The 57,671-nt window shown below is 59.0% G+C and carries 47 protein-coding genes and 1 tRNA gene (1 of these 48 running past the window's edge); 34 read left to right on the top strand and 14 right to left on the bottom strand.

What is annotated here, in order from left to right; translation table 11 throughout:
• From AB5Z09_RS20325 to AB5Z09_RS20290, 8 genes are all read left to right on the top strand, one after another.
• Window positions 1-844: the 3' portion of a VWA domain-containing protein gene (locus tag AB5Z09_RS20325; protein ID WP_368196081.1), read on the top strand. 149 nt of this gene lie to the left of the window's left edge; only the last 844 of its 993 coding nucleotides appear in the window; the start codon falls outside the window, past its left edge; its stop codon occupies window positions 842-844.
• Entirely contained in the window at window positions 835-2,286 is a 1,452-nt protein-coding gene (locus AB5Z09_RS20320; RefSeq protein ID WP_368196080.1) for a VWA domain-containing protein, read from the top strand. Before AB5Z09_RS20325 ends, AB5Z09_RS20320 begins: the two co-directional genes overlap by 10 nt.
• A gap of 20 nt (window positions 2,287-2,306) precedes the next feature.
• Window positions 2,307-3,818: a hypothetical protein gene (locus tag AB5Z09_RS20315; RefSeq protein ID WP_368196116.1), complete on the top strand. Its 1,512-nt coding sequence runs from the start codon at window positions 2,307-2,309 to the stop codon at window positions 3,816-3,818.
• 13 nt (window positions 3,819-3,831) lie between these two features.
• Window positions 3,832-4,431: a sigma-70 family RNA polymerase sigma factor gene (locus AB5Z09_RS20310; protein ID WP_139429113.1), complete on the top strand. Its 600-nt coding sequence runs from the start codon at window positions 3,832-3,834 to the stop codon at window positions 4,429-4,431.
• Window positions 4,424-5,203, top strand: coding sequence for a DUF3379 domain-containing protein (locus AB5Z09_RS20305; protein ID WP_368196079.1), 780 nt, complete (start codon window positions 4,424-4,426; stop codon window positions 5,201-5,203). The genes AB5Z09_RS20310 and AB5Z09_RS20305 overlap by 8 nt, the downstream gene beginning before the upstream one ends.
• Window positions 5,204-5,605: 402 nt before the next feature.
• Window positions 5,606-6,892: an outer membrane protein transport protein gene (locus tag AB5Z09_RS20300; protein WP_139733165.1), complete on the top strand. Its 1,287-nt coding sequence runs from the start codon at window positions 5,606-5,608 to the stop codon at window positions 6,890-6,892.
• 252 nt (window positions 6,893-7,144) lie between these two features.
• Window positions 7,145-8,413, top strand: coding sequence for an OmpP1/FadL family transporter (locus tag AB5Z09_RS20295; RefSeq protein WP_139747200.1), 1,269 nt, complete (start codon window positions 7,145-7,147; stop codon window positions 8,411-8,413).
• 115 nt (window positions 8,414-8,528) lie between these two features.
• The gene (locus AB5Z09_RS20290; protein ID WP_005333249.1) at window positions 8,529-9,752 is read left to right on the top strand and encodes an EAL and HDOD domain-containing protein; all 1,224 of its coding nucleotides are present in this window, start codon (window positions 8,529-8,531) and stop codon (window positions 9,750-9,752) included.
• On the opposite strand, the gene AB5Z09_RS20285 is transcribed toward AB5Z09_RS20290, so the two are convergent.
• Window positions 9,749-10,924 carry an acetyl-CoA C-acyltransferase gene (locus AB5Z09_RS20285; protein WP_368196078.1) on the bottom strand — a complete coding sequence of 392 codons (1,176 nt, stop codon included), beginning with the start codon at window positions 10,922-10,924 and terminating at the stop codon, window positions 9,749-9,751. The genes AB5Z09_RS20290 and AB5Z09_RS20285 overlap by 4 nt on opposite strands.
• A 122-nt stretch (window positions 10,925-11,046) precedes the next feature.
• Between AB5Z09_RS20285 and AB5Z09_RS20280 the strand changes: the two genes are divergently transcribed.
• Window positions 11,047-11,439: a MerR family DNA-binding transcriptional regulator gene (locus AB5Z09_RS20280; RefSeq protein ID WP_005360322.1), complete on the top strand. Its 393-nt coding sequence runs from the start codon at window positions 11,047-11,049 to the stop codon at window positions 11,437-11,439.
• A 105-nt stretch (window positions 11,440-11,544) separates the two neighbouring features.
• Here AB5Z09_RS20280 and rplY read toward each other — a convergent pair whose 3' ends face one another.
• The 6 genes from rplY to AB5Z09_RS20250 form a co-directional block, all read right to left on the bottom strand.
• Window positions 11,545-11,832 (bottom strand): 50S ribosomal protein L25, encoded by a 288-nt coding sequence (rplY, locus tag AB5Z09_RS20275; protein WP_005333252.1) that lies wholly within the window; start codon window positions 11,830-11,832, stop codon window positions 11,545-11,547.
• A 116-nt stretch (window positions 11,833-11,948) separates the two neighbouring features.
• On the bottom strand, window positions 11,949-12,836 hold the full coding sequence (locus tag AB5Z09_RS20270; protein ID WP_368196077.1) for a hypothetical protein: 888 nt from the start codon (window positions 12,834-12,836) through the stop codon (window positions 11,949-11,951).
• Between the two features lie 95 nt (window positions 12,837-12,931).
• Entirely contained in the window at window positions 12,932-16,831 is a 3,900-nt protein-coding gene (gene hrpA / locus AB5Z09_RS20265) for an ATP-dependent RNA helicase HrpA (RefSeq protein WP_368196076.1), read from the bottom strand.
• Window positions 16,832-17,071: 240 nt separating this feature from the next.
• Window positions 17,072-17,494: a CBS domain-containing protein gene (locus AB5Z09_RS20260; protein ID WP_042053768.1), complete on the bottom strand. Its 423-nt coding sequence runs from the start codon at window positions 17,492-17,494 to the stop codon at window positions 17,072-17,074.
• A 120-nt stretch (window positions 17,495-17,614) separates the two neighbouring features.
• On the bottom strand, window positions 17,615-18,892 hold the full coding sequence (locus AB5Z09_RS20255) for an HD-GYP domain-containing protein (protein WP_368196075.1): 1,278 nt from the start codon (window positions 18,890-18,892) through the stop codon (window positions 17,615-17,617).
• A 346-nt stretch (window positions 18,893-19,238) separates the two neighbouring features.
• Entirely contained in the window at window positions 19,239-19,370 is a 132-nt protein-coding gene (locus AB5Z09_RS20250) for a hypothetical protein (protein WP_265113263.1), read from the bottom strand.
• 337 nt (window positions 19,371-19,707) lie between these two features.
• Between AB5Z09_RS20250 and AB5Z09_RS20245 the strand changes: the two genes are divergently transcribed.
• The 3 genes from AB5Z09_RS20245 (at window position 19,708) to AB5Z09_RS20235 (ending at window position 22,231) form a co-directional block, all read left to right on the top strand.
• Complete coding sequence (locus AB5Z09_RS20245; protein ID WP_368196074.1) at window positions 19,708-19,968, top strand: hypothetical protein; 261 nt, start codon at window positions 19,708-19,710, stop codon at window positions 19,966-19,968.
• Window positions 19,969-20,147: 179 nt separating this feature from the next.
• Complete coding sequence (sbcB, locus tag AB5Z09_RS20240; protein ID WP_110303101.1) at window positions 20,148-21,575, top strand: exodeoxyribonuclease I; 1,428 nt, start codon at window positions 20,148-20,150, stop codon at window positions 21,573-21,575.
• Between the two features lie 155 nt (window positions 21,576-21,730).
• Window positions 21,731-22,231 carry a hypothetical protein gene (locus tag AB5Z09_RS20235; protein ID WP_100654814.1) on the top strand — a complete coding sequence of 167 codons (501 nt, stop codon included), beginning with the start codon at window positions 21,731-21,733 and terminating at the stop codon, window positions 22,229-22,231.
• Between the two features lie 78 nt (window positions 22,232-22,309).
• Here AB5Z09_RS20235 and AB5Z09_RS20230 read toward each other — a convergent pair whose 3' ends face one another.
• Entirely contained in the window at window positions 22,310-24,019 is a 1,710-nt protein-coding gene (locus AB5Z09_RS20230) for a glycoside hydrolase family 36 protein (RefSeq protein ID WP_368196073.1), read from the bottom strand.
• Between the two features lie 161 nt (window positions 24,020-24,180).
• Here AB5Z09_RS20230 and AB5Z09_RS20225 point away from each other — a divergent pair, with 161 nt between their 5' ends.
• The 3 genes from AB5Z09_RS20225 to cdd all read left to right on the top strand — a co-directional run bounded on the left by AB5Z09_RS20225 (window position 24,181) and on the right by cdd (window position 26,302).
• Window positions 24,181-24,537 (top strand): CidA/LrgA family protein, encoded by a 357-nt coding sequence (locus AB5Z09_RS20225; protein WP_201939498.1) that lies wholly within the window; start codon window positions 24,181-24,183, stop codon window positions 24,535-24,537.
• Window positions 24,534-25,220 carry an LrgB family protein gene (locus tag AB5Z09_RS20220; protein ID WP_252412005.1) on the top strand — a complete coding sequence of 229 codons (687 nt, stop codon included), beginning with the start codon at window positions 24,534-24,536 and terminating at the stop codon, window positions 25,218-25,220. Before AB5Z09_RS20225 ends, AB5Z09_RS20220 begins: the two co-directional genes overlap by 4 nt.
• 197 nt (window positions 25,221-25,417) lie before the next feature.
• The gene (cdd, locus tag AB5Z09_RS20215) at window positions 25,418-26,302 is read left to right on the top strand and encodes a cytidine deaminase (protein ID WP_252412004.1); all 885 of its coding nucleotides are present in this window, start codon (window positions 25,418-25,420) and stop codon (window positions 26,300-26,302) included.
• Between the two features lie 134 nt (window positions 26,303-26,436).
• Here cdd and AB5Z09_RS20210 read toward each other — a convergent pair whose 3' ends face one another.
• Window positions 26,437-27,822: a tryptophanase gene (locus AB5Z09_RS20210; protein ID WP_252412003.1), complete on the bottom strand. Its 1,386-nt coding sequence runs from the start codon at window positions 27,820-27,822 to the stop codon at window positions 26,437-26,439.
• Between the two features lie 460 nt (window positions 27,823-28,282).
• On the opposite strand from AB5Z09_RS20210, the gene AB5Z09_RS20205 reads away from it, so the two are divergent.
• The 4 genes from AB5Z09_RS20205 (at window position 28,283) to asd (ending at window position 32,906) form a co-directional block, all read left to right on the top strand.
• Window positions 28,283-28,447, top strand: a complete 165-nt coding sequence (locus tag AB5Z09_RS20205) for a DUF2256 domain-containing protein (RefSeq protein WP_252412002.1) — start codon at window positions 28,283-28,285, stop codon at window positions 28,445-28,447.
• Window positions 28,447-29,967: a cryptochrome/photolyase family protein gene (locus AB5Z09_RS20200; RefSeq protein ID WP_252412001.1), complete on the top strand. Its 1,521-nt coding sequence runs from the start codon at window positions 28,447-28,449 to the stop codon at window positions 29,965-29,967. Before AB5Z09_RS20205 ends, AB5Z09_RS20200 begins: the two co-directional genes overlap by 1 nt.
• Window positions 29,968-30,124: 157 nt before the next feature.
• The gene (locus AB5Z09_RS20195) at window positions 30,125-31,432 is read left to right on the top strand and encodes a D-amino acid dehydrogenase (protein ID WP_368196115.1); all 1,308 of its coding nucleotides are present in this window, start codon (window positions 30,125-30,127) and stop codon (window positions 31,430-31,432) included.
• Between the two features lie 361 nt (window positions 31,433-31,793).
• On the top strand, window positions 31,794-32,906 hold the full coding sequence (gene asd, locus AB5Z09_RS20190; RefSeq protein WP_158110003.1) for an aspartate-semialdehyde dehydrogenase: 1,113 nt from the start codon (window positions 31,794-31,796) through the stop codon (window positions 32,904-32,906).
• A gap of 100 nt (window positions 32,907-33,006) precedes the next feature.
• Here the strand turns inward: asd and fdhD are convergent, their stop codons facing one another.
• The 5 genes from fdhD to AB5Z09_RS20165 form a co-directional block, all read right to left on the bottom strand.
• Window positions 33,007-33,840 (bottom strand): formate dehydrogenase accessory sulfurtransferase FdhD, encoded by an 834-nt coding sequence (gene fdhD, locus AB5Z09_RS20185; protein ID WP_368196072.1) that lies wholly within the window; start codon window positions 33,838-33,840, stop codon window positions 33,007-33,009.
• Window positions 33,837-35,966, bottom strand: a complete 2,130-nt coding sequence (locus tag AB5Z09_RS20180) for a sigma 54-interacting transcriptional regulator (RefSeq protein ID WP_368196071.1) — start codon at window positions 35,964-35,966, stop codon at window positions 33,837-33,839. The genes fdhD and AB5Z09_RS20180 overlap by 4 nt, the downstream gene beginning before the upstream one ends.
• Before the next feature lie 428 nt (window positions 35,967-36,394).
• The gene (locus AB5Z09_RS20175) at window positions 36,395-36,637 is read right to left on the bottom strand and encodes a hypothetical protein (RefSeq protein ID WP_323969791.1); all 243 of its coding nucleotides are present in this window, start codon (window positions 36,635-36,637) and stop codon (window positions 36,395-36,397) included.
• A 252-nt stretch (window positions 36,638-36,889) separates the two neighbouring features.
• Window positions 36,890-39,034, bottom strand: coding sequence for a formate dehydrogenase subunit alpha (gene fdhF, locus AB5Z09_RS20170; protein ID WP_136501728.1), 2,145 nt, complete (start codon window positions 39,032-39,034; stop codon window positions 36,890-36,892).
• Window positions 39,035-39,080: 46 nt separating this feature from the next.
• Window positions 39,081-39,680, bottom strand: coding sequence for a 4Fe-4S dicluster domain-containing protein (locus tag AB5Z09_RS20165; protein WP_368196070.1), 600 nt, complete (start codon window positions 39,678-39,680; stop codon window positions 39,081-39,083).
• A 663-nt stretch (window positions 39,681-40,343) separates the two neighbouring features.
• On the opposite strand from AB5Z09_RS20165, the gene AB5Z09_RS20160 reads away from it, so the two are divergent.
• From AB5Z09_RS20160 to AB5Z09_RS20090, 15 genes are all read left to right on the top strand, one after another.
• Window positions 40,344-41,675: a hypothetical protein gene (locus AB5Z09_RS20160; RefSeq protein ID WP_368196069.1), complete on the top strand. Its 1,332-nt coding sequence runs from the start codon at window positions 40,344-40,346 to the stop codon at window positions 41,673-41,675.
• Window positions 41,676-41,788: 113 nt separating this feature from the next.
• Window positions 41,789-42,211, top strand: a complete 423-nt coding sequence (locus AB5Z09_RS20155) for a GNAT family N-acetyltransferase (protein ID WP_368196068.1) — start codon at window positions 41,789-41,791, stop codon at window positions 42,209-42,211.
• Between the two features lie 528 nt (window positions 42,212-42,739).
• Window positions 42,740-44,608, top strand: a complete 1,869-nt coding sequence (kup, locus tag AB5Z09_RS20150) for a low affinity potassium transporter Kup (RefSeq protein WP_368196067.1) — start codon at window positions 42,740-42,742, stop codon at window positions 44,606-44,608.
• 431 nt (window positions 44,609-45,039) lie between these two features.
• On the top strand, window positions 45,040-45,705 hold the full coding sequence (locus AB5Z09_RS20145; RefSeq protein ID WP_108588287.1) for a 4Fe-4S dicluster domain-containing protein: 666 nt from the start codon (window positions 45,040-45,042) through the stop codon (window positions 45,703-45,705).
• Entirely contained in the window at window positions 45,705-47,576 is a 1,872-nt protein-coding gene (hyfB, locus tag AB5Z09_RS20140; RefSeq protein ID WP_368196066.1) for a hydrogenase 4 subunit B, read from the top strand. The genes AB5Z09_RS20145 and hyfB overlap by 1 nt, the downstream gene beginning before the upstream one ends.
• A gap of 1 nt (window position 47,577) precedes the next feature.
• Window positions 47,578-48,531: a respiratory chain complex I subunit 1 family protein gene (locus AB5Z09_RS20135; RefSeq protein ID WP_100645946.1), complete on the top strand. Its 954-nt coding sequence runs from the start codon at window positions 47,578-47,580 to the stop codon at window positions 48,529-48,531.
• An 80-nt stretch (window positions 48,532-48,611) separates the two neighbouring features.
• A complete protein-coding gene (locus tag AB5Z09_RS20130; RefSeq protein WP_043850918.1) occupies window positions 48,612-50,330 on the top strand; it encodes an NADH-quinone oxidoreductase subunit C in 1,719 nt (572 codons plus the stop codon).
• A gap of 9 nt (window positions 50,331-50,339) precedes the next feature.
• A complete protein-coding gene (locus AB5Z09_RS20125; RefSeq protein ID WP_005351513.1) occupies window positions 50,340-50,897 on the top strand; it encodes a formate hydrogenlyase complex iron-sulfur subunit in 558 nt (185 codons plus the stop codon).
• A complete protein-coding gene (locus tag AB5Z09_RS20120) occupies window positions 50,897-51,712 on the top strand; it encodes an NADH-quinone oxidoreductase subunit B family protein (protein ID WP_005333324.1) in 816 nt (271 codons plus the stop codon). Before AB5Z09_RS20125 ends, AB5Z09_RS20120 begins: the two co-directional genes overlap by 1 nt.
• A complete protein-coding gene (locus AB5Z09_RS20115; RefSeq protein ID WP_071910396.1) occupies window positions 51,705-52,118 on the top strand; it encodes a formate hydrogenlyase maturation HycH family protein in 414 nt (137 codons plus the stop codon). The genes AB5Z09_RS20120 and AB5Z09_RS20115 overlap by 8 nt, the downstream gene beginning before the upstream one ends.
• The gene (gene hycI, locus AB5Z09_RS20110; RefSeq protein WP_064336151.1) at window positions 52,118-52,609 is read left to right on the top strand and encodes a hydrogenase maturation peptidase HycI; all 492 of its coding nucleotides are present in this window, start codon (window positions 52,118-52,120) and stop codon (window positions 52,607-52,609) included. Before AB5Z09_RS20115 ends, hycI begins: the two co-directional genes overlap by 1 nt.
• A gap of 213 nt (window positions 52,610-52,822) precedes the next feature.
• A tRNA-Sec gene (locus AB5Z09_RS20105) sits at window positions 52,823-52,914 on the top strand.
• A 314-nt stretch (window positions 52,915-53,228) separates the two neighbouring features.
• A complete protein-coding gene (selA, locus tag AB5Z09_RS20100) occupies window positions 53,229-54,707 on the top strand; it encodes an L-seryl-tRNA(Sec) selenium transferase (protein ID WP_368196065.1) in 1,479 nt (492 codons plus the stop codon).
• Between the two features lie 4 nt (window positions 54,708-54,711).
• Window positions 54,712-56,607, top strand: a complete 1,896-nt coding sequence (gene selB, locus AB5Z09_RS20095; RefSeq protein WP_368196064.1) for a selenocysteine-specific translation elongation factor — start codon at window positions 54,712-54,714, stop codon at window positions 56,605-56,607.
• Window positions 56,604-57,671, top strand: a 1,068-nt coding sequence (locus AB5Z09_RS20090) for a Sua5/YciO/YrdC/YwlC family protein (RefSeq protein ID WP_368196063.1), incomplete at its 3' end; no start/stop codon positions are given. The genes selB and AB5Z09_RS20090, both read left to right, overlap by 4 nt.

Raw genomic sequence — 57,671 nt, 5'->3', positions numbered from 1 at the left:
GCTGCTCTGGTGCGCTCTTATTCTTGCCCTCTGCCGCCCCCAGTGGTGGGGGGAACCGGTTATCCAATATGAAGGGAGTCGGGATCTGCTGCTGGCGGTGGATCTGTCAGACAGCATGCGCACCCCTGATATGCTCGATAACGGCGAGCAACAAGCACGCTTGACGGCGGTGCGCCTGCAGATCAAGGCGCTGATTGCCAAACGGGCCGGAGACAGGGTGGGCCTCATCGTATTTGCCGATCACGCCTACCTGCTCTCTCCCCTCACTCAGGAGATCCCGGTGCTGTTGACCTTGAGCGACGAGCTCGATTTTGATCTGGTCGGCCGCACCACCGCCCTTGGCGAAGCGATCCAGCTGGCACGTCAGCATGGGGATCCGGGTCGCCCCACCGCCCTGCTGCTGGTCACTGATGGCCGCAATACCGCAGGCAATGCCGACCCGCTGCAGGAGGCCAAACTCGCCGCGGCACAGGGAATAAGGATCTACACGCTGGGGGTCGGGGCCGATCCCGATACCTTTATTCAACCCTACGATGAGGCGGGCAGCGGTCAGGCCGATCCCAGCAGCGAACTGGACGAGCCGCTCCTGAAAGAGCTGGCACAGACAGGCCAGGGGCGTTACTTTCGGGCACGCACCCAGAGCGATCTCGATGCCATCAACGCGACTCTCAATGCCCTTGAACCTGCCCCCATGCCGATTGCCCAGTACCAGCCGGTGATCGAGCTCTACCCCTGGCCGTTGGCACTGCTTTGTGGCTTGTTGCTTCTGCCGTCAGGACACGGCAGGCTGGAGTTTCGCATGGTGCGTAGCTGGCTGACACGAGGTGCACGCAGATGGATCTGATCTTGCTCCGCCCCCTGTGGCTGATCGCACTCATCCCCTGGCTTTGGCAAGGGTGGCGCCGTCGTCGCCAGCCCCCGCTGCTCGCACCTGCGATGCAGGCTTATCTGCTGCCAGCATCCCATCCTCAACGTCCCTGGCTCTGGCTGGCAACCCTGCCCGTCATTTTGGCCCTGAGTGGACCGGCACTGCGCGGTGAGCTGCAACAGCAGCCTGCAGCACCGCTAGATATCTGGCTACTGGACTTGTCACGCTCGATGACCGCCACCGATCTCAAACCGGATCGGGCGACCCGGGTCAGATGGCAGTTGCAGCAGTTGTTGAGCCACACCAAGGGTGAACGCATTGCGCTGATCCTCTACGCAGGCGATGCCTACCTCGCCATGCCGCCAACCCGGGATCATCAGGCCCTTTCGCTGCTACTGCCCGACTTGCGCCCCGATATCATGCCGTTGCAGGGCAGCAACCCGGCACGGGCGGTGGAACTTGCCATGAAGCAGCTGGCCCCTGGAGAACAAGCGCGTCTGCTGCTGATCACCGACGACCTCACCCAGAATCAGATGACCCAAATCGCCGCCCTGTGGCCCTGCCAGCAACGCCTTCTTTGCCGCGACACCCAGTCGGCACGCCTCGATATTCTGCTTGCCAGCAGTGGTCAACCGGCCCCCATGTCCGCCATTCCGGCCAATGAGTTGGGGTTTGCCAGCCGCATGCCCGCGCAGTTGCCCGCCCCCGATAGTCAGGCCATTGCCGCACTGGCCAATCGCCTCGGCGGTGAGCTGCAATGGCTGGGTAGCGATGTCCCCCACTTTGCACCGCTGCCCACCACCACCTCGGCCCTCACCCCGGCACCACTGGATCTTGGCCCCTGGCTGCTGATCCCGTTATTACCATTCGCATTATTGGCCAGAGTCGGCGCCCGACTGATGGTGGCGCTGATGCTGGGGTGGCAACTGCTTGCGCCGCAAGATCTACAAGCTGCTGAGAGGGGCGAGCTGCAAGCGATGCAGGATTATCAACAGGGAAATTTTCAACAGGCCGCCCGCACTTTCGACGATCCGATCTGGCGCGGCAACGCCTGGTATCGGGCCGGAGCCTACCGACAAGCCATCGCAGCCTATCAGGAAGCGACGAGCGCCACCGCCCACTACAACCGCGGCAATGCCCTGCTGCAACTGGGAGAGTTTGCGGCCGCCAAGGAGGCCTATCTGGCGGCCCTGGCACTGGATCCCGGGCATGAAGATGCGCTCTATAACCTCTCTCTGTTACAGAGTGGAGCGACCGCCGCTCCCGATACCAGCAATAGCAAACAGCCCGAACCATCGGCAGCTCAGCAGGCAGCAGCAATGCCCTTGCCACCCTCTCCCCCGGTGTTGCTGCTGGAGCAGCGACTGCGCAAAGAGGCGCTGCGCAGAGACCTTATCAAGGTGGAGGAGCCCTGGTGACGCAGGCTGGATGGGGGCTGTTGCTCGCACTCGCGAGTCAACTTTGCTGGGCTTTGCCCCCTAGGGCAGAGCTGCTGCCGGGGGCTGACCCCAGCGATTGGCTGCTGATCATCGAAGCGGATGGCGAGCGCCAGAGCAACGAACTGGAGATCACCCCATTACTGCGCCAGTTTGCAGTAGGCAGAGTGACCATGAGCCGGGTCACGACCCCGGTACAACAACTGACTCGCTGGCAGATCCCGCTGCACCAGAGCAACTCCCCCGCAAATACAGAGGTGGTGATTGCCCCGCTCAAGCTGGGAAATGAGTTCACCCCCTCGCTCACCCTGCCATTGAGAGAGGTGAAAACAGCGGCGCTGCCACAGCCCGAGGCACCCTCGCCCCTTGAGATGCAGGCCAGCCTTGATCATCAGGGCCCGCTCTATCCCGGCCAGCCGGTGATCTACCGGCTGACACTGTGGCTGCCTACCAGCATGCAAAACCCGGCCCTGAGCGAGCTCAGCTCTGCCCACTTCACTATCCGTCGCCTCGGTAGCGACGAGTGGATCGCCCCCGCTCAGGCTGGTCTGCCCGGCAGGCTCACCCGCAGCTGGCTTATTCAGGCAAAAGCGCCGGGACTCTGGTACCTCGACTCACCCCGCTTGCAGGGGCAGCTCACGCCGCAAGGGGGCAAGCCGCAAAAACTCTCGGCCCGTGCGGCACCACTCGAGGTGAGGGTCGACAAAGCCCCCGCCACACCGGTGGCCACCCGGCTGACCCTGAGTCAACGGCTTGAACCGGCCTCCACGGGGGAAGTGGGTGAACCGCTGATCCGTATCCTCACCCTGACCATGGAAAATGGTGACAGCGGCCAGATCCAGCTTGCCCCCCTGATGGCCCATCAACTGCCAAACGGCATACAGGCACATCCCGATGGCGAGCAACAGCAGGAGCGTTACCGAGATGGCAAGCTGCTGTTTGAGCGACAGTGGCGCCAGACTCTGGTCGCGGAGCAGAGCGGCGACTATCAGCTTCCCCCCATTGATCTGCCCTGGTTTAATACCCAAAGCGGCCGGATTGAGCAGGCCAGCCTCCGTGCCATCACGCTGACGTTTCAGGCAACGACAAATCGGCAACCTGATCAGCAGACATCACAGATGGCACTGCGAGAGAGCCTTTGGTGGGTCGTGCTGGCCATAATGCTGCGTTCACTATGGCGCCACTGGCCCCGCTGGCGAGCCTTCTATCAACTGCAACGTGCTCTTGCACAACACCAGCCGGATGCCAGTCGCAAGGCGCTGATCCTGTGGGCGACCATGCGCTGGCAGGTCTCCTATTATCAATTAGGCCAGTTGCCTGACGCTGGGCATAATCGGCTCGGCAACGCGCTAGCCGCACTCGAGCGAGCCTGTTTTGCACGGCCCTCTTCTGGCCCGCCCATCGAGTGGCGCGCTCTGGCGCGTACCCTCAGGGCCGATGAAACCGCCGGTATTACGTACCTGATTTACCTGCTGGCACACGGGAGTTCCCGCTCCCGCCGCCACGCCCCCTGACAAGGATTGCCCAATGGCACTGCTGTTTTTTAGAAAAAAACGTGCTCAGCAGCATATTGGTGGAAATGATCCGGCCACTTCGCCGGTCTCTGATCCCATGGCTGACAAACAAACCAAATTTGAAGCACTGGTTCATGCGCTGCATGGCGATCTCTACCGGTATGCCTACTGGCTGACCCGGGATCCCAACGTAGCGGAAGATCTGGTGCAAGAGACCTTCCTGCGTGCCTGGAAGGCTATCGACACCCTGCAGGATGACAAGGCGGCCAAAGGGTGGCTGATCACCATCCTCAGACGGGAGAACGCCCGCCGCTTTGAACGCAAACAGCTGGAGCTGGTGGATCTCGACGATCACCCTCAGCCCCAGCACGATGCGCTGCACAGTGAACAAGAGATGGAGAACGAGTGGTTGCACCGTCACATCGCCCGGTTGCCCGAGGAGTACCAGGAGCCACTGCTGCTGCAAGTCGTGGGAGGATTCAGTGGTGAGGAGATTGCCGAGATGCTCGGCCTCAACAAGAACACCGTCATGACCCGCCTGTTTCGCGCCCGCAGCCAGATCAAGGAGGCGATGGAGCAGAAGAACCAAGCAAGAGGACACGGACATGGATGAACTCGAATTTCGCCGCAACGCCATGATCCAGCCCAACGATCAACAACCGGACTTTCTCAAAACCGCTGAAGCAAGCCAGGCTAATCGGAACTACCTCGACGAGATGAAGCAGTTCGACAGAAGCCTCAAGCGTGCCATGCAGGTAGAGGTTCCCGCCGGACTGGCCGAGCGGATCCTGCTCAGGCAAGCCATGCTGCAAGACAGTGATGCGCCAGATGATATGCCGCCATCCCGACCCCTTGGCACGGCGCCAGTCAAGCTCCGGACATCGACATCCTGGCGCCAGATCGCCCTGGCTGCATCGGTCGCCTTCCTCCTGGGAATGAGCACCCGCTGGCTCACGCTGCCAGAAACGGCTCCTGCGGCCCTCTCCCTCGCACAGGTGGCGATGGCTCATGTCTATGGCGAAGAACCCTTTATTGAAGGTGTCGATGAGCAGGTCAATCTGCATAACATCAATGCCAAGATGGAGAAGTATGGCGCCACCTTAAGCGGGATGGATGGGCTCAAGGTGACCTATGTCAATCACTGCTCGTTTTATCAGGGACCAGCCTTGCACATGGTGATCCAGGGAAAGATGGGGCCTATCACCCTCTTTTTAGTGCCCAAACATGTTCCATTAACCCTGCAACAGGCCACCTTTGAAGATGGCACCCTCAAAGGGGAGATAGTCCAGCTCAAAGGCGCCAATATGGTACTGATTGGCGAGATGAGAGAGCCACTTGCCCCCGTTGCCAACGCCCTGCAGTCACGTCTGCAGTGGGACATTTAACATCGCTGGTTAACAACCTCAGAGCCATCCTCAATAGCAGGCGGCGGTCACGAGCCGCTGCCTGTTCCCTCCCTGTTTACTCCCCTTTGTCACTCATTTGCCTCAAGATTTCGAAAAATCGACAAAATTATTTTTGTGACGGAGATCGGCAATCCAGGTCAATATTCCGCCTTTAGACCCTGAAAATGATGAATTAAACAGCAAGTTAAAACAAATGATTAACACATCGATCACTTTTATGTATTCTGCTGTCACTGGTCTGATTTCTTACCTCCTACCAGATCCATAGAATCACGCCAGAATTGATTGGGAAGAAGCTGAAATAAAAACGGATTTTGTCGAGGTTTGCATTGAACGTGCAGCCAATATCGGCAAAAAAATCTGCCTACAAGAGAGAACACCATGACGACAACTATTTTCAAGAAGAGCCTGATTGCCGCCACCATCGCGCTGGCCACCGGTCAAGTCCATGCCGCGGCATTCCAGTTGAATGAGCACTCGGCCTCCGGTCTGGGTCGCGCCTATGCCGGTGAAGCGGCTATCGCCGACAACGCCTCCGTGCTGGCCCGTAACCCGGCCGCCATGACCACCTTCGACAAGATGGCAGTTTCTGTCTCTGGCACCTACATCAAACCGGATGTGGATGTAGATGGTGCTGTTTACGCTGGCGCGAACAAAATGGCTCCAGCCAGCGAAAGTGGCATTGCTCCGGCAGCCTTCGTTCCCGCCTCCTACTTTATTCAGCCGCTGAATGACCAGTGGGCTTGGGGTATTGGCATCTTCTCCAACTACGGTCTCTCCACCGAATACTCCAAAACCTTCCCGGCTGGTGCCGGTGCAGGTGATACCGAGTTGATGACCTTCAATATCAACCCGAACATTGCCTATCGTATCAACGAACACTTCAGTGTCGGTGCCGGTATCAACGCCGTTTACGGTGCCGCCGAACTCAACCGCTATGCCGGTCTGCTGGGTCCGCTGAACCCACCTAGCCAAGGTGGCCCGCTGCCGACAGATACTCGCCTGGCTCACCTGAAAGGCGACACCTGGGGCTTTGGCTGGAACGTTGGCACTCTGTACGAAGTCAATGAGAACCATCGCTTTGCTCTGACCTACCGTTCACAGGTCGATATGAGCTTTGATGGTGACTTCCAGGGGCTCACTTCAGGGAACCGCACTGTTGATGGCAATCTGAAACTGGATCTGCCTGCACAAGCCGAGTTCGCCGGTTACCATCGCCTGAGCCCGCAGTTTGCTGTTCATTACTCTGTAAACTGGACTGACTGGAGCGCCTTCCAGGAGCTGAAAGCAACCAGCAGCCAATGTGCTGGCGGCGTATGTCTGCAAAAAGATGAGAAGTTCAAAGATTCTACCCGCTACTCCATCGGCGGTACCTGGTATATCAACCCGGCATGGGAAGCTCGCATGGGCTTTGCCTATGACAACACCCCGATCGAAGCTGACTACCGCAGCCTGAGCATTCCCGATTCAGACCGTATCTGGTACAGCGCCGGTGCCACCTACCATATCAACACCGATATGAGCGTTGACTTTGGTATGGCTTATCTGGACGGTAAAGAAGTTGACGTCAACGAAGGTCTGCGTAGCCACTCCGACAGCCTGCGTTGGAAAGGTACTTCCCACGGCAACGCCTTCCTGGCTTCTGCCCAGTTCAACATGAAGTTCTGATTATTGATAGAATGGAAAGAGCGCCGCCAGGCGCTCTTTTTTTATCCATAACTTAGATTTCAGCGCACACATGTAGCACACACGTGTTTATTTTTCTTTTCCAATCAAGCTATTAGAGTGCATCATCCCAGCATTTAATCTTGTTTTATCCAGATGCTGGCCATTACCGTTGCCTTACTGGTCATACCATATAAAATCCTGCCTCCATTCATATGACCGATTGAACCTTCGGGTAACAGCAAGGATTTTGCCATGCATCCCATCATCAAACCGTCCGCCATCGCCCTGCTGGTGATCGCGGGTCAGACCCATGCCGCCGGGTTCCAATTGGCTGAACAGTCCGCTACAGGACTGGGACGCGCCTTTGCCGGTGAGGCAGCCATCGCGGATAACGCCAGTGTACTCTCCCGCAATGCAGCAGCCATGACCCGCTTCGATCAGATGGCGCTCTCTGGCGGAGTCATCTATGTCAGTCCTGACGTCAATATTGAAGGCAACACCCGCTTGCCGACCAAAGCCGGCATCGTCACCTCCGATGCCAGTGCACACGATATCGCCGCCGCAGCCTGGGTACCCAACGCCTATCTCATCATTCCACTCAACGAGCAGTGGCGACTCGGCTTCTCGGCGACCTCTTACTACGGTCTTGGCGTCAAGATGCCGGATAACTACAGCGCGGGACACTTTGGTAATGTCTCCGATATCAAGACCATGGATCTGGGTACCTCACTCGCCTACCGCATCAATGAGATGTGGTCAATTGGTGCCGGGATCTCTGCTATTCAGGGCGAAGGCGAAGTCGGTGGCACCTTCCCTTCTCGCAACCTGATCGCAAAACATTTGCAAGGGGATGGCTGGGCATGGGGCTGGAATGTCGGCACCTTGCTGGAGTTGTCCGAACAAACCCGGATCGGCCTATCCTACCGTCACGATGTCACTTTGACCCTCTCGGGAGATGCTATCGTAGGCCGACCCAATGCAGATGGCTCCGTTACCGAGATCAGAGATACCGGCAGTCTGGACCTGCCGTTGCCAGCGACGGCAGAGTTGGCGGCATTCCATCAGCTGACTGACAAGCTGGCTATCCACGGCAGCCTGAACTGGACCAACTGGAGCAAATTCGTTCAGTTGGAAGCTGATCTCAACAATTTGCAGAACATGCACATCAAGGATGAGCACTGGGAAGATAGCTGGCGCTACGCCATCGGTATGACCTATCAGGTCACTCCCAAGTGGCAACTGCGCTCCGGTGTGGCCTATGACGCCAGCCCGGTGCCAGCCGATCGTCGTACTATCTCCATCCCGGATGCCGATCGGCTCTGGTACAGCCTGGGAATGGGGTATCAGTTCACGCCCAACCTGACCGTGGATCTGGGGCTGACCCTGATCGATGGCAAAAAGGTGGATGTCACTGAAAAAATGGAGCTACAACCGGGTAATCCGATGACGACCTCCACCTTCCAGGGCACTTCCGAAGGGGATGCCTGGCTGGCTGGTGCACAATTGAGCTATCTCTTCTAAATTCCTTCCCTGCAAAAAACGCTATGCCAATTATTGCCTTACTCAATAAGGTGAACACTGGCATAGTGTTCTGCAACACCATAAAATCAACCCAGTACCTTTACTGGAGCAAGGCATGTATTCCTACGTAGCAAGACAGCCGATCCTCGACAGAGACCTCAAAACTCATGCCTATGAGCTGCTCTTTCGCGATAGTCTGAATAATGTCTTCCCGAGCATCTCCTCCCAACAGGCGACGTCACGCCTGGTGGTCGAACAGTTCCTGCAACAAAATATCGATCAGCTCTTGGGCGGCCGCCCCTGCTTTATCAACTTCCCCCACTCACTGCTGCTGGAGGGATTGGCAGAGTGCCTGCCGCCCGAAAAAGTGGTGATTGAGATCCTGGAAGATTCCCCACCGGATGATGCCCTGCTGGAAAAGGTGAAACAGTTGCACAAGCTGGGATATCAACTGGCACTCGATGACTTCACCATGTCGCCGGATTGGGAGCGCTTCCTCCCCTTTATCCACATCATCAAGTTTGATCTTCGTGCCACCCCCCTGATGCAGATCAAAGTGTTTATCCAGCGGCATCAGACGCTGGGGCTCACCTATCTGGCGGAAAAAGTAGAGGACAAGGCGGAGTTCGAGCGGGTCAAACAGCTGGGGATCCAGCTGTTCCAGGGCTTTTTCTTCAGCAGACCCGAGATGGTCAAGCAAGCCACCATGGAGCCAGCGCAAGTCGTGGTGATGCAGTTGCTCAACGTGGTCAACGAGGCAGAGCCTGATATCAACAAGATTGAGCAGCTACTCGGTCAGGATATCTCCCTCTCCCTCAAGCTGCTGCGCTATGTCAACCATCTCAAAGGTCACACCAACCCTATTTCGTCATTTCGCCAGGCTGCCATCTATCTGGGAAACACCCAACTAAAGCGCTTTGTTTCGCTGGTAGCCGCGACCAGCGCCGGCAAGGGCAAGAGCGCCGAGCTCTACCAGATGTCGATGATCCGAGCCCGATTCTGTGAACTGCTGGCCCACGCCCACGCCCCGAGCCAGCAGGCACAACAGGCCTTTATCACCGGTCTCTTCTCCCTGCTGGATGTACTGATGGAGCAGCCGATGGACAAGCTGCTCGGCACTATCCCTCTTATCGACGATATTCGGCTGGCGCTGCTGGAGCGCAAAGGCAATCTGGGTTTCTACCTCGCGTTTTGTGAAGATTACGAAAGCGCCAACTGGTCACGGGTCACGGCCAGAACAGCCCGCCTGGGGCTGAGCGAGGATAAGGTGAGTCACCTCTATCTGGCCGCCACCACCTGGGTCACGGAACAACTGTTGGCGATGGAAGCCACCAATTAATTCGTCTCGTCATTCACCTCGACCGCGATAGCGGTCGCCTCCCCGCCCCCGATACAGAGCGCGGCCACGCCTCGCCGCAAACCCCGTTGCCGCAGCGCGGCGATCAGCGTCACCAGAATGCGCGCGCCACTCGCCCCCAGCGGATGACCAAGCGCACAGGCCCCACCATGCACATTAACCTTGTGATGAGGGATGCCGACCCCGCTCATGGCCAGCATGGTGACCATGGCGAAGGCCTCGTTGATCTCGAATAGATCCACCTCTTCCACCGACCATGCAAGACGCGCCAGCAAGCGTGAAATGGCGCCAATGGGCGCAGAGGTAAACTCGGCGGGCAATGCTGCATGGCTCTGATAACCGACGATCCGTGCCAGCACTGGTACCTGCCAGGCTTGCGCCGTAGCGCCATCCATCAATATCAGCGCCGCCGCACCATCCGAGATAGAGCTCGAATTGGCTGCCGTAATGGTGCCCTCCTTGCCAAACGCTGGCTTCAGGGTAGGGATCTTCTCCGGTCTGCCCTTGCCGGGCTGCTCGTCTTCGGCCAGCAACAAGCGCTCACCACGATAGACGCTTGTCAGTTCGGACACAAACGCACCGGCTTGCTGCGCATCGCGGGCACGCTGCAACGACGCAAGAGCAAACTCATCCATGGCAGTGCGGGTCAAACCGGCCAGATCGGCGCTGCGCTGGGCATGCACCCCCATCAGCTGGCCATCATAGGCATCTTGCAAACCGTCGAGGAATAGGTGGTCCAGTACCTTTTGATGCCCCATCCGAAAGCCGCTGCGGGCATTATCCAGCAGATAGGGGGCACGGCTCATACTCTCCATCCCCCCCGCGACCACTACCCTGTTGTCACCAAGGCGGATGGTATCCGCCGCCAACATCACTGCTTTCATGCCGGATCCGCACACCTTGTTGACCGTGGTAGCAGGCACACTATCTGGCAACCCTGCTTTCAACAACGCCTGCCGGGCTGGCGCTTGCCCCACGCCCGCCGCCAGCACATTGCCCATAAACACTTCATCGACCTGCTCCGGACGCAGCCCGCTTTGCTGCAGTGCCGCCTCGATGGCACAGGCACCCAACTCAGGCGCAGTGACCTCTGCCAATGCCCCCTGAAACGCCCCCATCGGAGTCCGTTTTGCCGCCACAATTGCAATATCCATTTGCCTGCCTCTGTTTGTTACATGGCCATAACATAGGGGTTCTGACGCAATGGAACAAGAGTTGCAGTGCAGTTTACGTTTAGGTAAGGTGCTGGCAGGATTTAGTTCGCCAAGAAGTCTGTATGAACAACAAGGATGAAGGACGGCGCTTCAGCATCAGTGAGCTGGCCCGGGAATTTGATATTACGACGCGCAGTATCCGTTTCTACGAGGATCAGGGGTTGCTCAATCCCGCCCGAGAGGGACAGACCCGAATTTACAGCAAGCAAGATCGGGTTCGCCTCAAGCTCACCCTGCGCGGCAAGCGGCTCGGGTTCAGCCTCGCCGAGATCCGCGAGTTGTTTGATCTCTATGATGCCGACAAGAGCAGCCGCACCCAGTTACAGACCATGCTGGGACTGGTTGAGGAGAAACGGGAGACACTGCAACAACAGATGGAAGATATCAGGATGGTGCTGCTGGAGCTTGATGCCGCCGAGCAGCGCTGCCAACAAGCCCTTAGCCAGCTGGGATAACTGCCTTGCTGGCTTATCAGGCAAGTCCCTTCAGCCTGATCACAAGATGCCAGATAGCAAAAGCCACTCCTGAGAGTGGCTTTTCTTCAACCTGACTGTTCGCTATTAAACGCGAACGAAGTCCAGGTGGATCAGCTTGTAACGTACCGGGTGACGCTGGATAGCTTTCACTTTTACGTTAACTTCCTCACCGTTGATAACCAGAGTCAGTACAGACTCATAGAATTCCGGCTTCTCTTGAGCCAGGATCATTTTCTTGTGGTCAACAGTGATGGACAGGGCTTCTTTGCCTGCACCGTAAACGATGGCAGGAACTTGGTCAGCTTGACGCAGGCGGCGGCTCGCACCTTTCCCCAGGTCAGAACGGACTTCAGCTTGGAATACGAAAGACATAGTATGTATCTCTTTTGGATGAATTTATGGTGCTAACTGCGACCGGTCAGCACCTCGCAAAACGAGCGCGAATACTACCACGGGCCAAATTCGGATACAAGGTACCGACTCTGCATTTAGCGCCCCTGCTCCAACCGGGCGAATTGCTGCTGACGCTGGGCCGGGCTCAGGGCATCAAACCGCGCCAAGGTCTCGGCGCGCGGGCAGTAGAGTCCTTCCCCCGTTCTGACCCGAATGCTCTTGCCAAGCCGCGGCTGATTCTCTGCCACCAGCGCCAGCAAATAGCTGTAGGTATCGGCTCCCCGGGCACTGGATAACTGGTTGGCAATGCGCCACAGGGTCTCCCCTGCTGCGACCTGATGACACACGGTTTGTGAACCGCCGGCCGCAGGAGCCGAGAGGGTAAGCATGGCGTCACTGCCTGCGGATAAGCTAGCCGTGTGGCTGGCGAGCGCCATATCGGCGCTCGCTACTCCCTCATCTCCTTTAGCACCACTCATCCCCGCAGTGCGAAAGGTCGCCCCCAGCTGAGCGAGCAGAGGTTCGCTCTCGTCGGGGTCGCTGGGTATATCAACACCACCGAACGCCTCTTGGGGTGTACGGAACTCGGCGATAAAGGGCGCGACAGGTTGCGCGTGATAATCAGGGGAACCACTCCCCTGCTGCACGATTGCACCAGCCGCAACAGCCTGCCCGGGGACGACCCCGTAAGCCATCTCGTCGATGCGCCGCAGCCTTGCCAGATAGGTTTTGGAGAGCTGCGCCTCCCCCTCGAACAGATCGAAGGGAGGCACCAGCCGGGCTGGAAAGAGGATCTGCCAGCGACCGTGCTTCTGCTTTTGGGCCAGCGGCGGAAACTGATTGCCACGCCAGGCCACAAACATCGCAGGCGGCGTGCGCGCCAGCGGGTAATATTCCGGGTTCAACTGCACCCAGGTTTGTTCCGCGATGGGTTGATAACCGCTGATCACCACCTGCGCCACACTCAACCAGATCCCCAGCATCCTTGCCTCCCTGATTTGCGGTTTGAAAGGGCTACCTGACCGGCAACCCCTTCTCAGCACCCGCTATCATGCTGTTAAAACAGTTAGATAGCAGCTTAGCACTGAGCGATGGCGTTAAGCACCCGTTTATCTGAGACCGGATAAGGGGTCCCCAGATTCTGAGCGAAGAACGACACCCGCAGCTCCTCGATCATCCAGCGGATATTGGCCACCTCGGTGGGAATAAGCTGGGATTTGGGGATCTTGGCCAGCAGCGCCTTGTACTCCGACTCCACGCTGTGCACCTTGAGCATGTAGACCCGATCCCGGTTGGGATCGATAGCCAGCTTCTCCAGGCGCCGCTCGATGGCGCGCAGGTAGCGCAAGAGATCCGGCAGCCGCTGCCAGCCGGTCTCGGTCACGAACCCCTTGTGGATGAGGTTGCCGAGCTGCTGCTGGATGTCGGACATGGCAAAGGCGGTGTCGAGCTGCATCTTGCCCTTGAGTCGTTTCTTGATCTCGTGGGAGAGCGTCAGAACGGCTTCCACCTGCTTGGCCACCTCCACCACCGCATCGTTGAGCTCGGCACGGACATACTCCTTGAGCGCCTCGAAACCGGCCTCGTCCCAAGCCATGCCGCCGTGCTGCTCAATCAGCTTGTCGCAGCCACAGGCGATGCAGTCGTCAATCAGCTCCGCCACCTTGCCAAACGGGTTGAAATAGAGCCCCAGCTTGGCCTTGTTGGGCAGCTTCTCCTGCAGATACTTGATGGGAGATGGCACGTTGAGCAGCACCAGCCGGCGCTGGCCCGCCCACATCAGCTGCTGCTGCACCACCGGACTCTCCACCAGCTGGATGGCGACCGAATCTTTCTCGTCTACCAACGCCGGATAAGCTTTCACCTCGAAGCCGCTGCGCTTCTGGCTGTACTCCTGAGGCAATTCACCAAAGCTCCACAGGGTGAGGCCGGACTGCTCGATGTCATCATCCGCCACTTGCGACAGGGTCTCCTGCACCTTGCCACGCAGCGACTCTTTCAATGCCTCCAGGTCTTTCCCTTCCGCCACTTTCTTGTGTTTGTCGTCCACCACCCGGAAGGTGAGTTTCAGGTGATCGGGCACCGAATTCCAGTCCCAGGATTCGCGGGGCACGATCACGCCGGTCATCCGGCGAAGTTGGCGCTCCATCTCGTCCAGCAGCGGCCCCTGCTCGGGGTTGATGCTGGCTAGCAGCGCATCGGCATAGTTCGGCGCCGGCACGAAGTTCTTGCGCATCGGCTTGGGCATCGACTTGATGAGGGCCACCAACAGCTCATGACGCAGCCCGGGGATCAGCCACTCGAACCCCTTCACCTCCACCTGATTCAGGAGCGGAAGCGGAATATGCAGGGTCACGCCATCGGCGGCCTCCCCCGGCTCGAACTGATAGGTCAGTTTGAGCTTGAGGCGCCCCTGCTGCCAGAAGTTGGGGTAGTCGAGATCGCTGATGTGGGCCGCATCTCCCTTCATCAGCATCTCTTTTTCGAAGTTGAGCAGCTCGGGATCCTGCTTTTGCGCCTCTTTCCACCACTTGTCGAAGTGACGGGCGGAAATCACCTCCTCCGGCAAACGGGCATCGTAGAAACGGAACAGATCCTCGTCATCCACCAGAATGTCGCGACGACGGGATTTGTGCTCCAGCGCTTCCACCTCGGCCAACAGCTTGCGGTTGTCGCTAAAGAAACGGTGACGGGTCTCGAAATCCCCTTCCACCAAGGCGCGGCGGATAAACAGCTCACGACACAGCGCCGGATCGATACGGCTGAAGTTGATGGTGCGCTCGTTGACCAGAGTCAGACCATAGAGGGTCACCTTCTCCTTGGCCATCACGGCGCCATTTTTCTTCGACCAGTGGGGGTCGCTGTGGTGCAGCTTGATGAGATGGCCCGCCAGCGGCTCCACCCACTCGGGTTCAATCTTGGCGTTGATACGAGCGTAGAGGCGCGAGGTTTCCACCAGCTCGGCGGCCATCACCCACTTGGGTGGCTTTTTAAACAAGCCCGAAGCCGGGAAGAGGTGGAAACGGCCATTACGAGCACCGAGGAACTCGGGCTTTTCCAAATCCTTGTTGCCGATATGGCTCAAAAGGCCGGTCAGCAGGGCGCAGTGCACCGTCTTGAAGTCTGCCGGTTCATGGTTGGCTTTAAAACCAAGCTCTTTCACCGTCTGACGCAGCTGGAAATGGATGTCCTGCCACTCGCGCACCCGCAGGTAGGAGAGAAACTCCTTCTGGCACATGCGGCGGAACGGGTTGCTGCCAAGGAGATCCTGCTGCTCTTTCAGGTAGTTCCACAGATTGACAAAGGCGAAGAAGTCGGAATCCTTGTCCTCAAAGCGCCTGTGTTGCTCATCGGCGGCCTGCTTCTTCTCCATGGGTCGCTCGCGGGGATCCTGAATGCTGAGAGCAGCGGTGATCACCATCACCTCGCTCAGGCAGCCAGTCTGCGCCGCGCTGATCACCATCTTCGCCAGACGCGGATCAAGGGGGATGCGCGAGAGCTGGCGACCGGTCTCGGTCAGCTGCAGTTTGGCTTCACGATCGCCCGTGGCGGGAAGCTCGCGCACCGCCTCCAGCTCTTTCAAGAGGGTCAGACCATCCTTGATATGGCGGGACTCGGGCGGCTCTACGAAGGGGAACGCCTCCATATTGCCAAGGCCGAGCGCCAGCATCTGCAGGATGACCGATGCCAGGTTGGTGCGCAGGATCTCGGGGTCGGTAAAGGCGGGACGGCTGTTGAAATCTTCCTCCGAGTAGAGGCGGATACAGATACCGTCTGCCACCCGACCGCAGCGCCCTTTACGCTGGTTAGCACTGGCCTGGGAGACCGGCTCGATGGGCAGACGCTGCACCTTGGTGCGCCAGGAGTAGCGGCTGATGCGGGCCGTACCCGGGTCGATGACGTAACGAATGCCCGGCACCGTCAGCGAGGTCTCCGCCACGTTGGTAGCGAGCACGATGCGCCGTCCGGCATGTTGCTGGAACACCTTGTTCTGCTCGGCGTTGGAGAGGCGGGCGTAGAGCGGCAGCACCTCGGTGTCGCGCAGATTGAGCTTGCGCAGGGCATCGGCGGTATCGCGGATCTCCCGCTCGCCGTTCATGAAGATGAGGATATCCCCCAACCCCTCGCGGGCCAGCTCTTCCACCGCATCGAAGATCCCCTGCAGCTCGTCACGCTCTTCCAGCCCTTCATTTTTATCACTGACGAGTGGGCGGTAGCGCACCTCTACCGGATAGGTGCGGCCGGAGACCTCGATCACCGGCGCCTTGTTGAAATGGCGGGAGAAACGTTGCGGGTCGATGGTGGCCGAGGTGATGATCACCTTGAGATCAGGGCGCTTGGGCAGCAGTTGCTTTAGATAGCCCAGGATGAAGTCGATATTGAGGCTGCGCTCGTGGGCCTCATCGATGATGATGGTGTCGTACTGGGTCAGCATCCGGTCATTCTGGATCTCCGCCAGCAGGATACCGTCGGTCATCAGCTTGATGTGGGTCTGCTCGCTCACCTGATCGGTAAAGCGCACCTTGTAACCCACGTAGTGGCCAAGCTCGGACTCCATCTCCTCGGCAATACGGGCCGCGACGGTGCGGGCCGCCAAACGGCGTGGCTGGGTGTGGCCGATAAAGCCCTTCACTCCGCGCCCGAGCGCCAGACAGATCTTGGGGATCTGGGTGGTTTTGCCCGAGCCTGTTTCCCCTGCAATGATCACCACTTGATGCTCTTGAATGGCCTTGGCGATCTCCGCCTGCTTCTGGCTCACCGGCAGGTTGTCCGGATAGGTGACCTTGGGCACTCCGGCCAGACGGGTTTGATAGCGCGCTTGCGCGGCATCCAGATCGGCGGCGATGGTCTCCAGCACGGCTGCCTGTTTGACTTCAGGCAGCTTCTTGACCCCGTGCAGACGGCTGGACAGGCGGCGGGCGTCGAGATTTATGCAGGCAGAGAGACGGCGGCGCAGCGCCTCGATAGAGAGAGACAAGGTACGAATTCCTTAAATAGGTGCCCAAAGGGGCCATATCGATTAGCTGCGAGCGATCCTAAAGAGCGAGCGGGAACGGTGCAAGCCTTAACGTAGCGTTATATATGGGAAGACAGAGAGCTTGGCCGATCCTCAAACATGACAAAACAACCATTGTAAGATGGCATAACATGAATAAATCGCAGTATATGAAATAGCCAAGGCAAGCCGAAGCTTGCCTTGGGAGAGAGAAAAACAGGGTTAACCGTGGGTGTGATGGACAAAACAGGTGGTGAGCTGGGCGTGAATGGCCTGCATGACATTGTGACGATTGATGACACCGAGCAGACGCCCCTCCTCCACTACCGGATAGATCTTCGGCTTTTGCCCCATCATCATCTCCGCCAGGCTCAAAATGCTGGTATCGGGTCCCACCGACAACACCTCCTTGCGCATCACATCCTTGACCTGCGCCACCTGTTCGCAGTGATAGGCCTCCTTAAGCAGCACTGCGATGCAATCCTGCTCGGAGATCCAGCCAATCAGATGGCCCTGCCCATCCACCACCGGGCCACCGAGCTGATGACTGTTCAGAAATTTCTCGACCGCAGCTTGCACCATCATGTCGGCAGTGAAGGTGACGGGTCTGCTCTGCATATAATCCTTGGCTTTTAGCGATTCCATATCTGCTCCCCTACGGTAGTCCATCAAGCTGGCGTCTTGTGCGCCGGTACCGGCACCATGCTCGGCTTGTTCCAAGCATAGCTGGCTCGCGGCAGTATGAGTCAGCGGCCAGCCCCTCCCTCAATTGATGGCATGATCCGGCTCGCGATCCGGAATGGCTGCCATCATCATCTGCGGCAGGTGATCGGCCAGCACCGCCACTACAGCGGGATCGACCCGCCCCTGATCCACCAGTTGCTGCATAAAGGTCAATGCGTCACGAGCCGGCAGACCGCGGCGATAAGGTCTGTCCTGCACCATTGCCTGAAAAATATCAGCGACCCGCAGGATCCGCGCTTCGAGCGCCATGGCGGATGCCGGCAGGTGGAACGGATAGCCCTCCCCATCAGGCTCCTCATGGTGATAAGCCGCCCAGCAGGCAATCTCTTCAAACCCTTCGATATGGCGCAGGATCTGGTAAGTCTCGAAGCTGTGAGTATTGATGATGGCCCGCTCCTCTTTCGTCAGGCTGGCAGGCTTGTCAAGGATCTCGTCCGGCACCCTGAGCTTGCCCAGATCATGCAGCAAACCGGCGATCTCCAGCATGTCACAATGTATGGCACTGACTCCCATCTGCTCGGCCAATGCCCGAGACAACCTGCTCACACCGAGCGAATGCGTCATCGTGAATGGGCTTTTGGCGTCGACAATGCCAGAGAAGATCTGCGCCAGCGCTTTTAGCTCCCCGTTGAAAGTCAGGCAAGGCTCCCGCACCTGCAGCATCTCCAGCATGTAATCATTGATGGAGCGCGCTTCCAACTGCAGCCAGAATGCCTCAGAGCGAGACGCCTTGAGGAAGGCATCCACCAGCTCGGGGGCAAAGAACTCGTCACGGAAATCCTGCAGGCGTGCGCGGATCTCGTTGGTATGCATCAACAATGAACCATCGCCATAGTAGGGCGCCGCCAACGCATCGCAGCGATCCACCAGAAAGATAAGGTTGGCCTGACGGGCTACATTGGGGTCCACATCGGCCATCTCACGCAACAGGTGCCAGTGGGTGTGGTGATAACGGATAGGCAAGGCCAGTGGGGCCAGCAAACGGAAATCCTTGAGCAGCTGATACCCCACCTCGCAGTGGCGCTGGGAGGACTCCCAATCGAACTCGCTGACCAGATGGTGATGGGTGATGGTCGAGGAGACACCGATATCATGCAGCACCCCCAGCTCGAACAGCAGACAGCGTTCGGCCTCACTCATTCCCAGCTCCCGGCTGCACTCGGCAGCCATAATCCCGACCCGTTTACCGTGGGCCACATCGCCAATGCCCACCAGATCCAGCGAGGCTGACAGGGCATACACCACCTGCCTTAGATCCACTTGCAACGAAAAGGGGGCTGCGCCCTGCGCTCTGTCCATGATCCGGGTCCCATGCGATGTTGTCGTATCAAACTGGCGCTGTTTTATGCTTCGCCTTCTATCAACTTAGTCAATAGCCGAGCCTTTTACCTTGTTTTTATAGGCATTTATGACCCTGGCACCTTGAAAAGACAAAGATCACAGCTGAATTTATTTGGCCACTCCCATTCAAGTCATATTTATCCGTTCAAAAATATTCGAGCAGACTTTTAAATCTCGCGTAGAGATTGTGAGCAATTTTAAAAACTCATATCTGAGCGAAACAATCAACACCCCAACTTTACTTAATTATGACTTAATCAGAATTAAAGAGTGCTCGGCTTGCCAGTAAGAATTTTGAATAAAGTCACACCACAACGCCCATAACTGCCACCATCCCCAAATTAATTAACCAAACTGTGAACTCCATCACCCATTTATTCGCCTTGTCGCCATCGATAGCGGTAGACACCTCCGCCTTCTGGATACAGTTTCCCATGCTCGCTCCAGTCCACCCGATAGCCTGCGACCAAAGGGTTGGAGAGAAAATATCGGATAACCAGCGGTTATATTCGCTATAAGGCGACAAGGATAAACGGGATTTATAGAGTGAAACTGTTGAAAGCTGATTTCCAAGCTGCGGTTAACTCGGGCTATTCAGGTCATATCACTCTTTGCAGGTCATAACGACAGCGATAAAGGGGAATGTGCCCATCCGGGTATTCCATCCCCTCCAACAGCCTGCACGGGATGATATTTCCACCGAGTTAAACGCACGCTGCTTTCATCGCCCATTTTGTGTACCAATTCACATCAGATTAGGAGTGGAGCCAATAATGGCCATTCAAATAAACAAAATAGCCATGAGCCTTGCCTTAATGGCCACCGCTGGTAGTGCCACAGCAGCCGCCAAGCCCAATATTCTTGCCATCATGGGCGATGACATCGGCTACTGGAACATCAGTGCCTACAACCAGGGGATGATGGGCTACCAGACCCCGAACCTGGACAGGATCGCCAATGAGGGCACTCTTAACCGGTTACTACAGATATCACTAAACAATCATCATATCCTGAGAGATAGATTGGCCTTATAGTTTCGGTGAGCAAGACAGAAGTGCATAAGATATCGGGAACAACCGCCCAATAAACCGCCACCTGCACGGCTCGCCCTTCGTTCTGCCTGCGCTATGGTTTACCATGCACACAATTGTGGTGCCTGACACCGCCCACCCAGGCGCTAGCCGCCGTCATCGGATACCTCATCTCGAGCAACATGAGCAAAACAGCACACGCGGGCAACGAGCCAACATTCTATTTCCACGACTACGAGACCTTCGGCATCAGCCCCGCCAAGGACAGGCCGTCGCAGTTTGCCGGTATTCGTACCGATGCGGATTTCAACATCATTGGCGAGCCGCTGGTCATCTACTGCAAGCCTCCGGCAGACTACCTGCCGGATCCGGAGGCGTGCCTGATTACCGGTATCACGCCGCAAAAGGCGATGAAGGATGGGCTGTGCGAGGCGGATTTCATTCGCCAGATCCACGAGCAGTTCGCCACGCCGAATACCTGTGTGCTTGGCTACAACAGCATCCGCTTCGATGATGAAGTGACCCGCTACACCCTCTATCGCAACTTCTATGACCCCTATGCCTACAGCTGGCAGAACGGCAACTCCCGATGGGATATTCTCGACATGCTGCGGGCCTGCTATGCCCTGCGCCCGGAGGGGATCGAGTGGGCGTTTGACGATGAGGGCAAGCCGAGTTTCCGGCTGGAGAAGCTGACGGTCGCCAACGGCGTCGCCCACGCCAATGCTCACGATGCACTCTCGGACGTGCTGGCCACCATCGAGATGGCCAAGCTGGTGAAAAAAGCCCAACCCAAGCTGTTTGGTTATCTCTTTGATCTGCGTAACAAAAACAAGGTGAAGGCGCTGATTGACGTGGTGACCATGAAGCCGCTGGTGCACGTCTCCGGCATGTTCTCCCCCTGGCAGGGTTGTGCAAGCTGGGTCTCGCCACTTGCCTGGCACCCCACCAACCAGAACGCGGTGATCATGGTGGATCTGACCCGTGACCCCACCCCGCTCATTGAACTCTCCAGCGAGGAGATCCGCGAGCGCCTCTATACCAAAAAAGAGGAGCTGGGGGATCTGGCGGGCATTCCGGTGAAGCTGGTGCACATCAACAAGTGCCCGGTACTGGCGCCGGCCGCCACCCTGACCGCGGAGCGCGCCGACGAGCTCGGCATCGATCGGGAGCAGTGCCGCAAGAGCCTGGATCTGCTGCGCGCCCATCCCGAGGTGCGGGAAAAACTGGTGGAAGTGTTCAATCAGGAGTTCGCCGGCAGCAATGAGAGCGACCCCGATACCCAGCTTTACGCCGGATTCTTTGGCCATGGCGACAAGTCCACCATGGATCTGGTGCGTGCCACCCCCGCGGATCTGCTGGGTGAGCGGGAGTTCGCCTTTACCGACTCCCGGCTGCCGGAGATGCTGTTCCGCTACCGCGCCCGCAACTGGCCGCACACCTTGAGCGAAGCGGAGCAGAAACGCTGGCGCCTGCACTGCAGCGACTACTTCAGCCGCCGTCTGCCGGACTATGTGCCCCGTCTCGAGGCGCTGGCCGAGCAGAACCAGAGTAACGAACGGAACTTTGCGATTCTTAAGAGTCTCTACCACTATCTGGAAGATTTATGAGTTGTGAGTAGTTTCACAATAAATCCTTCCCGCCCATCCCCTTCTTCAGGTCATAATGACGAAGGGGATTTCCCCAAAAACCAATATCTTGCAACATCCTGAACGGATGTCTCCCAAGCAAGAGATCTCTTTGGCCGAACGGAAGCCATTTGCTGATGCCTCGTCACCACGCACTGCTCGGATTACTGGCCCTGCTGCCGCTGGCAGCCAACGCCGCATACCGGTTCGATGTGCCGGATTATCTTGCTCGCCTGCCCGAGCAGACCTATCGCATCGTAGAACAGAACTTCAATACCCTTTATCAGCAGACTGATTTCACTCCCCTGATCACCAACAGCTACTTCAACGGTTCCCATCTCTACAAGTTTGTCGGGATACCGCTGGCCATCAGCGCCCAGTCAGGTTTCCAGCTGGAGGTGTTTGGTCAGGTCTATAACCGCGCTTCGCAAGCCTATATGCACCTGAGCGAGGACATGTCCCTTTATCGGGTGATGCGGGTCGATCTGATGGGGAACCCCAATGATCAACTAGCCATCGGTTTTGGTCTGGGGGTGCCCATCACCCCGTTGCTGACCCTCAAGGCGATCGCCTCCGGCAGTGATATCCCGGGCTATGGTTCCGCCAAATACGCCGTCGGTTTTGAGTGGCGTTACTGAAAAACGTGGCTGATAACCGCTGATTGAAACAATTCAGGCTCCGTGATGGAGCCTGAATTGTTTATGGTGAGGTTGTGATCAGGCGTAGCGGATCACCCGCCCTTCGCCCCCTTGCAGGATCACGGCCGTACCGACTGCCTGCCCATGCCAAAAATCGCTTCCCCCTTCCGGCAGCAGAAACTCCTGTGGTTGCCCCTCCCAGTTGAAGAGGCAGAGCAGAGTGCCGCCCTCGGGCAGGCTTACTTCGCCGTAGGAAAAGTCCATCGACTCGAAACGGGCGGAGGGTGCACGAGCAGCACAAAGACCCAGCAGCTTGCGCAGTTGCGCTGCCTGCTCTTCATCGAGATCTTGCAGTCGATCACCGGCCAGCATCATGCCGCCACTCGCCACCAGCGCTGCCAGATGGAAGCTGTAATCCGCCTTGCTTGCCTGCTGGCTCGGTAGATCACGCAGACAGATACAGTCGGGATCGAGGGCCCAGAGCTTGTCGTTCTGCCAGGCACGGCAGAAGGCTTCGCGAGCGATCTGGCGATAGCGGTGGCCGTTGCGCTCCACGTCATCGCTCACCCGCATGCCGTGCATCAGGCCAAGGCTTGGCCAGATGGGGGCGTTGCAACCGAGCAGGAAAGCGCCTTCACCTGCACCACGCAGGATGGCCGCCATACCGCGCCGATAGGCTTCAACCCGGGTGGCTGCCGGATCGTGGAAACGGCCACCGTGGATGGCGCCCCAGAAGTTGGCATCGAGCTTGAAATAGTGGATGCCCCACTGTTCGCGCAGGGTGCGGAACACCTGCTCAAGGTGCGCCTGCACCTCGGGGTGGGTACCATCCAGCACATACCAGGGGGTACAACGCCAACCACCATAGGTGACCCGCTCGGAGGGCAACGGCAAACCGTCATCCCCCTTCACAAACCAGTCGGGGTGATCCTGAAACACCTGTGAACCGGGCTCGGCAATAAAGGGAGCGACCCAGAGGGCAGGCTCGCAGCCAGCCTGTTTGATCTCCGCAGCCAGCGATGCCACCCCCTGCTCGAACTTGGCCGACGGGGTGAGCCAGTCGCCCATCTTGGCCTGATAGCCGTCGTCGATCTGCACATAGCACAGGGCCGGGAAGCGCTCGGCGCGCACCTGCAGGTTCTCGCGAATGTCGGCAGCACTCACCTCGGCGTAGTAGTGATACCAGGAGCACCAGCCGCTCGGGCGCTCACTCACCTGGCCGATCAGCGAGCCGTGCTCGGCCTCGATCAACCGTGCCAGATCGGCCAGCAGATCCTCGCGCTCCGCTCCTTCGAGGCAGATCAGCGCCTCGCTCTGCCAGTGCTCACCGGCTGCGAGTTTTCGCCCTTCGCAGTTCATCAGGATCTGCAAGCGGCCATCGGGATAGAGGCGAAACTCCCCACCAAAACGGTGGCAGCTGGCAAAGGCGAGCAGCAGCCACCCCTTGCCATGTTCCACCAGCAACAGGTTGTGAATGGTGTGATAGCCATTGTCATCGGTGATGCGATAGACGCTGGCATCAGGGCAACGGCCGACATGTTGCGGTGATTGCCAGCTACCCATGGTCTGGGCCAGCATCTGGAATCCTTCGCCATAGATGGCGCTCTCCACCGGCAGGCCAAGCTTGCCGTCAAACAGCACCCAGCGCTCAACCAGAGTGGCATCAGCGCCAGTGTTGTCGAGTCGCACACGGCACAGAGGCCCTTCCCACTGACGGGTTTGCAGCAGATGGGGTGGCAACGCAGTATCGTTCGCCAGCTGGCGAACTCGGGACAAGAGGGATGTCATCACTACTCCTTGTAGTTCGAAAAAGGGTTCTATCAGGCACTTTTCAAAAAAAGCCCATCAAATCAGCTTCAAATGAACTGATTTCAGTTGTTATTGTTTTAATGCCGCGACCCGACCTCTCTGGTAAACTGCGATTTTTCTTCCCAGTCGATGAGGTTCACGTGATCGCGCAACGCGCCTTGCTGTACTTTCGTGACTTTATGGTCATCGTCGCCTGCCTGCTGGCAGGCAAATCCGTGGCAGCCATCCTGCCTTTCGCCTTTCCCGGCAGCATCATCGGCATGCTGCTGCTCTTCGTGCTGCTCTCCCTGCAACTGATCAAGCTGCACTGGGTCGAGCTTGGCGCAGGTTTGCTGCTGCGCCACATGGGCGTGCTGTTCGTGCCGGTCGCTGTCGGGCTGGTGGCCTGGCTTGAGCCCCTGCGCCAATCCTTCGGCGTCATCATGCTCTGCATCGTGCTCGGGATAGTGCTGATCCTCACCACCGTCGGTCGGCTCTACCAGAGGATGAACAAATGATCTTCTGGCTAGCGATTCCTCTGACCCTGGCGCTCTATTTCGCCACCCGCGCCCTCTATCGCCGCCTGCCCTGGCCCATCATCAATCCGGTGCTGGTGCCGACCGGGGTGATCATCGGCCTGCTGCTCTGGTTTGATCTGCCACTTGAGCAGTACGAGCGCGGCAGCACCCCCATTACCATGCTGCTGGAGCCCGCAGTAGTGGCGCTGGCGCTGCCGCTCTATCAGCAGGCGCGCCAGATCCAGGCCAAGCTCAAGCCCATCCTAATCTGTACCCTCGCCTCCGTCTTGATCTCGGTGTGCACAACCTTGCTGATCGGTCATTTTATGGGCATAGATCCGGCGCTGCTCGCCTCATTGGCCACCAAATCCATCACCACCCCGCTCGCCATGAGCGTCAGCCAGTCCATCGGCGGCATTCCCGCCATTGCGGCGGCCGTGGTGGTGGTGGTGGGGATTGTCGGCGCTCTGATCGGCTATCCACTGCTCAAACTGCTCAAAGTGACCGATCCGGAAGCGCAAGGGCTCGCCATGGGGGCCTGTGCCCACGCCATCGGCACCGCCACCTCCGCCGAGAAGGGGATCACCCAGGGGGCCTTTGCATCGCTCGCCATGGTGGTGTGCGGGATCCTCACCGCTGCCGTCGCCCCGCTGCTGTTTGCCATCTATCACTGGCTGACCTGATGACCCCATTGACCACCTGTTGACCATTCCGGGGGGCCTGCTGGCCTCTCGGGGTGCGACCTGCCGCACAATTTGCACAAGACAAACGTTTCCATTACCATCCCCCTCCGTTTGCCCGTCAGGGCGTGAGCCTGCTCACACATTTACCCGAGCTTGCTCCCTACAATGGCCGCCCAATTGGCCTTTGAGGACACACTATGCATCCCCGTTTTGCCAAGCCATTCGATACCCTCTCTGCCCCGCTCAAAGCAGCCGTGCAGCCCATGCTGGATAGTGCCGACTTCAACGCCCGCTTCACGCCGGAGCAAGTCGCCACCCTGAAAGCCGCCACAGGTCTCGATGATCGCGCCCTGCGCCTCGCCCTGTTGCCGCTGGCTGCTGCCTGCTCGGTGGCACCCATTTCCAAGTTTTACGTCGGTGCCATCGCCTGCGGCCTGAGCGGCACCTGGTACTTCGGTGCCAACATGGAGTTTGCAGGGCAAGGTCTGTTCCACTCGGTTCACGCCGAGCAGTCCGCCATCTCCAACGCCTGGCTGGGTGGCGAGAGCGGGATCTCTGAAATCACCGTCAACTACACCCCCTGCGGCCACTGCCGTCAGTTCATGAACGAGCTGAGCACAGCCAAGATCCTGAAAGTCTCTCTGCCCGATGACCTGAGCGCCCTGCAATCCTTCCTGCCCCACTCGTTTGGCCCGGCAGATCTCGACATCACGGATGCGCTGATGAGCCCGCAGGATCATGCAGAGCTTCAGCTTCAAAGCGAAGACCCGCTGTGGCAGGCCGCGCTGACTGCTGCCCGTCAAAGCTACGCCCCCTATAGCCAGGGCTATGCCGCGGTGGCGCTGCAGTTTGCCGATGGCCGCATCTTCTCTGGCCGCTACGCCGAGAACGCCGCCTTCAACCCCAGCCTGCCGCCGATGCAGATGGCCTGCGCCCATGCGGTGCTTAATGGCGAAGATCTCGCCACCATCCGCCGCGCCGTACTGCTGGAGAACAAAAACGGCCAGATCAGCCAGCGTGACTCCGCCCAGTCCACCCTCAAGGCACTGGGCTCCATCGAGCTGGAGTATCAGGCGGTCTGACCCCCGCTTCGCTTCGATAAACGAAAGCCCCCGCACCAAGGTGCGGGGGCTTTTTTACTGGGCCGTTTAACCGGGAGCGACTGGTGATCTGCACAGTTTGGCGCGGTTGATCACCCCATCTGACCGGTTGCTGATCAGACAGGTTTCAGCCGCGCGGTGAAGTGGCGCAGCAGCGGCGGCTCGTAGTCAAAGGTGAGCCCACGAATGTCGCTGGCCCGCGCTTTCACCGCGATCAGGCAGTCGGCCACATAGTCCATGTGATCCCGGGTGTAGACCCGACGTGGAATGGTGAGACGCAACAGCTCGAAGTCCGCCGCCTCCTGCTTGCCGGTAGCGGGATCGCGCCCCAGCAGCAGGGAGCCGATCTCCACCCCGCGCACGCCCCCTTCCAGATAGAGCTCGCAGGCGAGCGCATGGGCGGGGAACTGCTCGGCCGGAATATGGGGCAGCAGCTTTTTGGCATCGACAAACACCGCATGGCCGCCGGTGGGGGTCTGAATCGGGATCCCCGCCTCGGCCAGCCGCTCACCCAGATAAGCCACCTGACTGATGCGATAGGTGAGATACTCCTCATCCATCCCCTCCCGCAGACCGATGGCAAGCGCCGCCATGTCCCGCCCCGCAAGGCCGCCATAGGTGACAAACCCCTCCATCGCCACGCAGCGCACCTGTACCGCGCGGAACAGATCGAGATCCTCTTTAAAGCAGCAGAGCCCGCCGATATTGACCAGCCCGTCCTTTTTGGCCGACATGGTGAAGATGTCCCCCAGCGCAAACATCTGGCGCACTATCTCCTTGATGCTGCACTTGGCATAAGCCGGATCCCGCTCCTTGATAAACCAGGCGTTCTCGGCAAAGCGGGCGGCGTCGATCACCACCGGAATATGGTGACGACGGGCCAGTTCGGAAACCGCCTCCATATTGGCCATGGAGACCGGCTGACCACCGGCGCTGTTGCAGGTGACCGTGATGATGATACCGGCCACGTTGTCGGCTCCCAGGGTCTCGATGGTGTCGGTCAGGCGGGGAAGATCAAAATCCCCCTTCCAGGCATAAGGGGCCGTGGTGTCGAGGGCTTTCGGGGTAAGCAGATTGATGGCCCGCGCGCCAGCCAACTCCACATGGGCCTTGGTGGTGTCGAAGTGGTAGTTGGAGATAAACACCGGCGCCTTGCCCTTGCAGCGCTTGACCAGCTCGGGGAAGAGGATCTGCTCCGCCCCGCGCCCCTGGTGGGTGGGCATCACATGCTGATAGCCAAAAATCTCGCGTACCGCGCGCTCCAGCTCGACGAAGTTGCGGCTGCCCGCATAGGCCTCATCCCCCATCATGATGCCAGCCCACTGACGGTCGGACATGGCACCGGTGCCGCTGTCGGTCAGCAGATCGATATAGACATCCTCGGCCAGCAGCAGGAAGGGGTTCCAGCCAGCAGCCTCGAGGGCGGCGCGGCGCTCGGCACCAGTAGTCTGTTTGATGGGCTCGACCATCTTGATACGAAACGGCTCGGGTATACGACGCATAAAAGACTCCTCACCGGCGCAAAGCCAGTGTGTTTGAAATCGGGATTGGCAAAGAGGCCGGGGCGATCAGGGTCGTCCGGCTGACAAATTCAAACGGCGGGTGCCGCCAATCAGCGGTGAGGAAAGTCGAAGGTGAGAATGGGATCCCGGGTATACCAGTGGGCGAGCAGGCAAGCTGCCCGGGGCGTAGCTGTCATGATTGGCATCACTCCCCTCCATATCGGTTGTAGACAGTCGGTGGCCAACAAGATCCATTGATGGATGCTGCCAGCAGGCAGCCTCGCCACGTTAACGGCTGGTTAATTGGCAAACAAGGGGCGCACCGACGGGCTGTGCGCCCGCTCACAAAGTGGGCATCTGCGCGGCAAACTGGCAGTGAGGTTGATCCGCCCGCGCCCCCGGTTCGTTATTCTCCCTACCCACACGCCACATCCCCCATCAGCCAGGGCCGGAAGCCATCATGCATCGCAAACCCCATCTCCCCGAGAAGATCTGCCCCGTCTGCCAGCGCCCCTTCAGCTGGCGGCGCAAGTGGGCGCGAAGCTGGGAGGAGGTTCGCTACTGCAGCGAGCGCTGTCGCCACGCTCGTCACCGCAGCCAGCAACCTGAGTGGGAGCGAGTCTGATGGAGCTGCGCCTGATTCTCGGCGATCAGCTGAACGCCGCTCACAGCTGGTTTCGCACCCCGGATCCGGCGGTCTGCTACCTGATGGCAGAGCTACGTCAGGAGACTGACTACTGCCGCCACCATCGCCAGAAGGTGCTGGCCTTCTTTGCCGCCATGCGCGCCTTCGCAGCAGCCCTCACCCAAGCGGGCCACCGCGTCTGTTACCTGACTCTCGATGAGAGTGCCCGCTGGCCCGACTTGCCCGGCTTGCTGGAGGCTCAGCTCGAAGCACATCAGGCCAGCAGCTTTGCCTGGCAGAGCCCGGGCGAGTGGCGCCTCGCCAGCCAGTTGAAAAGCTGGGCGGCGGGTCTTGTCATCCCTGCCACCGAGGTGGAGAGCGAGCATTTTCTCACCCCCCGCGATGGCTGGCAGCGCTACCCCCACAGCCGGATGGAGTTCTTCTACCGCGCCCTGCGAAAGCAATACCAAGTGCTGCTCGATGAGCGCGGCCAACCCCTTGGCGGGCGCTGGAATTTTGATGACGAGAACCGCGCCAAGCTGCCGGCGAGACAGCCCATCCCGGAACCCCTCACCTTTGCCAACGAGGTGAGCGAGATTGATGCCATGCTGACCCGCCACGGGGTCAGCACCATCGGCGAGGCAGATGCCAGCCAACTGCCGTGGCCCATCACAAGGCGCCAGAGTCGCGAGCTGCTCGCCCATTTTCTCACCCACTGCCTGCCCCACTTTGGCCGCTATCAGGATGCCCTGAGCGAGCGCGGCTGGAGCCTGTTTCACAGCCGTTTGTCGTTTTCCCTCAACAGCAAGATGCTTCATCCGCTTGAGGTGATCCGGGCCGCCGAATCCCACTGGCAGGCCAATCAGGCCACTATCACGTTGGCGCAGGTGGAGGGTTTTATCCGCCAGATCCTCGGCTGGCGCGAGTTTGTCCGTGCCCTTTACTGGGAGAAGATGCCCGACTACAAGCAGACCAATTTTCTCGGGGCCAACCGGCCGCTGCCCGGCTTTTTCTGGAATGGAAAAACCAAGATGGCCTGCGTGCGCCACGCCATTGGCCAGTCTCTTGAGCATGGCTACGCCCACCATATCCAGCGGCTGATGGTGACCGGTAACTTTGCCCTGCTGGCGGGGATCGATCCTGACGAGGTGGATCAGTGGTATCTCGGCATCTATGTGGATGCCATCGAGTGGGTGGAGCTGCCCAACACCCGCGGCATGAGCCAGTTTGCCGATGGCGGCCTGATGGGCAGCAAGCCCTACGCCAGCAGCGGCGCCTATCTCGAGCGGATGGGCCACTACTGCAAGGGGTGCCACTATCAGGTCAAAGCCCGCCACGGCGACGGAAGTTGCCCCTTCAACAGCCTCTACTGGCACTTTCTCTGGCGCAATCGGGACAAACTTGGCGGCAATCCCCGCCTCGCCCTCCCCTATGCCAACTGGGATGGCCAAGCCGCCGAACAGCAGCAGGCCATTCTGGCCACGGCAGAACACTACCTGATCAAGCTGGAGCAGTTGTAAGCGGGCCATGCCCCCTGGCACATTCACACTGACAACAGCGCAGCGATTTACGCTGGCAATCAGGCTCTCCATCGCACCAAACACCAGCTTGTGACCGGCAAGCAGACGGAGATCCCAATCCTGCGTAGAGCGGTTGAATATCCTGTGGCGGCTGATTATGGTGGTGGCCACATCAGGAGATCAGTCAAGGAAAGACGATATGGAGATAGTGGTTCTCGGTGGCGGCGTGATTGGGGTAACCAGCGCCTGGTATCTGGCCAAAGCGGGTCACAAGGTGACCTTGCTGGAGCGACAAGATGGCGTCGCCCTTGAAACCAGCCATGCCAACGCCGGGCAGATATCCCCGGGTTATGCGGCCCCCTGGGCGGCCCCCGGCATTCCCCTCAAGGCTGCCAAGTGGATGCTGCAAAAGCATGCCCCCTTCACCGTGCGCCCCACCGCCGACCCCTTCCAGCTTCGCTGGATGCTCAGAATGCTCGCCAACTGCACCCCGACCGCTTATGCCACCAACAAGGGGCGCATGGTGCGTCTGGCCGAATACAGCCGCGACTGCATGAAGCTGCTGCGCGACGAGCTGAACATCGATTACGAAGGGCGCCAGCTCGGCACCCTGCAGCTGTTTCGCAGCCAATCCCAGCTCGATGCCAGTCAGCGCGATATCGAGGTGCTGGAGGAGTATGGCGTCCCCTACCAGTCGCTCGATGCCAGCGGCTGCGAGGCGGCAGAACCTGCGCTGGCGCGGGTGCGTGGCAAAATCGTCGGTGGCTTGCGTCTGCCCGGCGACGAGACCGGCGACTGCTTCCGCTTCACCAAGGCCCTTGCCCTTGAAGCCGAGAAGCTCGGGGTCAAGTTCGTCTTCAACTGCGACATCGACGAGATTGAGCAAGCCCGCGGCCGCGCCGTGGCGGTGCGGGCCGGCGAGCAGCGCTATCGCGCCGATGCCATCGTCTGTGCGCTCGGCAGCTATGCCACCGGCTTTTTGCGGCCGCTGCTGCGCCCGCTCGGGCTGGAGCTGCCGGTCTATCCGGTCAAGGGCTACTCCCTCACCCTGCCGATGATCAACGCCGAGGCCGCACCGCGCAGTACCGTGCTCGACGAGACCTACAAGGTGGCCATCACCCGTTTTGACGAGCGGATCCGGGTCGGTGGCATGGCGGAGCTGTCGGGCTACAACCTCGCTCTCAACCCCAGACGCCACGACACGCTGGCGATGGTGGTCGGCGATCTCTTTCCCGAAGGGGGCGATATCAGCAAGGCCGAGTTCTGGACCGGCCTGCGCCCCATGACGCCGGACGGCACCCCGCTTGTAGGGCCAAGCCCCATTCCCGGACTCTGGCTCAATACCGGCCACGGCACCCTGGGCTGGACTATGGCGGCCGGTTCGGGTCAGCTGTTGTGCGATCTTATCAGCGGCAGCGAACCCGCCATCAGCGATGAGGGGCTCACTCTGGCCCGTTACGGCTAAGCGCCCAAGCTGTCGGGCTGTTTCACTCGCCAACTACGCCCTCAGACCACAGCAGAGGACGTTCTCGACCGCTTTATTGACAGGCCACCGCCAAAAACGGTGGCCTTTTCGTCTGATGTTGACCTTCTCCCTCCCCGTCTGCCTGAGCGGTGCTCTGGCTGCCGGTTAATGCAGCAAACGGCACAGAATATTGCGCAATTCGACTTGCGCAAGCCGCCACAATCCGTAATGTGGATAGACGCATTTTTCGCAGCGCATATTTTTTAAATGGCCTGTAAACCGCTTGTAAACAGGCGTCGCCAGACAAGGGGTTACGGGTGTCATCGCGAGTTTCTTTAGCAGCAATCCAGGGTAGGACATTATGAAAAAAGTAGGTTTGGTCGGTTGGCGTGGCATGGTGGGATCGGTTCTGATGAGCCGGATGCAGGAAGAGCAGGATTTCGCCCATATTCAACCCACATTCTTCACCACCTCCCAGGCCGGTGAGGCCGCTCCCAACTTCGGCGTCGATGCCGGTACTCTGCAAGACGCCTTCGATATCGAGGCGCTGGCCAAGCAGGATATCATCATCACCGCCCAAGGCGGCGACTACACCAAGGATGTCTATCCGCGTCTGAAAGCCGCTGGCTGGCAGGGTTACTGGATTGACGCCGCCTCCTCCCTGCGGATGGAGAAAGACGCCGTCATCATTCTGGATCCGGTCAACGGCGACGTCATCGAGCAGGCCCTGAACGATGGCATCAAGACCTTCGTCGGCGGCAACTGCACCGTCAGCCTGATGCTGCTGGCCCTCGGCGGCCTGTTCAAGGCCGATCTGGTGGAGTGGGTGAGCGTGGCGACCTATCAGGCTGCCTCCGGTGGCGGTGCCCGCCATATGCGCGAGCTGGTTACCCAGATGGGGATACTGCGCGACGAAGTGGCGGTCGAGCTGGCAGACCCTGCCTCCGCCATTCTCGACATCGAGCGCAAGATCACCGAGAAGACCCGCTCCGGCACCCTGCCGGTGGACAACTTCGGCGTGCCGCTGGCCGGTGGCCTTATCCCCTGGATCGACACCAAGCTCGACAACGGCCAGAGCCGTGAAGAGTGGAAGGGTCAGGCCGAGACCAACAAGATTTTGGGTATCGAGAACGCCGTCATTCCGGTGGATGGTCTCTGTGTGCGGATCGGCGCCCTGCGCTGCCACAGCCAGGCGTTCACCATCAAGCTGAAAAAGGATGTGCCGCTGGCGGAGATCGAAGCGCTGCTGGCTGCCCACAACGACTGGGTGAAAGTGATCCCCAACGATCGCGACATCACCGCCCGCGAGCTGACCCCGGCTGCCGTCACCGGCACCCTCAGCATTCCGGTGGGCCGTCTGCGCAAACTCAACATGGGCCCGGAGTATCTGGCGGCCTTTACCGTGGGTGACCAGCTGCTGTGGGGCGCCGCCGAGCCGCTGCGCCGCATGCTGCGTATCCTGCTGGCGCGCTAATTCGCCACAGCAGCAGATACAACAAGGGCGGGGAGTCACACTCCCCGCCCTTTTTATTGCCTGTTGTCATGACCCGTTTAGCGGGCTCACGGCCTTGCCATTACTTGAGCAGGATACGCTGGCAGCCGCTGTAGATCTCGGCCCGCCCGGGGCGGCAAAAACCCACCAGCGTCAGGCCGGTCTGCTCGGCCCGCTCGACCGCAAGCTCGGTAGCAGCCGAGATGGCGAGCAAGATCTCCACCCCGGCGCTGGCGCACTTTTGCACCATCTCGAAGCTGGCGCGGCTGGTCACCAGAATGGCACCGTCACGGCGGCCAGTGCGGCACAGATGGCCTACCAGCTTGTCCAGCGCAATATGGCGTCCCACATCCTCACGGATGGCGAGAATGTTGCCCTCACCATCCAGATGCACTGCCGCATGGGTGGCGCCGGTGCGCTGGCCCAGCAGCTGGAGCGGGCGCAGCGCGCTCAGCACCTTGTCGATATGGCCCACCGCCAGACGCTGACTATCGGGCAAGCTTGGCTGGGCGCGGATCACCTGCTCCAGACTCTCGCTGCCGCAGATGCCGCAACCGGTACGGCCCGCCAGGGTGCGCCGCTTCTCTTTAAGGCGATGGACGCAGCGGTTGGACAGGGTGATATGTAGCTCAATCCCCTGACAGCCGTCAATCTGCTCGATGTCGTGGATATCGAGCAGGCTGTCGATAATCCCCTCGGATAGCGAGAAACCGATGGCGAAATCCTCCAGATCGGAGGCCGAGCACATCATCACGCTGTGAGCGATGCCGTTGTAGACCAGCGCCACCGGCGTCTCGGAGGGGAGCGCCATCTCGCTATCGCAGGTCAGTGCATCGGCGCGGTAGTGCACCACCTCACGATGGATGGCGCAGCGGGCCAGTTCGTTCTGCGCCTCCAACTCAAGTAGCTCTCTCATGGTGCGACCCCATCGATGATCTCGGGATCTCTGGCCGAAATGCCGAGCCGCTTCATTTTGGAGAGCAAGGTGGTGCGCTTCATGCCGAGACGGTTGGCCGCCCCCCGCTCGCCAGCGACGATGCCGTTGCAGTCGCGCAGGGCGGCGATGATCGCCTCGCGCTCATCCTCCGGCCCCTCGGCAAAGAGCGGCGTGGCGGGCTCGTCATACACCAGGGTCTCAATCTTGTGGTAGCCCTTGAGCGGCATCAGCTCATCAGGCGAGAGGTTGAGCACATGGCCGCGGGTCATCACCACGGCGCGCTCGATGACGTTCTCCAGCTCGCGGATATTGCCGTACCAGGGCAGCGACACCAGCATCTTCATGGCATCGGCGGGGATCGAGGTGATGGTGCGACGCATCCGCTTGGCGATCTTCTTGATAAAGAAATTGACCAAGAGCGGAATATCCTCGCGGCGCTCGCGCAGGGGGGGCAGCTCGATGGGAAAGACGTTGAGGCGGTAGTAGAGATCGCTTCTGAAACGCTTGTTCTTGACCATAGAGAGCAGATCGCAGTTGGTGGCGGCCACCAGCCGCACATCCACTGCTATGGGGTTGCTGTTGCCCACCCGCTCCAGCTCGTGCTCCTGCAATACCCGCAAGAGTTTGGGCTGCAAGTCCAGCGGCATATCCCCCACTTCGTCGAGGAACAGGGTGCCCTTGTGGGCTCGCTCGAAGCGGCCGATGCGCTGGGTCAGGGCACCGGTAAAGGCCCCCTTCTCGTGGCCAAAGAGATCGCTCTCGATAAGGCCGGTGGGGATGGCGGCGCAGTTCACCTTCACCATCTCGTGGTCGTGGCGGGCACTCAGGGCGTGAATGGCCTGGGCGATCAGCTCCTTGCCGGTACCGGTCTCACCGAGGATCAGCACGGTACTGTCGCTCTCGGCCACCAGCCGCACCTTCTCCAGCACGCTCTCCATCACCGCGCTCTGGTAGATGATGTGGGGGAACTCCCCCTGCATCTGCGGTTCGTTGATGCGAATGGTCTTCTCTTTGGCGCCGTTGGTGTTGGAGATCTCCTGCTGCGCCTGCACGTTGTTCATGGCAATGGCCGTGCGCGCCGCCACCTGCTCCAGCAAGGAGATATCGATATCGGCAAAGAAGTCGGCGTTGGGGTGCGAGAGGATCAACACCCCCAGCAGGTTGCCCCGATAACGCAGCGGCAAAATGCAGGAGCTGTCGGCCTCGGGGGGCAGGATCTGGGAGGTAAAGCGGCAGCGATTGCTGCAACCGTGGCCATGTTCGCGATAGACAAAAAACGGCTCGCTATGGCCAAGCGCCCCCTGCAGGCACTTCTTTTCAAAACAGGAGTGATCGATGATGCCCGGCTGCTCGCTCTGGTGCTGATTGACCAGATAGCTCTTGAAGCTGTCAGAGGTGGCGTTGTACTCCGCCAGACACAAGCTGCTGATGCCGAAGTGGTGGTGCAGGATGGTAAACAGGCTCTTGGGCAGCTCGGCGATGCGCACCAGTTTGATTACCGCGTTGGTCACATCCACCAGAATTTTGCAGCTGTCGCGCTCAAGGCGCAGGGAGTTGGCCTGCTCCAGGGTGCGCTCCTTGTCGAGCACGTTCTCCAGCGCAATGGCGATAATGGCCGCCAGCTGGGTCAGCTTGGCGAGTGTCTCCATGGTGAAACTGTCGAGCTGGGTGTTGATAAACTCGACCCCGCCAAGGTGGCTGCGGGCGGTGGTGATGGGGAGCTGGCAGTAGGAGCGCAGCCCCCCGTAGACCCCTTCGCGATCCAGCGCCGGGCAGCGATTCTCAAAGCGGGCGGCAGCGAGAATGATGGCCTGTTCCGGGGTCTCTTTGGCAGGACGGGGGGAGAGGTGCAGCTCTGCCTTGGGGCAGACCAGATGCTTTGGGCCGGAATGTCCCATGAAGTAGAAGATGGCCTCCTCGTCCGCACCCATGTTGAGGATCAGGTTGACCCGGGTCACGCCGCCGAAGCTGGCATCTATCTTGTTGAGTTTGTGGATAAAATCATCGAGCGTCACGGCCGACAGGAGGGATTTGGAGAGCAGGAGGAAACCGTCGTCCCAGATGGGAGAGATCTCGTCCAGGGGGATGGCACTCACATTTAGCATTGCGGCCTCACGTTATATCGATTTAGTCACCAGTCAGGCTGTCCATGCCATCGCATCACGACAAGCACTCGTCACCAAAATAAATAGCCGCAGCCCGTAAAAGCGGCTGCCAATAAGAAAAGCGGTGACGAAAATTGTCGCATGTTGCAATTCCAGAGTTGTTATTAACGAACGACAACAAAAAGTAACATCGTTATCGGGGGATATATTGGAATGGCGACTCATCATAGATGAGCTCAAATTTCATTACAATCCGATTTAATATATCTGATGGCCATATTTAACCGGTTATTTCATCAGTTCTTGATCTCAATTAAGGCGCCCGAACAGTGGGCCGCCGTCAACTGTCAGATCTGCCTCTCCTCTTCACTGGCTGCTTCACTGGCTGCGGGTTTCAAGATGGAGTTTGCTGCCCATCCATCGGCAATTTACGAGGTGATGATCCGGCTGTGGCAGCACTTCAGGCCACCGAAGATAAAGAGGGCCGACAGGCTCTGGAAGGCCATCAGCAGCCAGCTGGCGTTGTCGGCAAGCTCGGCGGCGACGCTCTGATGCGTGAGGTAGATCAGCATAGTGATCACCCCCAGCAGCAGCCCGTTGATCAAGGTGGTGGAGATAAACCCGATCAGCCAGGCACTGGAAATACTCAAGGCAGAAAATACGCTGCTCATGGCGAGCCTTGCTGCCATAAAACAGCCGAAAAAACCGAAGCCGAGCAGAAATATCATCTCTTCGCGCCAAATATAGCAACCTATTCCCAGCAATATCGCCGCCAGATAGGTGCCAATATAGAAAAGTCCGAATAAGCGACCCATTTCATGTTGCATCATTTACTCCCCTTTCTTTGGGTAATAAAAGGGTGCCCGACTCGATAAATCCGAGTCGGGTTCCCTTATTTGTGCAGAACCTCTTTTTTAAGGCGATCAGCCTTTGGCTGCGCTGCGCAATTTCGCCTTGAGCGCGCTGTATTCAGTCTGGACGTACACTTCCGCCTCAGGCTGATTGTCGATGCGCTCTATCTTCACCGCGCAGTACTTGTACTCCGGCGTGTGGGAGACGGGATCGACGTGCTCGATGGTGAGCTCGTTACAGGCCCCGATCCACCACTGGTAAGTCATGTAGACCACCCCGGCGTTGACCCGGTCGTTGTAGTTGGCCCGGGTGATCACCTTGCCACGGCGCGACGAGATCCAGACCAGCGCCTGATCCTTCACCCCAAGCTTTTTGGCATCGCTCGGGTGGATCTGCACATAGCCCGGCTCATCGGCCAGGGTTTGCAGCGCCGAGCAGTTGCCGGTCATGGAGCGGCAGGAGTAGTGACCCACCTCGCGCACGGTGGAGAGCACCAGCGGGTACTCGGCACAGGGCTGCTCCAGCGGCGGCCGCCACTCGGAGGCGATCAGCTGACCCTTGCCGCTCGGGGTGGTGAACACATTCCCCTCGAACAGAGTGCTGGTGCCCGGGTGATCCTCGGTCGGACAGGGCCACTGCACACTCTTGAGATCGGCCATCTTGTCGTAGCTGACCCCGGCATAGAGCGGGCAGAGCGCACGCATCTCGTCCCAGATCTCTTCGGTGTTGTGGTACTCCATGGGATAACCCATGGCGGTCGCCATCAACGAGAAGATGGCCCAGTCCGGCTTCACGTTCTCAGGGGGCGTCACCGCCTTGTAGAAGCGCTGGAAGCCGCGATCTGCCGAGCTGTAGACCCCTTCGTGCTCGCCCCAGCTGGTGGCGGGCAGAATGACATCCGCCATCTCGGCGGTCTGGGTCATGAAGATATCCTGCACGATCACCAGCTCCATCCCCGCCAGAGTGCGGCGGAACTGACCCAAGTCAGCTTCGGTCTGGGCCGGATCTTCACCGAAGATGTAGAAGGCCTTGCACTTGCCCTCCTCCACCTTGTGGCCAAGCTCGGTCAGGCGATAGCCGGGCTTTTGGGAGAGGGACGCCACGCCCCACGCCTTGGCGAACTTGGCGCTGATGGCGGGATCGGCCACTGACTGATAACCCGGGAACTGGTGCGGCAGCATCCCCATGTCACAGGTGCCCTGCACGTTGTTCTGACCACGCACCGGCCCGCAACCGGTGCCGCGGCGACCAAAGTTGCCGGTCAGCAGCGCCAGACCCGCCAGCCCCTTGACCACATCCACCGCCTGACCGTACTGGGTCACCCCCATGCCCCACAGGATCATGGACGCAGGCGACTCGGCATAGGTGCGAATGGCGGCGCGGATATCGGCGGCTTTGAGGCCGGTGATCCCCTCGACATATTCCGGGGTGTACTTGGCCACGGTCGCCTTGAAGGTCTCGAACCCTTCGGTGTAGTTGGCGACAAAGGCCTTGTTGTAGAGCCCTTCATTGATCAACACGTTGGCGAAGGCGTTAACCAGCGCCATGTTGGAACCGTTTTTGAGCGGCAGCCACTGATCGGCGATGCGGGCGGTCTCCACCATGCGGGGATCACACACAATCACCTTGGCCCCGTTTGCCTTCGCCTTGAGGATATGGCGGGCGACGATGGGGTGAGAGTCAGCAGCGTTGTAACCAAACACCAGCAGGCACTTGGTCTCTTGAATTTCGGGAATGGCGTTGCTCATGGCGCCGTTGCCTACAGTTGTCTCCAGACCGGAGACTGAGGGTGCGTGTCACACCCTCGCGCAGTGGTCGACGTTGTTCGTCCCAATCACCGCACGGGCAAATTTCTGCATCACATAGTTGGCTTCATTGCCCGGGCCACGGGCAGAGCCGGTGGTCATGATGGCGTCCGGGCCATATTTCGCCTTGATGGCAGAGAGACGGCTGCTGGCGAACGCGATCGCCTCATCCCAGGAGACCGCCTCGAACTTGCCACCGCGCTCGCGGCGGATCATCGGGCTCTTGAGACGGGGGGTCAGCAGGTTGGTGTCGTTCAAGAAATCCCAACCGTAATAGCCCTTGAGGCAGAGCTGCCCCTCGTTGGTCCGGCCGTTGGCGCCTTCGGCCCCCACCACCTTGTCGTTTTCAACCAGCAGGTTGATTTTGCAACCGGTGCCGCAATAGGGGCACACGGTAATGACTTTTTTCATGACTCACACTCTTGTTTGTTAACGAAAAACGGCTCGGCAAGCCCGCTCACACCCGCGCCGGCATCGCCAGCAGTGCCTCGGCACTGGCCAACTGTTTCTGCCGGTTCAGGTTTTCAAGATGCTCCGGCGTGACCAGCCGCAGCGCCTGGGTCGGACACACCTCGACACAAGCCGGGCCCGCCTCGCGGTGACGGCAGAGATCGCACTTGAGCGCCTGCGCCTTGGTCTGCGGACGCTTGAAGAGCGCATCGGCAGTCGGGGGCACCTCTTTGAGCACCACCGCCATGGCGCCGTAAGGACAGGCCACTACGCAGGACTTGCAGCCGATGCAGCGCTCCTGCAACACCTTGACGCAACCATCCTCGCTGACGATGGCATTGTTCGGGCAGGCCATGGCGCACGGCTTGTCTTCACACTGGCGGCAGAGCACCGGCGTGGTCACCTTGCTGCCCACGATCACCTTCAGACGCGGCTGAAAGTAGCTGTCCCTGGAGACCAGATGTCCATCCTCGATGGCAAGATGCAGGCCGCCCTCCCGCTCAAGGGTCCCGCTGCAAGACCCTGACTGGTGTGAAACGGCGCAGGCCACCTCACAGGTACGACACCCAATACAGAGACTGGGATCTGCAATCACGAAGCTGTTCATAGAGAGGGATCCTAAATGGTTCGTTACACCGGGCCGCCCGCCGACAGGCAAAGAGGCGGCCAGCCCCCCACAAAGCATTTATCAGACCAAAACAGGCGAATGGCGCGATAAAAATTTACAAGCAACTGAAAATAAAGGAGTAATCAGAAAGAGAAGCGCGCTGATTGCTACCTCTGACGAGGGTGGCGACGGGGTGGGAAGTGTGATCGACACGACAAAAGTGACGAGCTCGACACCGGCTGACCAGCCCCTGCCCCAGCCGTTTAACGGAGCCGTTCAGAGGAGTTTGCAGCAAGGTTCGGCCATCCCAAACCGGACAAGTGGAGGAACGACATCCGGGGAGAAAAACCATACCAAGGATCCAAAATGGACTGTGCAGCACGCCAAAGCCGCTTGAGGCGATGACAAGTTGTTTGGTTTTGCTATCGAATTGGCAGGCCATCATCAAGTTAAACCGAACAAAAATGAGCCGCTTATTGACTGATTTGTTGAGCCAGAGCCGATTTTAGGCCCCTGCCCCTTCAGTTTTCTATCCCTCCGGTTAATATGTGCCACTTGGCAACCAGCTCTATTAAGCAATAAAAATTGTAGGCTTGGCTATCTAACTATTTAGAGTTTTATTAAGCCTAGTTTTATCTTCACCACACTTGCGAGGATACGAAGTTGGGTAAAAAGAAACATACAAAAGTAAAGTATGACTTAGTTAAAACTCTAAGATATCAGGCGTTCCCTCCCGAGTACGAAGATTTAACTAGACGGCTCTATAGTAAAGCATGTCAAGGTTCGAGTCATCTATGGGGAAAAATACCAAATATAGATACACTAAGAAATGATGAGGAACTTAGAAAACAATTCTACAGTTCTGCCAATCAGGGGATGATGTCAGCTCAAGATGATATTATCGACATTGTTCTAAGCGGAGAAAAAATCGACGCGCCCAAAGAGCTAATAATCAGGGGCATAGCGGATGCAATAGCGTGGCAATTATTGGGGAGTCAACTTGCTTATGCGAGGAGGTTTTTCAAGGCCATACCTCAGCCAGATCTATACAACAGTAATTTTAAGTCAGTTGTATTTGCGGCTAAAGAATCATTAAAAGAAAAACCAGATACCGTATCATTAATATCTGACTTAACCTCATTTATCCAAATTGGAGATTTACTCGAGTGCGATCCAAACAAAGGGTTAAAAATAGTAGAAGTTAAAGAGGGGAAAATGAACGCCAAAATTGGTGATTTTATGGACTTCTATATGCATTCTCAATGTGATCAAGCCCTACACTATTTTGCCCAACAAGAGGGCGAGCAAGCGATTAAACAACTTCATCGCATGTTTCGCCAGATGAATAGAATGTTACATGTTACCTCCATCCTCAACACAGGACATGGTGTTGATCCAGATACAAATGAACAAATAAAAATTCCGGAGCCCTTTTTTCCTATGGAAAATTGGGATGACCAACTAACTCATACCCTAAAAAAAGCACATGACAAAGGATGGGCTATAGATGTCATTGATAATTGCTTATTTTTAGGTGTATATGCATCAGAACATATGCGTATTGGTGGGCATATCATATTTAATCACTGGTTTGATAACGCAGGAGGAACACCTGAATGCCCAAGAAAACGATTGATTGACTGTATGTATAACCCTTTAGCACTTCCAATATTTAGTCGAGATATTCCCGATGAGTACAAATTTGACGTACTGTTTGGAAGGAAACATGTTTGTATGGGTATATGCATTGAAAAATTACTAGAAGAATGTAATAAAAGTGGTTACTCCGTACGATTTGCAACAAATAAAGAGCAAGGCTTATTGGATAAGACTGGGAAAAGACCATATAAACACAAAGGAAAGTCAGTATTTATTGGCGATGGTGTAAAGGAAGTAGTTTTAATGGATGGCATTTTTCTACGTATCATGTTTCATGGACAAACACCTATGTCTGTAATTAAAACCATGATGGAAAACTTTGAACCTCCGAAATAGAACCATTGGGTGTAATAAACTCGAAGCATTGCACCTCTTGCTTCTTTCAATATTTGGTGCAATTCACTTCGCTCATTGTACCCTACGATTATATTTTAATGGAGTCAGATTTGATGAATATAAAAATCCATAATGAACATAAAGATGACATCTTCAATGTACTTGTTGATAACCTAAGACAATTTAACTTTGATAAAATGGGTGAGGAACGCTCCCAACCCTTAATTGTTGCCATGCATGATGATAATGACGAAGTTGTCGGTGGCATTGCCGGACGTACTATTTATCATCAACTGTTGATCGAAGTACTTTGGGTACACAATGACAAGAGAGGACAGGGTCTCGGCATTCAATTAATGGAGATTGCTGAACGTGAGGCAAAAAAACGGGGATGCATTGCTGCTCAAGTCGACACTCTCTCATTTCAGGCACCCAAATTTTATGAAAAAATGGGATTTAAAACAGTCGGTAAAGTGAGCGGCGTTAAAAATAGTCCTGACCGCTATTTTTTATTGAAGCACTATCATGGAGAGTAGTAATTACCGTAGGGTGCAATAAGCGCAGCGCATTGCACCTCTTGCTTCTTTCAATATTTGGTGCAATTCACTTCGTTCATTGCACCCTACATTTTCCCCGCGCAAATAAAGACTCCATTGCTCCCCCCCCTCCCCTTTGCCATCCTTCCAGCATTTAATTAGCGATTACTTTATCGTCTATTTATTATCCGTTTTGGAAAAAGATTTTAGCCAAACCACTTCGCTAGATAAAACAATCAGTTGCCCGCTTCCCCTCCATATATTTCAATCGCCGGATAATTAATTCTCTTACTCAAATTGAACTTTTGATTATTTATAACTGAGCATAGTCCCGCAGAGTGTGTGTCATTATAAGCTTAATGACAGATGAACAGACTGTGTTCCATGACAAGCAGATCACTATTCCGTTAGCGCCCTTTCCCATCGCAATCCATTAATTCTCTCCCGATTAAATATCACGACTCTGTTGGTAGGTCGGGCAGCTGTGCGTTGGCAAACGTGTAAACATCAAACTGACAAGATGAACTCATGAACTGTGATAAACAACAAGCCACTCCCGGCGTCATGCTGGCGGCGATTGGCGTAGTCTATGGCGATATCGGCACCAGCCCGCTCTATACCTTGCGCGAGTGCCTGTCAGGTCAATTCGGGTTCGGCGTCGAGCCGACCTCCATTCTCGGCTTTCTCTCGCTGATCTTCTGGCTGCTGATCCTGGTGGTGTCGGTCAAGTACCTCTCCTTTGTGATGCGGGCCGACAACGCTGGCGAGGGTGGCATTCTCACCCTGATGTCGCTGGCGACCCGCAACGCCTCCACCCGCTGGACGCCACTGCTGATCATCCTCGGCCTGATTGGCGGCAGCTTCTTCTATGGCGAGGTGGTGATCACCCCGGCGATGTCGGTGATGTCGGCCATCGAGGGCCTGAGCATTCTCACCCCCGCCCTCGACCCCTATATCGTCACCCTCTCGGTGCTGGTGCTGACCCTGCTGTTTGCCATCCAGAAACATGGCACCGCCATGGTGGGCAAGCTGTTTGCCCCCATCATGCTGATCTGGTTTATGACGCTGGCGGTGCTGGGGCTGCGCGGCATCATCCATAACCCCGAGGTGCTGGGTGCGCTCAATCCCATCTGGGCGGTGCGCTTCTTTATCCAGTACCAGACCACCTCCTTCTTTGCCCTCGGCGCCGTGGTGCTGGCGATCACAGGGGTGGAGGCGCTCTACTCGGATATGGGCCACTTCGGCAAAAATCCAATTCGCCTCGCCTGGTTTATCGTGGTGCTGCCCTCCCTGGTGCTTAACTACTTCGGTCAGGGGGCGCTGCTGCTGAGCAATCCCGCCGCCATTGCCAACCCCTTCTTCCTGCTCGCCCCGAAATGGGCGCTGGTGCCGCTGCTGCTGCTGGCGACCATGGCGACGGTGATCGCCTCGCAGGCGGTGATCTCCGGGGTCTTTTCGCTGACCCGGCAGGCGGTGCGCCTCGGTTATCTCTCCCCCATTCGCATCGTTCATACCTCCGAACAGGAGTCCGGCCAGATCTATATTCCGGTCATCAACTGGATGCTCTATATCTCGGTGGTGATCGTCATCATGAGCTTCGAGCACTCCAGCAATCTGGCGGCGGCCTACGGCATCGCGGTGACCGGCACCATGGTGCTCACCTCCATCCTCTCCTGCTCGGTGGCCAAGAACAGCTGGCACTGGAACAAGTATCTGGTGGCCATTCTGTTTGCCGCGCTGCTCTGTATCGACGTGCCGCTGTTTGCCGCCAACCTCGCCAAGATCTTCTCCGGCGGCTGGCTGCCGCTCACCCTGGGCGCGGTGATGTTCACTGTGATGACCAGCTGGAAGAGCGAGCGTTTCCAGCTTATTCGCCGCCTGAACGAGCACGGCAACTCCCTTGAGCCGATGATCGCCTCGCTGGAGAAATCCCCGCCGACCCGGGTGGCCGGCACTGCGGTCTATATGTCACGGGTGGTCAATGTGATCCCCCATGCGCTGCTGCATAACCTCAAGCACAACAAGGTGCTGCACGAGCGGATCATCCTGCTCACCCTGCGGGTGGAAGAGGTGCCCTACGTCCACAATGTGCGCCGGGTCTGCATCGAGCAGCTCTCCCCCACCTTCTGGCGGGTAGTGGCAAGCTACGGCTGGCGCGAGACCCCGAACGTGGAGGAGATCTTCCACCGCTGCAACGCCGAGGGGCTAAGCTGCCGGATGATGGAGACCTCGTTCTTTATGGCCCACGAGTCGCTCATCATGAAAGACCGCCCCTGGTATCTCTATCTGCGCGGCAAGCTCTTTATGCTGCTGCAGCGCAACGCCCTGCGGGCGCCGGATCAGTTCGAGATCCCGCCCAACCGGGTCATCGAACTGGGATCCCAGGTGGATATCTGATGGCGGGTTGATGGCCTCTGGATGGCCTCTTAATGACATAGAAAACGTCAGCAATAGAGAGGGAGGCATTGGCCTCCCTCTGTTGTTTGCATTACCCCCGATTACTTCCCCCCTCATCCCCAACCCTTCTCCCGCAAGGGGAGAAGGGAGCAAACCACGGCGACCATATGCTGCAAACGGTGCAATTCACTTCGTTCTTTGCACCCTACTCATGCTGCGTTTTCCAAGGTGACGAACCCTCTTGGCGGCTTCGTCACAAGTGACGAACGTCACAGTTCGACAGCCACATCAGCTCGTTCATCCAACCACACGAAGATTTTTATTTATTTAAAAACAGCCACTTAAAACCAATTTCGCTGCAAAAATCAATCTGGCCCGTATCTTGCCAACCTGCCCCTACTTTCTCCGTTCGCGACACGACAAGGTAGGCTATGAACCGCTTCGTTATCGCTGACCCCAAGCTTTGTATCGGCTGTGGCACCTGTATGGCGGCCTGCAGCGAGGTACACAAGGCGCAAGGTTTGCAGCAAGCCCCCCGTTTAACCGTTATGCGACACGAGCAGGCGACCATGCCGGTTCAGTGCCGTCACTGTGACGATGCCCCCTGCATCAAGGTGTGCCCGGTCGAGGCCATTCGCCAGACCGGCGATTGCGTGCAACTCAACGAGTCGCTCTGCATCGGCTGCAATCTCTGCGCCGTGGCCTGCCCCTTTGGCGCTATCCAGAGCGGTGGCAGCCGTCCGGTGGCCGTGGCCACCAGTTACGACACCTATATCCCCTGCTCCATCCGCTCCAGCAACCCCTCCACCTCCGCCGGCCTGCGCTGCTTTGGCGAGGATCTGCTGAGCTGGGAGCCAGGGGTGCGCAGCATCGCGGTCAAGTGCGACCTATGCGAGTTTCGCACCGATGGCCCGGCCTGTGTCGGAGCCTGCCCCTCCCAGGCACTGAAGCTGGTCAATGACGGCGACACCGAACGCGCCGCGCGTATCCGTCGTCAACAAGCGGCCGACACCAACCCGCAAGGGGCCTCTGCCTTCTCGGCGCCTGCCACGGCGCTCCCTGCATCCGATTTATCTACCACAGAGGGAGTTCGCTGATGTTGTCCCCCCTTGTAATGGCTACGCTCCTGCTCTTTTTGCTGGGCGCTGCCGCCGGTTTGCTCCTGCAAAAGCTGCCCGCACTGGCCAACCGCCTCAATAGCGGTTTTGCCCTGCTGGGCTCGCTCGCGGGTCTGGTCGCCGCCATCCAGATCTTTGCCCAGGGCGCCCCCGTCGACGGCCAACTCTGGCTGCTGGGCTCGGTGCACCTCGATATGCTCTCCGCGCTGATGCTGCTGGTGATTAGCACCGTCGGCGTTGCCGTCGCCCTCTACTCCTTTGCCTATATCCGCGAATATCAGGGCAAGGGGGATGTGGCCATCGGCGCGCTGATGAACCTCTTCCTCTTTGCCATGGTGGGCATGGTACTGGCCGACAACGCGCTCGGTTTCTTGCTCTGCTACGAGCTGGTGACCCTCACCACCTACTGGCTGGTCAAGACCAACCCCGAGGCCGCCAAACAGAGCCACCTCTACTTGGTGATGAACCATATCGGCATGGCGCTGGTGCTGATCGCCTTCTGGCTGCTCTGCCGCGAATCTGGCTCGCTGGAGTTCGCCGCGCTGCGCGAGCACCATCTGGCGGGCGGTTTGGCCTCTCTGGTGTTCCTGCTCAGCTTCTGCGGCTTTGGCCTGCGCGCCGGTTTCGTGCCGCTACACGGCTGGCTGCCGGTGGCCGAGCCCGTTGCGCCGTCCCATATCTCGGCGCTGATGTCCGGCGTGATGGTGAAGCTGGGTCTCTTTGGCATCTTGCGGGTCAGCATCGATTTTCTCGGCGCCAGCCAGCTCTGGTGGGGCTATGTAGTGCTGATCTTCGGCGCCTGCTCGGCAGTACTCGGGGTGCTGTTTGCGCTGGCCGAGCACGATCTCAAGCGGCTGCTCGCCTACCACACGGTGGAGAACATCGGCATCATCCTGATGGGGATGGGCATCGGCATGATCGGCATCGCCAACCAGCAACCGGCACTGGTGGTGCTGGGGCTGCTCGGCGCCCTCTATCACCTGCTCAACCACGCCATCTTCAAGAGCCTGCTCTTTATGGGCACCGGTTCGGTGATGTTCCGCCTGCACACCCGGGATATGGACAAGATGGGTGGTCTTGCCAAGCTGATGCCCTGGACTGCGCTGGCGTTCCTCATCGGTGCCATGGCCATCTCGGCGCTGCCGCCGCTCAACGGCTTTGTCAGCGAGTGGTTTATCTACCAATCCCTGCTCTCCATGACCAAACTCGGCACCTCTGTCGTCGCACCGCTCGCGGTAGTGATGCTGGCGGTAACCGGCGCCATGGCGGTGATGTGTTTCGTCAAGGTGTATGGCATCTGCTTCTGCGGTGCCCCGCGCAGTGAACACGCGAGCCACGCCCGCGAAGTGCCGGGGGCCATGGTGGCAGGCACCCTGCTGCTGGCTGCGGTCTGTCTGGTGCTGGGTCTGGGCGCCCCCTGGATTGCCCCCCATATTGCCAGCTATGGCCAAGCCTTGGTAAGCGGCCAAATGAACGTGGCCACCGGCGCCACCCTGCTGCCACTCGATAGCAGCCAGGCGATCCTCTCCCCGCCCGTTATCGCCATCACCTTGCTGGGGCTGTTCCTGATCCCGCTGCTGGTACTGACCATCTTCAAGGGGCCCAAGCTGGGTCGTCGTCACGCTGGCACCCCGTGGGCTTGTGGTTACGCCTACGAGGAGCGCATGAGCCTCACCTCTGGCGGTGTCACCCACACCTTGCGCCAACTCTGCGCGCCGCTCTATCGCAAGCAGCCGCAGCTCGATCTGGCCAGCGCCCTGCACGGGGTGAGCGATACCAGCGGGACGACCGGCTGGCTGCTGCACGGCATTGTGCTGGCGCTCTTTATCCTGATGGCTGTAGGAGTCTGATATGCCTGTTCTTGAAATGCCGAGCTGGGGCATGGTTGCCCTCGCCCTGACCCAGGCCATCGCCATGCTGGCGCTGGCGCCGCTCGCCACCGGTTTCAACCGGGTGCTGCGAGCCAAGATGCACTCCCGTCAGGGGCCGGGCCTGCTGCAGGATTACCGGGATATCGCCAAACTCCTGCGCCGTCAGGAGGTGACCCCCGAGCCTGCCGGCATCATCTTCAACCTGATGCCTGCGCTGCTGATCGCCGCCTTGCTGCTGGTGGGGATGGCGCTGCCGACCCTGACTCACGAGTCCCCCTTCCCCATCGCCGGGGATCTCATCACCGATATCTATCTGTTCGCCATCTTCCGCTTCTTCTTTTCGCTGGCGGGGCTCGACAGCGGCAGCATGTTTGCAGGTATTGGTGCCCGCCGCGAACTGACCCTCGGCATTCTGGTGGAGCCCATTCTGGTGCTCGCCTGCTTCATCATGGCGATGATGGTGGGCAGCTCGGATCTGGGCAACATCAGCAACTATGTGGCGACCCAGCCACTGGCCGCGCCGGTTGCCACCCTGCTGGCGGGCGCAGCCTGCGCCTTCGCGGTGTTTGTCGAGATGGGCAAGCTGCCCTTTGACTGCGCCGAAGCCGAGCAGGAGCTGCAGGAGGGGCCGCTCACCGAGTATTCCGGTGCGGGGCTGGCCCTGCTCAAGCTCTCCATCGGCCTCAAGCAACTGGTGGTGGTGCAGCTCTTTCTGGTGATTTTCCTCCCCTTCGGCAAGGCGGCCAACTGGAGTCTGCCTGCGCTCATCGGCGCGGCGCTGATCCTCGCCTGCAAGCTGCTGGTGGCCTTTTTGCTGGCCGGCATCATCGAAAACGCCATGGCCCGCACCCAGTTCGTGCGCACCCACAAGCTCACCCGCTACGGGTTGGGGCTGGCCCTGCTGGCGCTGCTCGCCTATCTGGTCGGGATCTGAACCATGCCCGCCAGCACAGCAACTTTTTCCGATTTCACCTTTACCGAATGCTCATTCCCGAACATTAAAGTGAGAACTGCATGACCATCGCCATTTCGGATCGCATCGGCTGCGACTACATCCAGCAGGTGCGAGCACAACTGCCCCACGCCATCGTCGACGAGGAGTGGCAAACCGCCGATCAGGCCACCATTACCGTCAAGCCCACCAGTCTGGTCGAGACCGCCAGCCTGATCTTCCACCAGCTGGGGGGCTGGCTTCCGCTCTCCTTTGCCAATGACGAGCGCAGCCTCAACGGCCACTTCGCCGTCTACCACGTCTTCTCCATGGAGGGCGACACCAAGTGCTGGATCACCGTCAAGGTGCTGGTGGATGCCGATACCCAGGAGTACCCCTCCATCACCCCGACCATTCCGGCGGCGGTGTGGGGCGAGCGGGAGATCCGCGACATGTACGGCCTGCGCGCCATCGGTCTGCCGGATGAACGCCGTCTGGTGCTGCCGGACGACTGGCCGGAGGATATCCACCCGCTGCGCAAGGACGCCATGGATTATCGCCAGCGCCCGATGCCCACCACCGACACCGAGACCTACCCCTTCGTCAACGAACTGGGCAGTGATGCCAACCGCATCGTGCCGGTCGGCCCGCTGCACATCACCTCGGACGAGCCGGGCCACTTTCGTCTGTTCGTCGATGGCGAAGACATCATCGATGCCGACTACCGCCTCTTCTATGTCCATCGCGGCATGGAGAAGCTGGCGGAAACCCGGATGGGCTACAACGAAGTGGCCTTCCTGACCGACCGGGTCTGCGGCATCTGCGGCTTTACCCACAGCGTCGCCTACACCACCTCGGTGGAGAACGCCATGGGTATTCCGGTACCCGAGCGGGCCAAGATGATCCGCGCCGTGCTGCTGGAGGTGGAGCGCCTGCACAGCCATATCCTCAACATCGGCCTGTCGAGCCACTTCACCGGTTTTGACACCGGCTTTATGCAGTTCTTCCGGGTGCGGGAAAAATCCATGACCCTGGCCGAGCTGCTCACCGGCGCGCGCAAGACCTACGGTCTCAACCTGATTGGCGGGGTGCGCCGCGACATCTTCAAGGAAGATCGCATCAAGGGTGCCCAGCTGGTACGGGAGCTCCGTGATGAGCTCAAACCCCTGGTGGCCATGCTGCTGGATACCGCCAACATCTCCTCCCGCCTCATCGGTATCGGCAAGCTCGACCCGCAAATTGCCCGCGATTTCAGCTGCGTCGGCCCCATGGTGCGGGCGAGCGGCTTCAAGCGTGACGTGCGCCGGGTCCACGACTTTGCCGGCTACCGCGAGTTGCCGATGGAGATCCAGACCAAGGCGGGTTGCGATGTGCAATCCCGGGTGCTGGTACGCATCCACGAGCTCTACGACTCCCTCGACATGATTGAGTTCGGCCTTGAGCACCTGCCGGAAGGGCCACTGCTCACCGAAGGCTTCACCTACCAGCCGGGCAAGTTTGCGCTGGGCTTTACCGAGGCGCCCCGCGGCGAGAACGTCCACTGGAGCATGACCGGGGACAACCAGAAGCTGTTCCGCTGGCGCTGCCGCGCCGCCACCTACGCCAACTGGCCTGCTCTGCGCTACATGCTGCGCGGCAATACCGTGGCGGATGCACCGCTCATCATCGGCAGTCTGGATCCCTGTTACTCCTGTACCGACCGGGTCACCCTGGTCGACCCCAGGAAGGGCAAATCCACCGTGGTCTCCTACAAGGAGATCGAGCGCTACGGTATCGATCGCAAAAACTCTCCGCTGAAATAAGGGGTCATCATGATCAAGCTGTTCAAGACCATCCTCAAGGCTGGCACCCCGACCGCCAAGTACCCCTTCGCCCCTATTGATGTGAACCGGGATTTTCGCGGCAAACCCAAATATCAGGCGGATCAGTGCATCGCCTGCGCAGCCTGCACCAAGGCCTGCCCGGCCAACGCGCTGGTGATGGAAGTGGACATGGAGACCGGCGAACGGCGCTGGGAGATCTCCATGGCGCGCTGCATCTTCTGCGGCCGCTGCGAGGAGGTCTGCCCGACTCGCGCCATCGCGCTCTCCCCCGAGTTCGAACTGGCGGTGACCAACAAGGCGGATCTCTATGAGGAGGCCCGCTTCGCGCTGGCCCCCTGCACCCTGTGCGGCACCTACTTTGCCCCGAGCAAACTGGTAGCACTGGTGGAGGACACCCTCAAGCAAGCTGGCACGCCGCTGGCCACCCCGGAGCGACTGCACCACTGCCCCGACTGCAAACGAAAACAGAGCATGCTGAGCCAGCCTGACTCGGCCCTGATCACACCGATAGCCACACCGATGGCCGCACAAAAGGAGTGGATGTGATGAGCAAGATCAAAGGCATAGAACCGGTTGTCGGCCATGCCCATACCCGCGCCGTGCCGCTGGCACAGGATCCCGAGATCACCAAACTCAAGAAGACCCTGCTCAAGGACATTCGCCGCTCGGCCTATGTCTACCGGGTCGATTGCGGCGGCTGCAACGCCTGCGAGATCGAGATCTTCGCCACCATCACCCCGCTGTTCGATGCCGAGCGTTTCGGCATCAAGGTGGTCGCCTCCCCCCGCCACGCCGACATCCTGCTCTTTACCGGCGCGGTGACCCGGGCAATGCGGGTACCGGCCCTGCGCGCCTACGAGGCGGCGCCCGATCCCAAGATCTGCATCGCCTACGGCGCCTGCGGCTGTGACGGCGGCATCTTCCACGACCTCTACTGCGTCTGGGGCGGCACCGACAAGATCGTGCCGGTGGATGTCTATATCCCCGGCTGCCCTCCGACACCGGCGGCTACCATCTACGGCTTTGCGGTGGCGCTCGGTCTGCTTGAGCAGAAACTCAAAGCCACCAGTCACGAGGTGCAACCGGGTGAGCGGGTCGAGCTGCGCCACACCGGCATCCCCAACGAAATTCGGGTGATGATCGAGCGCGAAGCGCGCCGCATGGCCGGTTATCGGCAGGGGCGGATCATCGCCGACGAGTTCATGGCCCTGCTCGAAGGGGCAACCCAGCAGGATGTGGATCTGCGCATCCAGAGCTACCTCGATCAGCACGATGATCCCCGCCTCTCGGAGATCGTCAACAACCTCGCAAACGCCTGCCTCAACCGGGCGGCCGGCAAGGGAGAGGCGGTGCATGGCTGACGAGGTTTTCTTCTATCGCCTCTCGCGCAAGTTCGTCGACGAGCAGTTCGACGTGCCGGAAGAGGCCAGGGAGGTGATGTACTACAGCCTCGCCATCGGCCATCACCTCGGCATCGTCGATTGCCTGCGAGCAGACCTGGTCTGCTCGCTGATCGGTTATCGCGACTGGGTAGCCAAGCTGCCAGAGGGGAGCGAGGCGCGCCGCAAGATGGAGGGGTTTCTCACCTTTGGCGAGATCACCATCTATCGCGAGCACTGCCATATGCTGGCCTGCGCCTTCGACCGGCTGCGCAAGGCCGACAATCTACTCGATGAGCAGGAGCTGGGCTGGACCAACACCTTTATGGATCAGCTCACCGCCCTCTTTAACGACCCCCATATGTACCTGATGGTAAGGAGCCGCTGATGGGCTGCAATCTCGTGTTGACCGTGGGCAATGCCATGATGGGGGACGACGGTGCCGGCCCCTATCTTGCCGACAAGCTGCAGGCCGCCCCCCTGCCCGGCTGGATCCATATCGACGGCGGCATCGCGCCGGAAAATGTGGTCTACAAGGTGCGGGAGCTGCAACCGGAGCGGGTAGTGCTGGTGGATGCCGCCGAGATCGGCGAGAAGGCGGGTACCCTGCAGGTGATCCCCCCCGAGACCATCGCCGAGATGTTTATCTTCTCGACCCACAATATGCCGCTCAATTTCCTGATCGACGAGCTCAAGACCTTTGTCCCCGAGGTGATCTTTGTCGGGGTACAACCGGCCATCGTGGCATTCTCCTTCCCGATGACCGAGATGGTGAGCGAGGCGATGGATTATCTTTATCAGCATCTTGATGCCGCCAGGGATACCGGTCTGTTAATAGATAAACTGGATCAGTGGAATATTGCCAACGCCAATCGGTGATTATTTAGCGAGTTGTTAACGACCGTTATTGACCAACGGTTACGGCAATGTGATCGAGGCCCGATGTTAAATTAAAAACATCGGGCTAATTGTGCTGAATTTGATATAAAACAAGGTTCTTTGATTTTTTCAAAAAATCGCTAACTCTCGATTTTTTATGACAAAAAAAGCGTTGCCAGTCACAGAAATTTGCCACAAAATGGCGACCGTTACGGAAGTTGATGGGGTCTGGTGGCCTCCTCGGTCTTCAAAACCGATGTGAGCCGAGAAGGCTTTGGCAGGTTCGATTCCTGCCTCTTCCGCCAAATTTATCTATTGAACAAATACTCTCCCGCTGAATTTTTCGGCCTGGATGTTATTTCCATTGTTTGTTCAATATGTTTGAAGCAATACCTTAAAAAAGGTGCTTGCCGCTTGCCAATATAATCCGAACTCAGGTTATCTCGCTGGCCAAAAATTAATTTATCAGCATCGATGCAGCATTAATTTATACCCGCTCATTGATGCACCCAGTTTGCACTCATCCGCAAATCGCCAGCAGTGCCATAACCCGTCAGCTCGGCCTCTCTATCGGCAAACCGGTGCTCCTCCCGAACCCACGCACTGCACTGGTAATCCCATGCCGAACTCGTCTCACGCGCCAGCCATCCCCCACCGCCAGCCCGCATCAGGTACGGCTGCCGACGATTCACTGCCAGATTCACAGCAACAGCCCGGCCAGCAACCAACGCGCCGCTTGCCGCAAGTAGAACAGCTGCTGCAGCAACCCTTTCTCGCCGGGTTTATCGAGACGCTGAGCCGCCCGTTGGTGACCCAAGCGGTGCGCGACACCCTGAGCGAGCTGCGCCAGTGCGAAGATTTTCGCCAGCATGGCGTTGCCCCCGAGCAGATCGAGGTGCTGATTGCAAAACGCTGCCAACAGCAGTTGCGCCAGCGTCAAACCCGGGTGATCAACGCCACCGGCACCCTGGTGCATACCAATCTGGGGCGCTCGCCATTAAGTCACGAGCTGTGGGACGAGGTGCGTGACCTCAACACCGGCTACAACAATCTGGAGCTGGATCTCGCCACCGGCAAGCGCGGCGGGCGCAAGGGGCTGATCGCTCCCCTGCTCCGTTGCCTCACCCAGGCCGAGGATTCGCTGGTGGTCAACAACAACGCCGCCTCGCTCTTTTTGCTGCTGCAGGAGGTGGCCAAGGGGCGCGAGGTGATCGTCTCGCGCGGCGAGCAGATCCAGATTGGCGGCGGCTTTCGCATCCCCGATATTCTGGCCCTCTCCGGCGCCAAACTGGTGGAGGTGGGTACCACCAATATCACTACCGCCAAAGATTACCTCGATGCCATCACCGATCAGACCGCGCTGGTACTGATGGTACACAGATCCAATTTCGCCATTCGCGGCTTTACCGAATCCCCCGATATCGGCGAAGTGGCCCGCGCCCTGCCCGAGCACGTGGTGCTGGCGGTGGATCAGGGTTCGGGATTGACCACCGAAGAGTTTGCGCCGGACGAAACCTCGGTTCGCCAGTACATCAAGGCGGGAGCGGATCTGGTCTGCTACTCAGGCGACAAGCTCTTGGGCGGCCCGCAATCGGGCATCATCAGTGGCAGCAGTGACCTTATCAAGCGGCTGGAAAAACACCCCATGATGCGTACCTTCCGCCCGAGCCGCATCGTCTACTCCCTGCTCGAACGGCTGCTCATCCACAAGCTCAACAAATCTCCCGTCGGCGAGGGTATCGCCCATCGCACCCTGAGCAATCCGGCCGCCATGCAGGCGAGAGCCGACCAGCTGATGGCCGCCCTGCCCGGCTGCTTTGTGCCCGTTCCCGCCCAGCTGGTGGTGGGCGGCGGCACCCTGCCGGACGAGTTCTACCCGGCGCCCGCGCTCGAATGCACCGACCCGCGCCCGGCCCAGCAGCTGCTCGATGATCTGCGCGAACTGCCGATGCCGGTCATCGCCACCGTGCGCCAGCAGAAGGTGCTGCTCAATATGGCCACCCTGCTGCCGACCGAGATGGAACTGCTGATCGCCCAACTCAGGGAGTTGCTGCTCCCCGCCCCGTTCAATACAACAAATGCGACCGAGGAGCCCTGATCCCATGACCCCCTATCGCGCCGTTATCGGCCTTGCCGGCCACGTAGATCACGGCAAGACCTTGCTGATCAAAGCCCTCACCGGCATCACCACGGCCCGCGCCCATGAGCAGGCCATCGGCATGACTCAGGATCTCGGCTTTGCCCACTTCGACGACGGTCAGGGCAACACCATAGGCGTCATCGACGTGCCCGGTCACGAGCGCTATATCCGCAATATGGTGGCGGGGCTCTGGAGTCTGGATCTGGTGCTGCTGGTGATTGCAGCCGACGAGGGGTGGATGCCGATGACCGGCGATCACCTGTGCCTGCTCAAAGCGATGGGGGTGCCGCGCCTGCTGGTCTGCATCAACAAGTGCGATCTGGTCTCCCCTGACGAGCTGGAGCTCCTTGAAGAGAGCCTGCTGGAGCGGGTGATGGACGAGAGCGGCATGGTGCCCGATATCGTCAGCGTCAGCGCCAAAACCGGCGCCAATATGGCTGCCCTGCACGCCGCCATCGTCTGCCAGCTGGGAGATATGGCTGAGCATCATGCTCCCCGCGAACAGGCCGCCCCGCGCCTGTATGTAGACAGAGTCTTTACCGCCAACGGCACCGGTACCGTGCTTACCGGCACCTTGCAGCAGGGCCGCCTCAAGGTGGGGGACAAGCTGCGCCTCTACCCTGCCGATCGGGAGGTGCAGGTGCGCTCCCTGCAGGCCTATCACCAGAGCGTCGACGAGATTGGTGCCGTCTGCCGGGTAGCGGTGGGCCTTAAAAAAGTGCCCCACAAGGAGGTGGCCCGCGGTCACTGTCTTACCAGCACTGTCGGCCAGTGCGAGGCGGCAACCCACCTTATCGTGCGGCTCAACGCCGAGAGCCTGAGCGACAAGGCGCTACGCCCCTCTCTGCACAACAAGGAGGTCGAAGTGGCCCTTGGCAGCTGGCATGGCCGGGCGCGCTTTGTGCCAATAAAAAACACCCGGCTGGCGCGGCTGATCTTTGCCAACCCCATCCCCTGCTTCTTCGGCCAGCCGCTTGCCATCATTCGCCACGGCAGCAGCGAACTGCTGCACGGCGCCCGCATCGTCTGGTGCGGCGACATCCATCCCGCCAGACGCAAGGCGCTGCACACCCTGCTGGGCGAGCTGCCAGATGAGCTCGAACACTACAACCCGGCCACCCTGCAGCTGGGGCTCAATGGCTATGTGCTGGCCAGCCGCTTTGACCAGCGGCCAGAGCAGGTCACCCCCCTCGGTGAGTGGCTGCTGGATAGCTGCTGGCTGGCCCAGAGCCGCGATCAGCTGCTGGCCACGCTGGCCAGCGAACCGCTGAGTGCCGCCGAGCTGGCGACCCGCTTTGGTATCGCCCTGCCGGTCACTCAGGCCCTGCTCCAGCAGCTCAAGAGCGAGCAGCTCATTCGCCTGCACCATGACAAGTGGCAGCAAGGCAGCGGCGAGTCGGAAGATGATCTGGGGGAAGAGGCGCAGCTGGTGCTCAAAGTGGTGCGAGATCAAGGCAAGGAGGGTTACGAGCCCGGTAAACTGGGCCCCGGCGGCGTGGAGCTGGATCCCTTTATCACCCGCAAGCTGCCCGCCGTCCTGCAGCAGGGCTTGCAACAAAAAGGCGCCCTGCAAAAGCAGCTGCGCAATCTGGCGCGACTCAAGTATCTGGTGCAGCTCGATGGCCCCATCTACTACGACGCCGAGCTTTACAACCAGATGGTCGCCGAAGTGCTGGCGGGCCAGCAGGTGGGAGATCTGATCGACATGGCATCCCTCAAGGAGATCACCGGTTTGTCGCGCAAATACGCCATTCCGTTCTGCCTGCGCATGGAGATGGATGGCTGGGTGCGGCGCGAGGAGAACGAACGCCGGGTGCTGCGTCTCCCAGCCACTCAAGATGAGATGGAGCCGGCATGAGCACCACCATCGCCCCCTCTGTGTCTGCCAATCTTGTGGCCAACCGGCTGCGCCGCGAATTTCATATCGACGGCATCGTTCAGGGAGTGGGCTTTCGCCCCTTCGTCTATGGGCTGGCGCTGCGCCACGGTCTTGCCGGTTATGTCTTGAACGATGCCAACGGCGTCACCATTGGCGCCGAAGGCTCCGCCGAGCAGCTGGCCAGCTTTGCCCGCGAACTGCGAGAACTGGCGCCGCCGCTTAGCCGCATCGATCACTTCAGCGAACGGGAACTGCCCCTTGCTCATGATCCCGACTTCGATGGCCAATTTCATGGCCAGTTTCGAATTAAAGCCAGCCAGCAGCAGAGCGCCGCCACGGTCGCCATCTCGCCGGATCAGGGGATGTGCGAGGCGTGCGCCCGGGACGTGGTCAATCCCAACGATCGCCACCATCGCTACCCCTTTACCAACTGCACCCACTGCGGCCCGCGCTACACCATTATTCGCCGCCTCCCCTACGACCGCCCCCATACCGCCATGGCAGGCTTTGCCATGTGCCCGCGCTGCGCTGCTGCCTATGAAAACCCGCTGGACAGACGCTACCACGCCCAGCCGGTGAGCTGCCCCGAGTGTGGGCCCCATCTCAGTTGGCGAAATGGCCGTGGCGATGCCTTGGCCGAGCGCGAGGATGCCCTGCAGGCCGCGGCAAGAGCCCTGCAAGCGGGGGCGATGATTGCGGTCAAGGGGATGGGGGGTTATCACCTGATATGCGATGCCCACAATGAACAGAGTGTGGCTAGATTGCGAACACTAAAGCGGCGCGCGCGCAAGCCGCTGGCGGTGATGATGGGCTCCCTTGCCGAGGCCAAATTGCATGTCACCGGCTGCGAGGCAGAGTGGACGCTGCTCGCCTCTCAGGCCAGACCCATCACCTTGCTGCGCAAGCGAAAAAACGATGATCGACCGTCAGAATCCCAACTGACAACCGCGCCGCTGGCCGAGGGGATCGCCCCCGGCATCCCCTACCTTGGCGCCATGCTCCCCTATACCCCGCTCCATCAGCTGCTGCTGGACGCCTGCGCC

It is taken from the genome of Aeromonas sp. R2-2 (assembly GCF_040908355.1).
Taxonomy (GTDB): Bacteria; Pseudomonadota; Gammaproteobacteria; order Enterobacterales; family Aeromonadaceae; genus Aeromonas; species Aeromonas veronii.
This window is presented reverse-complemented; position numbering and strand designations above follow the sequence as displayed.

What these genes read in the sequence shown, in the direction of transcription:
- AB5Z09_RS20305 (WP_368196079.1), top strand. Translation starts at nt 4,424, where the DNA reads ATGGATGAACTCGAATTTCGCCGCAACGCCATGATCCAGCCCAACGAT.
- sbcB (WP_110303101.1), top strand. Translation starts at nt 20,148, where the DNA reads ATGAGCAAAACAGCACACGCGGGCAACGAGCCAACATTCTATTTCCAC.
- cdd (WP_252412004.1), top strand. Translation starts at nt 25,418, where the DNA reads ATGCATCCCCGTTTTGCCAAGCCATTCGATACCCTCTCTGCCCCGCTC.
- rplY (WP_005333252.1), bottom strand. Translation starts at nt 11,832, where the DNA reads ATGTCTTTCGTATTCCAAGCTGAAGTCCGTTCTGACCTGGGGAAAGGT.
- AB5Z09_RS20155 (WP_368196068.1), top strand. Translation starts at nt 41,789, where the DNA reads ATGAATATAAAAATCCATAATGAACATAAAGATGACATCTTCAATGTA.
- AB5Z09_RS20115 (WP_071910396.1), top strand. Translation starts at nt 51,705, where the DNA reads ATGGCTGACGAGGTTTTCTTCTATCGCCTCTCGCGCAAGTTCGTCGAC.
- hyfB (WP_368196066.1), top strand. Translation starts at nt 45,705, where the DNA reads ATGTTGTCCCCCCTTGTAATGGCTACGCTCCTGCTCTTTTTGCTGGGC.
- AB5Z09_RS20300 (WP_139733165.1), top strand. Translation starts at nt 5,606, where the DNA reads ATGACGACAACTATTTTCAAGAAGAGCCTGATTGCCGCCACCATCGCG.
- kup (WP_368196067.1), top strand. Translation starts at nt 42,740, where the DNA reads ATGAACTGTGATAAACAACAAGCCACTCCCGGCGTCATGCTGGCGGCG.
- AB5Z09_RS20120 (WP_005333324.1), top strand. Translation starts at nt 50,897, where the DNA reads ATGAGCAAGATCAAAGGCATAGAACCGGTTGTCGGCCATGCCCATACC.
- hycI (WP_064336151.1), top strand. Translation starts at nt 52,118, where the DNA reads ATGGGCTGCAATCTCGTGTTGACCGTGGGCAATGCCATGATGGGGGAC.
- AB5Z09_RS20200 (WP_252412001.1), top strand. Translation starts at nt 28,447, where the DNA reads ATGGAGCTGCGCCTGATTCTCGGCGATCAGCTGAACGCCGCTCACAGC.
- AB5Z09_RS20210 (WP_252412003.1), bottom strand. Translation starts at nt 27,822, where the DNA reads ATGCGTCGTATACCCGAGCCGTTTCGTATCAAGATGGTCGAGCCCATC.
- AB5Z09_RS20195 (WP_368196115.1), top strand. Translation starts at nt 30,125, where the DNA reads ATGGTGGTGGCCACATCAGGAGATCAGTCAAGGAAAGACGATATGGAG.
- fdhD (WP_368196072.1), bottom strand. Translation starts at nt 33,840, where the DNA reads ATGAGAGAGCTACTTGAGTTGGAGGCGCAGAACGAACTGGCCCGCTGC.
- AB5Z09_RS20270 (WP_368196077.1), bottom strand. Translation starts at nt 12,836, where the DNA reads ATGCTGGGGATCTGGTTGAGTGTGGCGCAGGTGGTGATCAGCGGTTAT.
- AB5Z09_RS20295 (WP_139747200.1), top strand. Translation starts at nt 7,145, where the DNA reads ATGCATCCCATCATCAAACCGTCCGCCATCGCCCTGCTGGTGATCGCG.
- AB5Z09_RS20220 (WP_252412005.1), top strand. Translation starts at nt 24,534, where the DNA reads ATGATCTTCTGGCTAGCGATTCCTCTGACCCTGGCGCTCTATTTCGCC.
- AB5Z09_RS20175 (WP_323969791.1), bottom strand. Translation starts at nt 36,637, where the DNA reads ATGAGCAGCGTATTTTCTGCCTTGAGTATTTCCAGTGCCTGGCTGATC.
- AB5Z09_RS20320 (WP_368196080.1), top strand. Translation starts at nt 835, where the DNA reads ATGGATCTGATCTTGCTCCGCCCCCTGTGGCTGATCGCACTCATCCCC.
- AB5Z09_RS20280 (WP_005360322.1), top strand. Translation starts at nt 11,047, where the DNA reads ATGAACAACAAGGATGAAGGACGGCGCTTCAGCATCAGTGAGCTGGCC.
- AB5Z09_RS20230 (WP_368196073.1), bottom strand. Translation starts at nt 24,019, where the DNA reads ATGACATCCCTCTTGTCCCGAGTTCGCCAGCTGGCGAACGATACTGCG.
- AB5Z09_RS20165 (WP_368196070.1), bottom strand. Translation starts at nt 39,680, where the DNA reads ATGAACAGCTTCGTGATTGCAGATCCCAGTCTCTGTATTGGGTGTCGT.
- AB5Z09_RS20290 (WP_005333249.1), top strand. Translation starts at nt 8,529, where the DNA reads ATGTATTCCTACGTAGCAAGACAGCCGATCCTCGACAGAGACCTCAAA.
- AB5Z09_RS20135 (WP_100645946.1), top strand. Translation starts at nt 47,578, where the DNA reads ATGCCTGTTCTTGAAATGCCGAGCTGGGGCATGGTTGCCCTCGCCCTG.
- AB5Z09_RS20125 (WP_005351513.1), top strand. Translation starts at nt 50,340, where the DNA reads ATGATCAAGCTGTTCAAGACCATCCTCAAGGCTGGCACCCCGACCGCC.
- AB5Z09_RS20285 (WP_368196078.1), bottom strand. Translation starts at nt 10,924, where the DNA reads ATGGATATTGCAATTGTGGCGGCAAAACGGACTCCGATGGGGGCGTTT.
- AB5Z09_RS20245 (WP_368196074.1), top strand. Translation starts at nt 19,708, where the DNA reads ATGGCCATTCAAATAAACAAAATAGCCATGAGCCTTGCCTTAATGGCC.
- AB5Z09_RS20180 (WP_368196071.1), bottom strand. Translation starts at nt 35,966, where the DNA reads ATGCTAAATGTGAGTGCCATCCCCCTGGACGAGATCTCTCCCATCTGG.
- AB5Z09_RS20205 (WP_252412002.1), top strand. Translation starts at nt 28,283, where the DNA reads ATGCATCGCAAACCCCATCTCCCCGAGAAGATCTGCCCCGTCTGCCAG.
- AB5Z09_RS20250 (WP_265113263.1), bottom strand. Translation starts at nt 19,370, where the DNA reads ATGGGAAACTGTATCCAGAAGGCGGAGGTGTCTACCGCTATCGATGGC.
- AB5Z09_RS20260 (WP_042053768.1), bottom strand. Translation starts at nt 17,494, where the DNA reads ATGGAATCGCTAAAAGCCAAGGATTATATGCAGAGCAGACCCGTCACC.
- selA (WP_368196065.1), top strand. Translation starts at nt 53,229, where the DNA reads ATGCCGAACTCGTCTCACGCGCCAGCCATCCCCCACCGCCAGCCCGCA.
- AB5Z09_RS20145 (WP_108588287.1), top strand. Translation starts at nt 45,040, where the DNA reads ATGAACCGCTTCGTTATCGCTGACCCCAAGCTTTGTATCGGCTGTGGC.
- asd (WP_158110003.1), top strand. Translation starts at nt 31,794, where the DNA reads ATGAAAAAAGTAGGTTTGGTCGGTTGGCGTGGCATGGTGGGATCGGTT.
- AB5Z09_RS20310 (WP_139429113.1), top strand. Translation starts at nt 3,832, where the DNA reads ATGGCACTGCTGTTTTTTAGAAAAAAACGTGCTCAGCAGCATATTGGT.
- selB (WP_368196064.1), top strand. Translation starts at nt 54,712, where the DNA reads ATGACCCCCTATCGCGCCGTTATCGGCCTTGCCGGCCACGTAGATCAC.
- AB5Z09_RS20130 (WP_043850918.1), top strand. Translation starts at nt 48,612, where the DNA reads ATGACCATCGCCATTTCGGATCGCATCGGCTGCGACTACATCCAGCAG.
- AB5Z09_RS20235 (WP_100654814.1), top strand. Translation starts at nt 21,731, where the DNA reads ATGCCTCGTCACCACGCACTGCTCGGATTACTGGCCCTGCTGCCGCTG.
- AB5Z09_RS20255 (WP_368196075.1), bottom strand. Translation starts at nt 18,892, where the DNA reads ATGGACAGAGCGCAGGGCGCAGCCCCCTTTTCGTTGCAAGTGGATCTA.